We start from the raw sequence: 43,337 nt of genomic DNA, 5'->3' as shown, positions 1-43,337 counted from the left end.
CGGCGGGCTCTGGGATGCGCCGGCAGAGCGGTGCTGCTGGGGCGGGGGTTGGTGCGACCACGGCTGTCCCGAGGGCGGCGTGGGTGGCGGGAACTGCTCGGTCATGGTCGTCCCTCCTGGGCGTCCTCGCCCGGGATCGTGCCGGTGGAGCCCGCTGCGGAAGCGGCGGCGGCCGGGGTCCAGCCGAGCAGTGGCGCGAGCCGCTCGGCGATGTCGTGCAGGAGCTGCACATAGTCCTCGGGCTCGAACGAGAACGGCAGCGCGAACGCCACCTCCTCCACGCTCCGGAACGCCGGATCGGCCAGCAGCTGCTCGGCGATCTGCTCCGAGGTGCCGATCAGGTCGGCGGCGAACAGCATCCGCTTCGGGCCCTGCGGAACACCGACGCGGCCCGCCCGGCTCGCGCCGTACGCCTCGTACGTCGCGCGCTGGGCCGCACTCGCGGAATCGGTGGGCACCACCACGAGTCCCTGCGACACCCGGGCTGCCTCGCCCGCCGGATGCGCGGCCCGGTAGGCCTGCACCGTCCGGTACTGGTTCTCGGCGAAGTCGTCGCCGTGCTCGCCCTGCACCACGCTGGAGGTGAGCAGGTGGAATCCGTTCGCCCCGGCCCACTCGGCCGAGCGGATGCTGCCCGCCCCGTACCAGAGGCGATCCACCAGTCCCGGCGAATGCGGCTGCACGGTGTCGGCGAAGACCTCGATGCCCTGCGTGCCCTTGAAGTCGGAGATGACGTCGCCGCGCACGAAGTCACGGAAGCGCAGCAGGCGCGCGTAGTCGAAGTCCTCCTGCTCGAAGGTGTGCGGGTAGATGGCGTCCTTGAACCGGTCGACGTTCATGGGCCGGCCCGCCGAGAACCCCGGGTTGATGCGGCCGTGCGAGAGCAGGTCGACGGTGCCGAGGTCTTCGGCCAGCCGGAACGGGTTCTCCAGCCCGATCGGCACCACGGCCGTGCCGAGCTCGATGCGCGAGGTGCGCTGCGAGGCGGCGGCCATCACGGTGGCGGGGGAGGAGATGCCGTACTGCAGATGCCGGGAGCGCAGCCAGGCGCTGTCGAAGCCGAGGCGCTCGCCGAGCACGATCGTCTCCAGCGTGCTCTCGTGGCCGGCGACCGGATCGGCGGGATCGAACACCCCGATGGTCAAGAAGCCCAGCCGGCGCAGCGGCCGGTTCGCAGGGAGTTCGCTCACCCGCTCAGCCTAGGACCGCTGCGCCGCCGGCGGGCGTCAGTCTTCGTCGTCGAGACGGAAGCCGACCTTCAGGGTCACCTGGAAGTAGGAGATCTGGTCGTCTTCGAGCTCGCCGCGGGTGGAGACGACCTCGAACCAGTCGACGTTGCGCAGGGTCTTGGTGGCGCGGGCGAGGCCGTTGCGGATGGCGGCGTCGGTGCCCTCGGGCGAGGTTCCGACGATCTCGGTGATGCGGTAGGTGCGGTTGCTCATGCGGATTCTCCTTCGGATGGCGGCCGGATGACGGGCCGTTCGGCGGACAGCGGCCCCCAGGGAGCCGTTCGCTCGCGAGCCTATGCCGATCCGAGCCCGGCCGCTCCGCAGATGACGCTCCGTTCCGCCCCCGGGGGGCGATCGCGACCGGACCGGCGGTGTCACCACCGCGGCGGCCGCGGACCCTCTAGCCTGCTGAGGTGACTGCGAAGAACCAGCCCATCTCCGCCCGGGCCTGCGCCATCCTGAGTGTGCTGACCGCCGCCTTCTCGCTCTACCTCGTGAGCTCGACGGCCCGCGACGGTGGGCAGTGGACGTTCTCGGTGCTGGCGTGTTTCGTGCCGCTGCTGTTCGCGGCCCAGGGCATCCGGATGAGCCGGGAGCCCGGCGCCCCCTGGGTGCGGTTCAGCCTGGTGCTGTCGATCGTGGGCGCCGCGCTCGGCGTGGTGTCGTTCGCCGCCTTCTTCTGGCTGCTGGTGCATTCCACCTCTGCCTGACCCCGCCGTCGGGCAGCGGCGCGGCGCCGAGCTGCCCGACGGGTCGGCCTGACGGCCGAGTCCGCTAGCCGCGGGTCGCCTCGGCGAGCAGCTCGAGCACGTGCTGGTACTGCTCGCCGGTGGCGCGGGTCATGCCGAGCTCGCAGGTGCGGTTGCAGCTGGCGTGGGCCGAGGCGTTCGCGGCGCGCACCTCGGCGGCCTGCACGCGGGTGGCCGATTCGGTGAGCTCCGGATGCAGCATGCCGCGGTCACCGGCGAAAGCGCAGCATCCCCAGTCCTCCGGAATCAGCACGGTCGAGGCCACCGCCCCGGCCACCGCGTTCAGAGCGCCGTTGATGCCGAGACGGGTCGACGAGCAGGTGGGGTGCACGGCGAGCGACTCGAGCCTCTCGTGCTCGGGCAGGGCGGGCAGGATGCGCTCGGCCACGAACGAGATCGCGTCGACCACGCGCATCCGGGGCAGGGCGGTGTCGGCCTCGACGATGTGCAGAAAGCCCTCGGTGCACGAGGAGGCGTCGCTGACGATCGGCAGCTCGCCGTCGCGGGTGGCCCGGCGCAGCGACGCGAGCACACGGTCGCGCATGATCACGGCGCCCTCGGGGAGGCCCTTCGACGACCACGGGGTGCCGCAGCAGAGCGAGTCGATGTCGGTGGGCACGGTGATGGCCACGCCCGCGCGCTCGCAGAGCTCCTCGAAGCTCTGCTGCACGCCGGGGCCGCCGCCGGCCGGCCCGAACATGGTGTTGACGCAGGCGGGCACGTAGACCGCCTCAACGAGACCGGCGGCTGAGGCGGCTGAGGGGGCGGAGGGGGCGGCGGGGGTGCCGGATGCCTCGGCCGACCGGGCGGCGCCGGGCGCAGCATCCGTCCGCCCGAGCGATGTCGAACGCGAGCGCTTGCCGCCCCCGCCCGGCAGCTCCGGCGACCACAACGGCAGCACGTCGTCGCCGACGACCGCGCGCGCGAGCCGGTTCGGCCCGGTGAGCAGCGGGGCCGCCGCGGCCGGCAGCTTCGCGGTCACGGTCAGCGCCGCGCCCGCGAGACGGGTGGTCGCGTCCCAGTGCTGCGCGGCCGTCTTCCACACCGTCTTCTCCACGCCGGAGTGCTCGGTCTTGCGCAGCCGCCGCACGAGGTCGCCGGTGTTGATCAGCACGGGGCACGCCGTCTGGCACATGCCGTCGACGGCGCAGGTCTGCACGCCGTCGTAGGTGTAGTCCTTCTCCAGCTCGGCGGCCAGGGCGGTGTCGCCGTCGGCGGTCGCGGTGGCGATCGCGCGCTTCACCACGATCCGCTGCCGGGGCGTGAGGGTGAGGTCGCGGCTCGGGCACACCGGCTCGCAGTAGCCGCACTCCACGCAGCGGTCGGCCTCCACCTCGATGGTCGGCGTGCGCTTGATGTCTTTCAGGTGCACCTGAGGGTCGTCGGTGATGATCACGCCGGGGTTGAGCATCCCGCCCGGGTCGCAGAGCGCCTTCACCTCGCGCATCACCGCGTACAGCTCGTCGCCGTACTGCCGCCGCACGTACGGCGCCATCACGCGGCCGGTACCGTGCTCGGCCTTCAGCGAACCGCCCTCGCCGAGCACGAGGTCGACCATGTCCTCGGTGAACGCGGAGTAGCGCGCCAGGCCCGCGCCCTCGAACAGGTCGGTGAGCATGAAGTGGATGTTGCCGTCTTTCGCGTGCCCGAAGATCACGCTGTTCTCGTACTCGTAGGCCTCGAACAGTCGGATCAGCTCTTCGCAGGTGCGCGCCAGGTTCGGCACCGGCACCACCACGTCTTCCAGCAGCGCGGTCGTGCCCGAGGGGCGCGCGCCCGCGACGGTCGCGTACAGGCCCTTGCGCAGGTGCCAGAGCGAGGCGCGGGTCGCCGCGTCGCTGGAGAGCACGGCCGGAGCCTGCAGTCGCAGCCCGCCGAGCTCGCGCTCGCCGCCGGCCTGCAGGCCGGCCAGCTCCTCGGGCGTCGCCGCCTGGTACTCCACGAGCAGCGCGGCCTGCCGGTCGACCACGAGATCGCGGATGAGCGGATGCGCGTCGGCCTCCTGCTTGCCCACGCGCAGGGAGGTCGCATCCATCAGCTCCACGGCGGAGGCGCCGGTGGCGACGATTCCCGGCAGCGCCTCGTTGGCGGCCAGCAGGTCGTCGAAGAGCACGAGCCCGGTCGCCGCGTGAGCGTGCAGCGGCAGCGTGCGGAACACCGTCTCGGCCACGAAGCCGAGCGTGCCCTCGCTGCCGATCACGAGGTGGGCAAGCATCTGCGCCGGGTCGTCGTGGTCGAGCAGGGCGTTCAGGCCGTAGCCCATGGTGTTCTTCATCGAGAACTGGTGGCGCAGGATGCGGGTCGACTCCGGGTTGCCGCGCACGCGGTCGCGCAGGCGGAGGAGGCCCTCGAAGAGAGCCGGTTCGTCGTGCCGGAGCCGGGCATCCGCATCCGCAGCACCCGTGTCGACGACGGTGCCGCTCGGCAGCACGATCGTCATCGACTCGAGGGTCTGGTAGGTGTTGCCGGTGGTGCCGCAGGCCATGCCGCTGGAGTTGTTGGCGACCACGCCGCCGATGGTGCAGGCCGATTCGCTCGCCGGGTCGGGCCCGAGCTTGCGGCCGAAGCGGGCCAGACGCGCGTTCACCTGGCGCACGGTGGCGCCGGGCTGCACGCGCACGCGCAGGCCGTCGTCGAGCACCGTGATGCGGCGGAAGTTGCGGCGCACGTCCACGAGAACGCCGTCGGTGACGGCCTGGCCGCTGAGGCTCGTGCCACCGGAGCGCAGGGTGACGGGGGTGCCCGTGCGCGTGCCGGTGCGCAGCAGCCGGCCCACCTCGGCGGCATCGCTCGCGATCACCAAGGCCTGCGGCACCAGCAGGAAGTGCGAGGCGTCGTGCGCGTTGGCGTGCAGGTCGATGGCGCGGGTGCTCACCCGGGCGGGGTCGGCCACGCCCTCGCGGAACAGCTCGGCCACCGTCGTGCCGTGCAGGTTCGCGTCGTTCGGCCTCGCTGCCGGGGGTGCGGATGCGCCTCGTTGCGCCATGGACGTTCCTCTCGCCGTTGTCCGACAAGTTTACATAGATGACGAGTCGACGCCAGTAGGATGGAACGATCCGGTGGTCGGATGCGGGAGGGCGGCAGATGGTTCGGCGAATCGAAGCGGTGTCGGTGGTCGAGGCGGTCGGCGACGACATCCGCGGGCGCCTGTTCGCGGGGGAACTGGTGGGTGGAACGGCGCTCACCGAGGCGATCGTCGCCGAGGAGTACGGGGTGTCCCGCTCCACGGCCAAGGCCGCGATCGAGAAGCTCACCGCCGAGGGCCTGCTGCAGCGCGACGCCCACAAGCCGGCCCGGGTGCCCGTGCTCGACGCCGACGACGTGCGCGACGTCTACCGCACCCGGATGCGCCTGGAGAGCGAGGCGATCCGCGAACTGGCGGCGGCGCGTTCGGTTCCGCCGGCCGCCACCGAGGCGAACGCCCGGGTGCGCGCCACCGGGGCGGCGGCATCCATCGACTCGGTCGAACCCGACATGCGCTTCCACGCGGCGCTCGTCGTCGCCCTGGAGAGCCCGCGCCTGGAGCGGATGTACCTCTCCCTGGTCGACGAGGTGCGCCTGTGCATGGCGCAGGTGCAGGGCCGCCGCCTGCTCGACGTGCAGCAGATCGCCGACGAGCACCAGCAGATCCTCGACCACATCGCCGCGGGCGACGCCGACGCCGCCGTGCAGTGCCTGCACGGCCACCTCACCCGCGCCAGCGACCGCCTGATAGCAGCCCTCGCCGCCGCCCCCTGAGCGTCGCCGGCGCGGCGGTCACTGCAGGGACGAGGTGAGGCGCGCCAGGTTGTCCCAGGTCTTCTCGCCGAGCGGGCGGCGCAGCCACTCCTCGAGCGTGAGCTCGCGGCTGAGCGAGCGGTAGCGGTCTTCCACCTCGCGCATCCGGTCGACCAAAGGGCGGGAGTGCACGAGCATCGACACCTCGGCGTTCAGGCTGAACGAGCGGATGTCCATGTTGCTCGAGCCCACGATCGCCACGTCGTCGTCGATCGTGAAGTGCTTCGAGTGCAGCACCGCCGGTGCCCGGTAGAGGTGGATGCGCACCCCGGCCCGCAGAAGCGCCTCGTAGTAGGAGCGCTGCGCGTGGTAGACCAGCTTCTGGTCGCCGATCTCCGAGACGAACAGCTCGATGTCCAGGCCGCGGGAGGCCGCCGTGACCAGCGCCAGCAGGATCGACTCCTCCGGCACGAAGTACGGGCTCGTGATGCTGATGCGGTGCTCCGCCTTGTGGATCAGCGCCGCGAACAGCTTGAGGTTGTTGTCGTTGTCGAAGCTCGGCCCGCTCGGCACGGTCTGCAGGGCGACGGATGCCCCGGCTGCAGCGGCCGCATCCGGAACCTCGAGGAACGGCAGCAGCTCACCGCCCTCCGCCGCCCAGTCCGTGATGAACACCGCGTCGAGCTCGCGCGCGGCCGGTCCGTCGATCCGCATCATGAGCTCGACCCAGTGCAGTCCCCGCTTCACGTTCGACGGCTTCAGGTACGTCTCGTCGATGAGGTTCTGCGACCCGGTGAACGCGACGGCGCCGTCGACCACCACGAGCTTGCGGTGATTGCGCAGATCCGGCCGCTGCCACTGGCCGCGCAGGGGCCGCAGCGGCAGCATCGCGCGGAAGGAGCAGCCCGCCGCGGCCAGGAACTCCTGTGTCTCGCGCCGGTGCGGGTAGAGGAAGCCCGAGAGGTGGTCGGCCAGCACCCGCACCTCGACGCCGCGAGCGGATGCCCGGGCCAGCGCCTCGAAGAACGGGCGCGTCGAGTCGTCGAGCACCAGGATGTAGAACTCCACGTGCACGCGGACGTGCGCCGCATCGATCGCCTCGATCATCGCGTCGAACGACTCGGTGTAGCCCTCGATGAGCCGCGCGGTGTTGCCGCCGACCAGGGGCAGCGCCCCGAGCGAGGTGTTCAGCCGCACGATCGAGGGCAGCCACACCGGAGTCGCGGAGGGATCCGGCGGAAGCGCCGCCGTCGACGTCTGCGCCGCGAAATGCGCGTCGATCGAGCGCTGTTGCGCACGGCGCCGCTCGGGCAGCCGGCTCCGGCCCACCAGCAGGAAGGCGATCGTGCCGAGGAACGGGATGAACACGATGGTGAGCACCCAGGCGATCGCCGCCGACGGCCGCCGGTTCGCCGAGACGGCCACCGTGGCGACGAAGCCGAGCACGATGTGCGCGGCCAGCAGGACGAGCGCCAGGGTCTCGCCGGTCTCCAGCGGCGTCACGCGGTCGCCCCGGCCGGCCGCAGCCGCAGCATCCGGATCATGCCGCGTTCTGCCGCGGAACGACCACCTTCTTGATGATCAGCAGCACCGAGGCGGTCACCGGGCAGGCGATCAGCGCGCCCAGCAGCCCCAGCAGCGTACCGCCCACCATGGCGCCGATCAGCACCAGCGAACCCGGGATGCTGATCGCCTTGCCCACGATCCGCGGGGTGAGGAAGTAGGCCTCGAACTGCACGTAGACGAGCATCACGATGCCCACCGTGAGTGCGGTCTCCGGCCCGGCGAACAGCGACACCATGGTCACGATGATGAGGTTGATCACGCTGCCGACCAGCGGGATGAGCGTGATCGGGAAGGCGAGCGCGGCGAGCACCGGGGCGAACGGCACCCCGGCGATCGTGAGCAGGATGAAGGTGAACACCGCGTTGATGGCCGCCAGGATCACCATCCCGCCGAGGTACTTGCCGACCGACTCCATGATGGTCTCGCCGAGCTCCATCACGCCGGCCCGGCGCGAGGCCGGCACGAGCGAGTACAGGCTCGTCTTGATGGTCTCCAGCCCGGCCACGAAGTAGATCGTCAGCGCGATCACGAAGATCACGCCGAAGACGCCGTTCAGGATGCCGGCGCCCACCTTGAGCGCACCGCCGCCGACCGCGAACCAGGTGTCGGGGTTCGTGACGGTGGTGCGCACCCAGTCCAGCGCGGGCGTGAGCGCTCCGCCGAAGGAGTCGTTGGCGTCGATGAACCACTGCTGGTCCTGGATGTCGCCGAAGCCCTTGGGCAGGTAGGTGAACAGCTGTGTGAGCTGGTCGACCACGATCGGGATGACGAGCCAGGCCAGCAGCGCCACCACCACGATGAAGCCGGCGATCACGGTGAGCACGGCGCCGGTGCGGGAGAACTTGCGGGCCTCCAGCCAGCGCACCGTCGGGTAGAGCCCGAGGCACACGAAGAAGGCCACGAAGATCAGCGTGAGCGCGGTGCTCAGCGAGGCGACCGCGGCGCCGAGCAGCAGAGCCAGCAGCACGCCGAGGGTGGCGACGAACGCCACCCGGAACGGTCCTCCGCTCAGCAGGGCGATCCGCCGGGGTTCGTCGTTCGCCATGCTTCTCCGATCATCAGGCCGTCGATGCCCATCGTAGGGGCTGCGGCCCCCGGGGCTCAGGCCTCAGGGGCTCACCTCATCGTCAGCGCAGGACTACCTCAGTTCTTGCTCAAGAATCAGGGCCGGCAACAGACAGTCGGGGCACGAGAAATGCCTGGTCAGGTGTAGCGATTCGGAGTGGGTGACCGGGGGCCGGCCACGCGACACGCCCGTTTGCGCGGCGGTGCAGTGCGGGTAATGTTTCAACCGCCCCGAACGGGCCGCGCCGGTACCCCAAAGACCGAGCTGCGGATCACCCACCCGAACGGCGGCCCGCGACATCTACCCGGATGTCGTTAGTGTGATGCGCGCGGCTCACCCTGAGCGCCCCCGAGCTCGCCGCGCGCATCACACCCTTCTCCTGGCGGCCACAGTGACCACCTGCGCTCACGAGCGAACTACGCTTGTTCGGTGAGCCGCGCATCCGACACCCTTCGCCGTGCGCTGTGGGGACGCGGCGCCGGATTGCCGCGCGACGTGATCGTGCTCGGCGTCGTGGCGTTCTTCGTGATGCTGGGCTTCGGCGTGGTGGTGCCCGTGCTGCCCGTCTACGTGCGCAGCTTCGGTGTGGGCTACCTCGAAGTGGGCGCCGTCGTGTCGGCGTTCGCCGTGATGCGGCTGGTCGCCAACCCCTTCGTGGGCAAGCTGATCGACCTCGGCGGCGAACGCGTGATCCTGGCCGTGGGCATCGGCATCGTCGCGCTCTCCAGCGCGCTCGTGGGCCTTGCCGACACCTACCCGCAGGTACTGCTGCTGCGCGGAGCCGGCGGGGTCGGATCGGCCATGTTCTCGGTGTCGGCCATGAGCCTGCTGCTCGGCTCCGTCGACCCCGCGGTGCGCGGCCGGGCCGTCGGCTTCTATCAGGGCGGCTTCCTGATCGGCGGAATGGCGGGCCCGGCGGTGGGCGGACTGCTCGCCGGCATCTCGCTGCACGCCCCGTTCTTCTTCTACGCGGGCACCCTGGTGATCGCCGGCACCGTCGGGCTGGTGCTGCTCGAGCGGCGCATGCACGACCCGGCGGCGCCCCCGCCCGAGCCGCCCAAGCCGTTCCGGGAGGTGCTGCGCGACCGCCGCTACCAGTCGGCGCTGCTGGCGAACCTCGCCCAGGGCTGGTCGGCCCTCGGGGTGCGCAGCGCCCTGATCCCGGTGCTCGTGGTGGAGGTGCTGCACGGCGAGCCCGCCTGGACGGGCATCGCCTTCGCGGTCGCCGCCGTGGCCCAGACCCTCGCGCTGCTGCCGGCCGGCCGCTTCGTCGACTCGGTGGGCCGCAAGCCCGCCATCGTCGGCGCCTTCGCGGTGGGAGCCGTCGTGATGCTCGCCATCCCGCTGGTCACCTCGCTCTGGCTGCTGATCGTGCTGCTGTGCATCTACGGCGTGGCCGCGGCGTTCATGGGCACGGCGCCGGCCGCCTCGGTGGGCGATGCCGCAGGCGGGCGCGGCGGGCAGCCCGTCGCGGTCTTCCAGGCGGTGGCGGATGCCGGTGCCATCGCCGGCCCGCTGGTCGCGGGCCTCCTCGTCGACGCCTTCTCCTACGAGGCCGCCTTCGCCTCGGCCTTCGTGCTCATGGCCGCCGCCTCCCTCTTCGCCCTCCGGATGCCCGGCCGCACGCCCCCCGCGCCGGTCCCGGCCAGCTCGCCGTAGGTCGCGTCAGCGAGAGGGGGAGCGTCAGCGTCAGCGTCAGTGACGGGCGGACTGGGCCTCGAGCACCTCGGCGTAGCGGCCCTCGGCGGTGGCGAACCGCTGCCAGCGCACGCGGTCGACGACGATCTGCTCGGCGGCGGGGTCGGCCGCGAACAGGGCCATCACCTCGTCGAGGAACTGCTCGAGCGGCATCGCGTAGTCGGTTTGGTCCAGTCCCATCAGAGTGGTGCCGACCGCCGGGGGAACCAGCTCGACCACCTGCACGCCGGTGCCCTGCAGCTGCACGCGCATCGCATCCGTGAACGAGTGGATGGCGGCCTTCGTGGCGCTGTAGGTGGGCGTGGCCGGCAGCGGAACGTAGGCCAGGCCCGAGGAGACCGTCACAAAGGCGGGGCGGGCACCGGCCGAGGCGCGGGCGATCAGCTGCGGCAGAAAGGCCGAGGCCAGGCGGATCGGCCCGAGCAGGTTCGTGGTGACGGTGCGCTCGGCGATCTCGAGCGAGGCGGGTTCGGTGAGGTCTTCGGGCAGCATGATGCCGGCCATCGCGATCACGGCGTCGAGCTGCGGATGCGCCGCGAGCACCTCGTCGCGGGCGGCCAGGATCGATGCCGGGTCGGTGATGTCGACCTCGACCGTGCCGATGCCGGGATGCTCGGCGGCGATCTGCTCGAGCAGTGCGCGGCGACGGCCGCCCACGATGACCGTGTTGCCGGCGGCCTGGAAGCGGAGCGCGAGACCGAGGCCGATGCCCGAGGTCGCGCCGGGGATGAAGAGGGTGTTTCCGGTGATGTCCATGCCGGTAGTCCACTCCGGCCGGCGAGGGCGCACCAGGACACGCTCATCCACTGAATGCCAGGCAGTGGATAAGCGCGCGCCGACCCGTCAGAGTGGAGGGGCGGCCGGATGCGCCGCGGCAGGCGCCGGATGCGGCGGGAGAGGCGAGGAGCGCCGATGGATCGCACGGCTTTCGGAGAATTCCTCCGCACCCGCCGTGAGGCGCTGCAGCCCGAAGACGTGGGCCTTCGCCGCGGCAGCCGGCGGCGCACCAGCGGCCTGCGCCGCGAGGAGGTCGCCGAGCTCTCGGACATGTCGGCCGACTACCTGGCCCGGCTCGAGCGCGGCGACGGGCCGCAGCCCTCCGAGCAGATGGTGGCGGCGATCGCCCGCGGGCTCCGGCTCACGATCGACGAGCGCGACCACCTGTTCCTGCTGGCGGGCCTGCGCCCACCCGGCCGGGCCGCGTCGAGCGAGCATGTCAGCCCGGGGCTGATGCGCATCCTGGACCGCCTCGCCGATACCCCCGCGCAGATCATGGGTTCGCTCGGCGAGACGATCGTGCAGACCCCGCCCGCGGTCGCGCTGCTCGGCGACCAGACGCGGCACACGGGCCGGATGCGCAGCTCGACCTACCGCTGGTTCGCCGATCCCGCCTCGCGGGACATCTATCCGCGCGAGGACCAGCCGCGGCACGCCCGCGTGCAGGTGGCCCAGCTGCGCCGCGCCGCCGCCCAGCGCGGACCGGATTCCGAGGCCGCCGAGATGGTGCAGCACCTGCTGGCCCAGAGCCCCGACTTCGCGGCGCTGTGGGCCGAGAGCGAGGTCGGCCTGCGGTACACCGAGGAGAAGCGCTTCGCGCATCCGGAGGTCGGCGAGCTCTCGCTCTACTGCCAGGTGGTCTACGACCCCGACCAGGCGCAGTCGCTGCTCGTGTTCACGGCCACCCCCGGGTCTCCCAGTGCCGACAAGCTCGCGCTGCTCGTGGTGCTCGGCGCCCAGGTGGTGGCCGCCGGCTGAGCGGGTGACCGCAGACCTGCCACTTCTCAGAAGTCGCCGCCTTCCGCCCCGACTTGCCAGAAGTTGTGGCAAGTCGCGGGGTGCCCAGGGGCGGGGAGTAGTCTCCGGGCATGGACAGCGACTACAAGTTGACACAGACCGAGCTGCACGAGTTCGCCATCCACGACAAGCCCGCCGGTGCGCTCCGGGCCACGATCGCCCGCGAGGCCTCGGGTTCCTGGTCGACGCGCGAGCCCGAGCAGGGCGGACAGCACGCGAGCCCGCAGGAGTTCGACGACCAGTCCAGCCCGCAGACCGCGTTCGCCGCGTGGACGCAGGCTCAGCGAGCACCCGACCCGGAGTCCTGAGCTCAGAGCTCCCGGGCGAGGAAGTCGCGCATCGCGGCGATCAGGCGCAGGCGGGAGTCGGCCCGGCGGTATTCGTGGCCCTCGCCGGCGAGCTCGAGGTAGTCGACCGGGCGGTCGAGGGCACGCAGGGCGGCGACGATGCGGTGCGCCTCGCCGATCGGCACGTTGGTGTCGAGCTCGCCGTGCACCACGAGCAGGGGGGCCCGGATGCGCGCGGCACTCCCGAGCGGCGAGATCGTGGCCAGGAACTCAGCGTCGTCGACCGGATGCCCGTACTTGGTGACGGCGGCATCCGCGATCCACGGCTCCGTCTCGGCATAGAAGTGGTGCAGGTCGGACATGCCGCAGACGTCGACGCCCGCCGCGAAGACGCCGGGCGTGAAGGCCAGCGCCGCGAGGGTGAGGTACCCGCCGTACGAGCGGCCCGTCACCGCGATCCGGCCCGGATCGGCGATGCCCGCGGCGACCAGGAACTGCGCGGCCGCCGTGACGTCGTCGAAGGCGCCCTGCCGGCCGCGCACGTCGTCGGCGTGGCCGAACTCCCGCCCGAATCCGGACGAGCCGCGCACGTTCGGCGCGAACACGGCGATGCCGGATGCCGCGAGCACCTGATGCTGCGGGCTGAACGTGGGCCGTTCCTGCGACTCGGGCCCGCCGTGCAGGTGCAGCATCGCGGGGCCGGGAACGGGCTCCGCCGGCGCGGGGAGCAGCCACGGTCCCGAGCGCGAAGCCCCCGCACGGGCAGAAACGGTCTCGATGCCCAGGCCCGAGCCCGTGTCCGTCGCATCCGTCGTCGCCGCCCGGTACAGCCAGCCCGTGATCTCGAGTCCGTCGAGCGAGCGGTAGGTCTCCAGGGTCGGCACCACGAGTCGCGCCGCCGGCAGCTCGGGCACCGCGGTCACGCGCGTCCAGGCGAAGCCGGCGGTGTCCAGCCGCCAGATCTCGCGCGGCCGCTGCGGGCCTTCCACCGCCAGCAGCACGCTCGACCCGTCGCGGCTGAGCACCGGGCTCGTGGCCACGGCGCCCGGTAGCCCCGGCACGGGCTCGAACCGCCCGGTCACCGTGTCGTAGAGCTCGAGCTCGCTGCGTCCCGCCACGTTCCACACGAGCAGCAGCAGGCGCCCGGCATCGTCGGCGTCGAGCGCTTCCAGCTCGGCGTCTGCCCGGTCGGCGAGCACCCTCGGTGCCCGCCCCCAGTCGGCGGGATCGACGGGAATGGCCACCAGCTGCCGCCGGGGCAGCCCCACCTCGGTGGCGGCGTACACGACCGCGGGAGCGCTCTCCCCGGGAGGCGCGGGCCGGATGAACGCCACATCGGTGCCCCCGGTGGCCGGATGCGGCATCACGGCGTGATCGCGATCGGTCTCGCGGTCGACCACCACACAGAACTCGTGGCCGCGCGGGCCGTCGCGCATCACCAGCATCCGCTCGCCCGCCGAGAGGTCGAGCACGTGGATCAGCGCGCCCTCGGCCAGTGGTTCGAGCGCGCCGGTGAGCGGATCGGCCAGGAACGCGCGGGTGCGCTCCCCGGGCGCCGTCGCGGGCACGGTGAGGATGACGCGGTGCCCGCTGCGGGTCCAAGGCCCGAGCTCGGCGTGCCGCTCGGGGTCGCCCGAGATGCGGCAGGCGTCGCTCCCGTCGGGCCGCACCACCCAGACCTGCGTGCGCACGCCGCCGTCGGTCGCGACGGCGCAGGCGAGCCAGGCGCTGTCGGCCGACCAGCTCACCGCGATGACCGGGTCGTCGGAGACCCGCACGCGCTGCGCCTCGGGGATGTCGGTCGCGCCGGGCTCGGGCACGTCCTGCACCCAGACCTCGGGCGAGCCGCCGCGGTCGCTGACGAAGGCCACGCGGCGCGCATCCGGGGTCATCGACGGGCCCCAGCTGCCCCAGGCACCCACGAGCTGCGCGGCCAGGTCACCGCCGTCCGCCCCCGGGGAACCGGGTGCGCGCGGGGTCATCGGTGCGCCTGCGGGGCCTGCCATCGAACGGATCGTCGCGCCGCTCATCGGATGCCGTTCTCCTGCAGCCACATCTCCAGCAGGGCGAGCTGCCAGAGCGCGTTCGAGCCGAGCGTGGTGCGGGTCTCGTTCGGGGCGGCGAGCATCGACTCCACCGTGCCGGCGTCGAACAGGTCGCGACGGCGCGCGGCCGGGTCGGTGAGTGCCGCGCGCACGCGCTCGAAGTACGGGCCCTCGAGCTGGCGGATGGCGGGCACCGGGAAGTAGCCCTTGGTGCGGTCGATCACGGCATCCGGAACCAGGCCGCGGCTGGCTCGCTTCAGCACGCCCTTGCCGCCGTCGGACAACTTCAGCTCGGGCGGGATCGCGGCCACCAGTTCCACGAACTCGTGGTCGAGGAAGGGCACCCGCGCCTCCAGGCCCCAGGCCATCGTCATGTTGTCGACCCGCTTCACCGGGTCGTCGACGAGCATCACGGTGGTGTCGTTGCGGAGGGCGGCGTCGACCGCCGTCTCGGCGCCGGGCTCGGCGAAGCGGGCGCGGATGAACGCGGTCGGCGCATCCGTCTCGTCGAGCCAGGCGCGGTTGAGCAGCTTCTCCAGCGCGGGCCGGCGGCGGTCGAAGAACACACGGGAGTACGCCTCCACGGCCTGGTCGCGCGGCACGGAGGCGAGCGGCGGATACCAGTCGTAGCCGCCCAGCACCTCGTCGGCGCCCTGTCCCGACTGCACCACCTTCACGCTCTGCGAGACGTCTTCGGAGAGCAGGTAGAACGCCACGCAGTCGTGGCTCACCATGGGCTCGCTCATCGCGGCGACCGTGCCGTCGATGCCGGGCAGCAGTCGTCCGCTGTCGATCGCGATGCGGTGGTGATCGGTGCCGAAATGCTCGGCGACGAGGGTGGAGTACTCGAACTCGTCGCCGGACTCCCCGCCCGCCGAGTCGAAGCCGATGCTGAAGGTGGCCAGGTCGCTCTGCCCGGCCTCGGCCAGCAGCGCCACCACGAGGCTCGAGTCGATCCCGCCCGAGAGCAGCACCCCCACGGGCACGTCGGCCACCATGCGGCGCTCGACCGCGGTGCGGAGGCTGCCGATCAGGGCCTCCTGCCAGTCGGCGTCGTCCCAGTCGGCACGGGAGGCGTCGCGCTCGAACGCGGGCGTCCAGTAGACGTGCTCGGTGAAGCGGCCGTCGGGTTCGATCATCCGCACCGTCGCCGGCGGCAGCTTGCGCACGCCGTTCAGGATGGTTCGGGGCGCGGGCACCACCGAGTGGAAGGTGAGGTAGTACTCCAGGGCGGTGCGGTCGATCGAGGTGTCGACGTCGCCCGCGGCGAGGAGGGCCGGCAGGGTCGAGGCGAAGCGCAGGCGGTCGGGACGCTCGTCGAGGTAGAGCGGCTTGATGCCCAGGCGGTCGCGGGCCATCATCACGCGCCCGGAGGCGTGCTCCACGACCACGAACGCGAACATGCCCAGCAGATGGCCGACGCAGTCCATGCCCCATTCGGCATACGCCTTGCCGATCACCTCGGTGTCGGAGGTGGAGAAGAAGCGGTGGCCGAGGCCCTGCAGCTCGGCACGGAGCTGGTGGTGGTTGTAGATGCAGCCGTTGAACACGATCGAGAGGCCGAGATCGGTGTCGACCATCGGCTGCGCGCCGGCCTCCGAGAGATCGATGATGGCGAGGCGGCGGTGGCCGAGTGCGACGTGCTCGTGGGCCCAGAACCCCGATCCGTCGGGCCCGCGATCACTCTGACAGCCGGTCATCCGTTGCACGGCGTCGCCGTCGGCCACCCGCTGGTCGAAACGGATCTCGCCCGCTATTCCGCACATCGCGTTCGCCTCTTCCGTCGATGGTCCGGCCTGGCCCGGCGCTCGGTCCTACCGCTTGGCGGGCAGGATCCAGGTGTCTTTCGAGCCCCCGCCGCGGGAGGAGTTGACCACCATACTCCCGGCCGGTGCGACCCGGGTGAGAGCGAGGTCGGCCACGCTCAGGCCGTACTCGCCGTCGCCGGTGGCGTAGACGAACACGCGCAGGTCGACGTGACGGGGCTCCAGCACGGTGCCGCCGTCGTCGGCGACCGCGTCTTCGCCCTCGTCGGGCACCACGAACGTCGGATGCGACGACAGTGCCACCACCTCCTGCGCCACCCAGTTCTCCGGATCGGCCGCGATCTCGGCCCGCCGCTCGGCCACGGCCGCCGCACCCGAGGCCGGGCCGATCAGCACGCCCTCGCCGCCGTGCCCGTCGACCGGCTTGGTGACCAGCTCACCGACCCGTTCGAGCACGCCGCGGCGCTCCGTCTCGTCGCTGGTGCGGTAGGTGGGAACCTGCTCCAGCAGCGGGCGCTCGTCGAGGTAGTAGGTGATCAGGCTCGGCACGTTGCAGTACATCGCCTTGTCGTCGGCGATCCCGTTGCCCGGGGCGTTCCCCAGGAACACCTGGCCCGCGGCGGCCACCGACATGACGTCGCGTCCGATCGGCGCGCCCGACCCGTCCACGGCATCCGGGAGCTCGGTGTCCAGCCTCAGGTAGAGGGCGTCGACCGGCGTGCGGCCCTCGCGCGACACCACCCGCCCGTCGTGCACCTCGATCTCGTCGAGCGTCAGCAGCAGCAGCCCGGCTCCCTCGGCGAGCAGCCGGTGCTCGAACCACGCGGTGCTGTCGGGCCCGCTGCTCAGAAGCGCCAGCACCGGGGCGCGGGAGGAATCGTCGGTCGGCGCACCGGCTCGGCGCGCACCCGCCAGCAGTGCGCGGCGCAGAGCCGCGAAGGCGGTGACGGGGTCGAGGATGCCCGCCGGCCGCGGCACGTCGGCGGCCACGGCATCCATCAGCTGCCGGATGGCCAGGGCGTAGGCGGCCCCGCTGGGATTGCGCACGTTGTCTTCGAGCACCCGCCAGCCGCCGAACTCGTTGCGCACGAGGTCGAAGCCGAACACGGCCGAGCGCACGGTCCCCTCGGGCAGCCGGCGGGCGTCGTCCTGCCAGCCGGGGGCGCCTTCGACCGCGCCACGGGGGATCACACCGTCGGTCAGGATGCGCTGCCGCCCGTAGACGTCTTGCAGAAAGGCCTCGAGAGCCCGAGCCCGCTGGGTGAGGCCCGCCGCGATGTCGCTCCACTCGTGCGCCGTGATGATGCGCGGCACCAGGTCGACCTCGAACGGCCGCAGCTCGCCGTCGACGCCGAAGGTCAGCTCGTGCTCGCTCGCCCACCGGCGGCTCGCGCGCATCCGCTCGCCGACCTGGTGCGGGCTCAGCTCTTCGACGTGCCGCACGATCTGCTCGTAGGCGGGGCGGGGGCGCGACCCGGGGCCGACGGCCTCGTCGCCGGCACGCGTGCGGTAGCTGCGCAGAGCGGGAGCGGCCGGGGCGAGCCCTCCGGCGGGGCCGTGCGTCTCGGCGACGACGAGCTTCACCACCGCGTCGATCTCGCCGCGTTCGGCGAACGTGGCGCGCTGCCGGTCGGCCGAGTTGCCGCGGGCCAGGAGGGTGTCGGCCAGGTCGACGACCTCGTCGTAGTCGCCCAGTTCTTCGAGCTGCGGGCGGAGGCGCCGGATGAGGTGCCGCACGGCGTGGGCGGCGGCGGTGGGCCGCGGATGCACGGTGTCGTCGAGCAGGTCGCCCGTGAGGCCAGAACGCGCGGCCTGCCACATGGCGGCGCGGTGGATGGGGGCGGCCTGCGGGTGGTACGGCCGGCCGGCCTCGATGTCGAGCTCGGCGGCGCGCACGGTGGCGCGGAAGAGACCGGCGATCAGCACGGCGTCGTCGACGATCGGGCAGGCGTCGCACACCCGCAGTTCCAGGGTGGGCGCGTGCGAGGAGGGTCGCACCTCGAAGTAGGCCATCTTCGAGTCGGCGATCACCCCGGTGGCGATGAGGTCGGTGAGCAGTTCGTCGTACTCGGCGGCCGAGCCGATGTCTCCGGTGGCGCCGGCGCTCGGCCAGCGCTGCCAGATGATGGAGCGAATGCTGGAGTACCCGGTGTCGTGCCCGTTCCAGTAGGGCGAGCTGGCCGAGATGGCGAGCAGGGTGGGCAGATCGCGGGAGATCCGTTGGGCGATGTCGACGGCCATGTTGCGATCGGCGACGCCCACATGGATCTGGGTGCCGCAGATGAGCTGCTCGTCGACCAGCAGCCGGTACTGCTCCTGCATCCGCCCGTACCGCCCGCTGGTGGTGAGCTCGAAGTCGGCGAACTCGCTGCGGGGTGCCGTGCCGACGCAGGCAATGCCGATTCCCTCGGGAGCGGCCGCGTCGATCACGCCCTTGCGCAGCCGCAGGATCTCCTGCCGCAGGCCGTCGAGGCTCGTGACCACGTCGGTGTTGGTCTCGACGGTCGTGCGCTGGATCTCGGCCGAATAGTTCTCGCCGGGCAGCCTCGACAGGATCTGCGGCGCGCGCGCCGACAGCTTCCCGCTCTCGAGATCGATCAGGTGGAGCTCTTCTTCCGCGCCAAGCGTCAACACCGCAGCCATGGCCACACCCTATGGTGCCCGCCCCGCGCGCGCCCAGATTCTGCGGAACATCGACAGGCATCCGAAACAGGCGCGCAATCTTCCGCAGGGCGGTCAGCGGGCCAGGAGTGCCCGCGCCGCCTGGGTGACGAGGGTGCGGTCGGTGGTGAGCACGAAGTCGTAGAACCCCTCGGCGTGCCGGGACGCGTCGATCTCGCGCGCGGTGAGGGCGGCGGCATGATCGGCCGTGAAGACGATCACGTCCCATTCCCTGGCGAGCGGATCGTCGGCCGCGATGACCTTGCTGTGGCTTTCCGCCGGAAGGGCTGAGGCGGCCCCCACGGTGTAGACGGTGAGGAGGCAGCCGCTGTCGGCGAGGCGCTGGTAACGGCTGGCCGTGGCGGGAGTGACGTTCGAGTCGTGCTGGAAGGTCGCGAGCACGACCGCGCTGTCTCCACCGGCCCGAGCCCGCTCCTCGAGGAACTTGCTCACCTGCACCAGCAGTTCCCGGCCGCCTCGCCGGGGCTCGACGGCGGCGCTGACGATCTCGAACGGCGTGCCTGCGGCGGGTGTGGCCGCCGAGGCCGAACGGGCGACGCGAGCGCGGAAGTCCGTTCGGGCCTCGACGGTGTTCTCGGCCGCGGCCGCGTCTTCCGCGGAGCCCGGCCTGCCGTAGTGCCAGCCCTGCCCCAAGGTCGCACCGAGAGCCTGCGCCATGACTTCGTGGCGGTCGTTCTCGATGCCTTCGGCGAGCACGAAGGTGTCGGAGTGGGCGGCGTAGTCGGCGACCGCCGTCATGATCCTGGCCACGTTCTGGTCGGGCTGCTGGCGGATCAGGCCCATGTCGAGCTTGATGACGTCGGGGGCGATCAGCGGCAGAAGCGCCAGGGTCGCCGGTTCGGCACCGAGATCGTCGACCGCGATCGCGTGGCCCAGATCGCGCAGTCGCCGGATGGCCGCGAGCAACCGCCCGGTGTCGCGCCCGAGAGCGCGTTCGGTGATCTCCACCGTGAGGGGCAACCCGCTCGTGAGGCCGGAGGGGAGGTTCTCGCGCCAGAGCGTCGGGGGCTCGACGTTGACGAACAGGTCGTGGGCGCGGCGCCCGCCCATCACCCCGGCGGCGGCGACGGCCCGGCCGATGCACTCGGCATCGACGTCTTCGATGGAGCCGGCCTCGTAGGCCTGCTGCAGCGCGAGGTCGGGGGCGACCGCGCCCGTGCCGTCCGCGAACCGCGACAGCGCCTCGTGCGCGACCACGCGACCGGTGGCGATGTCGACGATCGGCTGGAAGAGGGTCCCGACGAGTGTGATGTCTCGGTGCGGCGACAGGGTCATGCCGCCATCTTGTCCCACATGTGTCGCCCGGGGGACTTGGTAGGGTGGAGCGACTCGAATTGTGGGGAGACCTCATGGCAGAAGTGCTGCTCGGTGCCGTCGGACTGTTCTCGGCGGTCGTCGGCGTTCTCGGTGTGATGGCGGTCGTCGCCATGATCAAGGCGCCCTACAAGGGCTAACACCCCGGTCATACCTGACGCGAGCCGGTGACCACCGTGGCGTCGAGGTCTTCTGAGCGGGCGATCTGCGGATGCAGACCCGCGGCCTCGAAGAGCGCCGCCGTGAGCGGGGCCTGGTGTTCGCTCGTCTCGATCAGCAGCCGGCCTCCCGGCGCGAGCCACTCGATGGCGCCGGAGACCACGCGGCGTTGCACGTCGAGTCCGTCGTGCCCGCCGTCGAGCGCCAGCCGCGCCTCGTGCAGACGGGCCTCGGGCGGCATCGTGGCGATCGCCTCCGTGGGCACATAGGGGGCGTTCACCACGAGAGCGTCGACGCGCCCGGTCAGCGCGCTCGGCAGGGCGGCATAGAGATCGCCTTCGAAGACGCGCTCCGGCGGCAGATTCCGGCGGGCGCTCGCGACGGCGGCCGGGTCGAGCTCCGCTGCATAGACCATGCACCCCGGCGCCTCGGCGGCGATGGCCGCGCCGACGGCTCCGGATCCGCAGCAGAGGTCGAGCACCACGGCCTTCGCCGGCAGGTCGCGCAAGGCGGTTTCGACGAGGAAGCCCGTGCGCTGCCGGGGGACGAAGACCCCGGGGCCGACGGCGATCCGCAGCCCCCGGAATTCCGCCCAGCCCAGGATGTGCTCGAGCGGATCGCCCGCGACGCGCCGGGCGAGCATCCGCTCGAGTTCGCCCCCGTCGCCGGCCGAGGCCTCGACCAGCAGGGCGGCCTCGTCTTCGGCGAACACGCAGCCCGCGGCGCGCAGCCGCGTGACCAGGTCGTCGGGCACCACGCCGTCGGCCGGCACGTCGTCGGCCGAGGTCACGCCGGCAGCGAGGCCTCGATCAGCGCGACGATCTCGGGGTCGTCGGGCTGCACGGTCGGCCGGAAACGGTGCACCGCGCCATCCGGGGTCACCACGAACTTCTCGAAGTTCCACTTGACGCGCCCGGCCTTGCCGGCGGAATCCGGAGCCTTGGTGAGCTCCTGGTAGAGCGGATGCGCCGAGCGCCCGTTCACCTTGATGCGGTCGAACATCGGGAAGGTGACTCCCCAGGTGAGGGAGCAGTACTCCTTGATCTTGTCGGTGTCGGAGAGCTCCTGCAGGAACTGGTTGCTCGGAAAGCCGAGCACCGTAAACCCGCGGTCGCCGTAGGTCTTCTGCAGCTCTTCGAGCTTCTCGTACTGCGGGGCCAGCCCGCAGCGCGATGCCACGTTCACGATCAGCTTCACGGGGGCGTAGTCGGCGAGCGTCGAGGTGCCGCCGTCGATGGTGGTGAGGGGAATCTGCTCCAGAGCCGGAGTGGGGGTGGGAGTCGCGGTCACGGTCACGTCCTTCTCGCCGCGTTCTGGGTCGCGGCACGCCAGAACTCTACGCTCGTGTTCGCCTGCGTTCCTGGCGATCTCCTGCTTTACTGGCAGCATCCGGAGGTGGTCGTGACGGGCTCCGGCGAGGTCGGGGGTTCGCGATGGCGCACTACAGCACCGGTCCGGCGGGTGCGGGCGGGGCCCGGCCGGCTAACCCGTGGCGCACCGGCTTCATCGTGCTGGCGATCATCGCCGCCCTCGCCCTCATCGGTGCGGTCGTCTGGGGCATCGTGAGCGCGCTCGGCGGCCGGAGTCCGGATGCCGCGAGCACGCCTGCGCCGACCGTGACCGTCACGCAGACGGCGACTCCCACCCCGACGCCGACCGCCGTCCCGCTCGCCGCGTGTCCCGCCGGCCAGCTCACCGTGACCCTCGGAGAGGCCGGCGGCGCCGCGGGCTCGACACAGGTGCCGCTGATTTTCACCAACACCGGTGCCGAATGCACGATGCAGGGATTCCCGCAGGTGGCGTTCGTCGGCGACGACAACGGTACCCAGCTGGGCGCGGCGGCCGTGCCCGACAGCACGAGCGCCGTCGCCTCGTTCGACCTGGCCACCGGAGACTCGCTGCAGGCGCCGCTCACCGTCGAGGTCGCCGAGAACTTCCCGGACTGCGACACCTCGGCGGCCAACGGCTTCCGCGTCTTCCCGCCGAACGACTCGGGCGCGATCTTCGTGCCCACCACCGACTACACGGCCTGCACGAACACGGGCACCGAGCTGCTGAAGATCGGAGCCGTGCAGCAGAACTGAGGGGTGTGGTGGTGGGTATTCTGCCGGGGGCGCCGGGCTTCGCTCGTCGCTCCCGGGGCTCGCCGGTCCCTGCCCGGCGAGCCGCGACATGTGAGCGCGCGGTCGAGGGACGCGGCCTTCGGTCGCATCCCTCGGCCACACGCTCACCCTGGGTCAGCGAGTACGGCCTGAGACTTTGGGTCGTCGGTGGGGAGGGGGCGCTCATAGGCGGGGCACTGGCCGCGCTCAGGGTGTGCGCGGGAGGTCCTGGCAGGCTGAGGGGACCATGATCTCCTTCACGCTGCTGCTCAACCTCCTGTTCGCGGGGGTGCTCGGCACGCTCGTGGTGGTGGCCGTGGTGCGGGCGTTCGATCCGCGGCCCGCCCGGGCGCGGGCGATCGTGCCCCTCGCGCTCCTCTGGGCGGCCGCGGTGCTGTTCATGACACTGCGGCCGGGCACCGGGCTGGGGGTGCGGCTGAACCTGGTTCCGCTGATCGTCGACGGGCCCGCATCCGCTCTCGACGCCGTGCTGAACGTCATCGTGTTCGTGCCGCTGGGCCTGCTGCTGGCCCTCACCGGCATACGGTTACGCAGCGTGTTCGCGCTGGCCCTCGCGCTCACCCTCGTCATCGAGACGACGCAGTACCTCACCGACCTCGGCCGCACGGCCGACATCAACGACGTCATCACGAACACCGCGGGAGCCTGCCTGGGCTGGGCGGTCGCGCGCGGCCTCCAGCACATCGCGGGCCGAGCCGGTGCGACTCGCCGGGTCGTGCCCCGCTACTGAGGCGGCAGGCGGCAGGCGGCGGCCGTCCCGGCCTTTCCCAGCCGGGCGAAATGCGCGGCGGCTAGCCTGGGCGGTCTATGGAGATCGTCGTCGACATCGTGCTGATCGTGATCGCCCTGCTGGCCGTGCTCGGCGGCTGGCGGCGCGGCGCCCTGGTGACCGCGGCGTCGCTCGTGGGGATCGTGGCGGGGGCGTGGCTGGCCACGGCCGTGGCGCCGCCGATCGTGAGCTGGCTGGCGGGGCTCGGCTGGGCCGACCCGATTCAGCGGGCGGTCGCCGCGGGGGTCGTGCTGCTGCTGTGCATGTCGCTCGCGATCGCCCTGCTCAGCGTCGTGGCGCGGCTGCTGCGGCGGGTGATCGGCGTGGTCCGGATCGGGCGCGGCATCGATTCGCTCGGCGGCGCCGTGCTCGGGCTCGTCACCTGGGGCGTGGTGGTGTGGCTGCTGGCCGGCTTCCTGCAGACCACCGGGCTGATGCCGGTGACCCAGCTCGTGGCATCCTCCCGCGTGGTGTCGACGCTGAACAGCCTCTCGCCGATCCCCTCCTCCACCGCGCTCGCCGCGATCGGCGACACGCTCGACGACTCCGGGTTCCCCGAGGTGTTCGCGTTCGGCTCCGAGACCATCCAGGGGGCGGCCGAACCCGACCCGAACGTGCCCGCCGCCGTGAACGCGGCCGCCGACGGCGTCGTGCGCATCCTCTCCTCCGCCCCGGGCTGCGGATCCGACGCCGAGGGCAGCGGCTGGGTGGTGGCCGGCGACCGCGTCGTCACCAACGCGCACGTCGTGGCCGGATCCGAGCAGCTCTACGTGCAGCCGAGCGGAGTGGGCGAGTTGCTCGAGGCGACGCTCGTGGTCTTCGATCCGGATCGCGATCTGGCTGTGCTCGACGTTCCGGATCTCGGGCTCGACCCGTTGCCGCTCGGCACCGAGCTCGCCTCGGGCGACTCGGCGGTCGTGGCCGGCTTCCCCGAGAACGGCGCCTACACGGTGGTGCCCTCGCGGGTGCGCGAGGTGGTCGATGCGGTGGGCCGTGACATCTATGAACAGGATGCGGTGACCCGCGAGATCTACTCCCTGCGCTCGACCGTGCGCCCCGGGAACTCCGGCGGGCCGCTGTTCGACGCGGACGGCCAGGTCGTGGGAGTGGTCTTCGCCCGCTCGACCATCGACTCCGAGACCGGCTACGCCATGACGCTCGACGAGATCGCGCCGGTGCTCGCAGCGGCCGGGTCCACCACGCCGGTGGCATCCGGAGCCTGCACGGGCTAGGCGGTCGCGAGCGCTCCGGCCCGGTGCACCAGCCGGGCGCCGAGGTGCAGCAGCAGCGCGCCGAGGGCGCCGAACACGATCCAGGTGGCCAGCGAAGCCGGCCAGCCGGTGACGAAGAAGCCGAGCAGCAAGGCCGCGAGCCAGGCCAGGCCCAGCAGAACGACGGCGCCGAGCAGCGTGAACGCGGCGCGCACGGGCGCTCGCCGGAACACCCGCGCGGCGAGCCGGAATGCGGCGCCGACTCCAGGAGCCACCGCCGCGGCGGGCAGCAGAACGACGGCGGCCAGCAGCGGAACCAGCGCGAGCGGCGGGGAGAGCACCGCGGATGCCGCCGTCACCACCGTGAGCACCAGCGCCCAGCCGAGCAGCCCGACGCGCGGCCAGGCGCGCAGGTGACCGCGCCCGGTGCCGGAGACGCCCGCGGTCACGCCCGCGACGGCGACCACGAGCGCCGTGATCGAGAGCGCGAGCGCCACGGCGAACCAGGCGTCGACGGCCGGCACCGGGTCGCCGATCAGCAGCAGCGTCTGCACGGCGGCGTTCGCGAGTACGGCCGCCGCCACGGTTCCCGCCGCCTGCCGGCCGCTCACGGGCTCGGCTCCGAGGTGGCAGGGGAGGTGCCGGCCGTCGCGGCGTCGTCGAGCACGTCCTGCAGCGATCCGGAGTAGAGCGTCGTCCCGCCCACGGTCACCTCGAGCGATGTCTCGTCCGCCGACGTGGTCTTCACCAGGATCGCGGCTTCCTCGGCCGTGGCGCCCTCGCAGGTGATCGCCGTGGTGCTCGCCACGCAGACCGGGGCCGTCAGCACCTCGACCCCCGAGGCGACGAGCACGTCGTTCGCCGCGAAGCGCACCTCGGCGAGGGTGTCGCCGCCCACCGGGGCCAGGGCGTCGATCTGCGAGCATCCGCTCAGGGCGCCGGCGAGCGCGGTGGCCAGGGCCACCGTCAGCGGCACGGCGGCGATCCTCCTCATGAGGCGACCCGGTTCTCGTACGCCACCAGCCGCGCCCGCTCGGTGGTGTGCTGCGCCTCGAGCATCGCCGGGGTGACGACGGAGAGGTCGAAGGGAGCCGGCAGCAGCAGTTCGGTGTTGCGGTCCAGCGGCGATCCGCGGCGCATCAGCGGTGTCTCGGCCCAGTCGTTGGCGGCCAGCTCGCGGCTGCGGGATGCCAGGTCGAGATAGCCGCCGGATGTGCCGGGCTCGATCGGCGAGGCGTGGTCGAGCACCGTGGTGAACAGCGAGAGCGTGCCGTCCTGGTTGTCGACCACTTCGACGACCTGCTGCTGCTGCGGGAAGTCGATGCAGGAGGCGGTCGTGATCTCCCAGAACCCGCCGCCGGAACCCGCCGTGTGCGCGAGGATCTGGTTCAGGTGCGTGTGCCCGTTCAGCCAGCCGATCACCACCGGGTAGCCCAGCAGCAGCTCGATGAACTCCTCCGCCCCGTGCAGCACCTGGTTCTCGCCCGGCCGTTGCGCGCGGTTCTCCAGGGTGAGGCTGTTGTGGTGGCTGAAGATCAGCACCAGCTTCTTCTCGGCCTGCGCCTTCTCCAGCTCGCCCTTCAGCCACTGGAACTGGTCGTCGGGAACTGCGCCGTCGGGTCCGGCGACCTGGTTGCAGGTGTCCAGTCCGAAGGCCCGGATCGTGGGGGTGAGGTCGGCCTGCCACCAGGTCTCGCCGCTGTCGAGGTTGTGCTGCGTGAAGCCGTGGCCGATCGGGCCCGGCGCCGGCTCGGTCACGAAGTGCTCGGCCATGAAGTCGCGCTGCTCGAACAGGTGGCGGGCCGGATCGGCGGGCACGTCCCGGAAACCGGAGCGGAAGCCGCCCTGCAGTCCGAGGGCGTCGATCATCCGCTGGAACGGACTGGCGGTCGCCGCGTAACCCGCGAGCGCCGCGCCGGCCGTGGCCTCCAGCGTGTACGACTTCTGCGCGCCCACGGCGAGGGCGCCCAGCTGCGAGCTGAGGCCGAAGGTGCCGAGCAGGAGGGTGTCGTGGTTGCCGTAGACCGCGTACCAGGGCACCGGCAGACCCACGGAGGGCACGGGCTCGGCGATGGCCTGGGCCAACAGCTCGGGCAGACGTGGGAACCCGTGGTCGCCGAAGTCGCCGCCGGCGGGGTCGCCCGGCCGGTACGCCCACTGCGCCTCCGGCCAGGCCTGCACGCCGTCGAAGGATGACGGGGATCCGCTGTTCGCCCGCACCGGCTTGCCGTCGAGGATGTCGATGTACCAGCGCAGCTCGTGGGTGGAGTGCATGTCGGCGCTGTCGCCGGTGACGATCGCCGCGCCCATCGGCGCGCCGGTGAGCGGGCTGATCCGCACGTCGGCGAAGGTCTTCACCATGGCAGCGGTGACGTGCACGGTGAGCGGATCCTGGGGGTGGAACGCCGATCCCCAGGCGGAGTGGTCTTGCACGATCATCGGCTCGATCCGGCCGGGCGACTGGGCGTCGATCACGTGCAGGTCGGAGAGATGGCCGAGGTAGAGCAGGGAGCGGCGGGCGCCCGCGCGGCCGGCCCCCGGGGTTCGGCGCAGAACGTCGAGCCTCGGGATGTACGGCTCGCCCGCCCCCTCGGCGAGAGTGCGGTACCGGCCGGATCCCGCGCCGGTGCCGGAGGCGCTCTGCAGCACGGTGCGGGCGAGGGTCGAACCCGCCGATCCGGATGCTCCGGCCGCGGCATCCTGAATCGCCGCCTCGCCCGCTCCGGAGCCCAGCCGCGCGGCCCGATCGGCCTGCGCCGAGACGGCCGAGCCGAGCAGCGCGGGGCTCAGCCCCCAGGCGGCCGCGAGTGCACCGATCCGCGTCACGAACTGGCGGCGCGACAGACCTGGCATGGCGATTCCTCTGGGGTGTCCGGGCCGTCGGGGCGGGTGGTTCCGCGGCGCGATGAGGCGATCGTATCGCGCGGATCCCCTGCGGTCGGGCTCCCATTTCGGGGGTGGTAGTGGCAAATCGCGGAGGCATGTGTACACCGTCCACATCCTCTGTTACCGTGGGCTCATCATCGACCGGAGGAGCCCGCCATGACCACGAACCTGAACCCGTACATCAATTTCCGCGGCCAGGCGGCCGAGGCCGGTGACTTCTACCGGTCGGTGCTCGGCGGCACCATCACGCGCAGCACCTTCGCCGATTTCGGGATGCCCGTCGAGCCCGGCGAGGAGGGGCTCGTGATGCATTCGCAGCTGGTCACCGACGGCGGCCTCGTGCTGATGATCTCCGACGTGCCGGCCAAGATGGACCTCACGCCCGGCAACAACATCACGGTCTCGCTGAGCGGCGACGACGTCGACGAACTGCGCGGCTACTTCGACCGGCTCTCCGAGGGCGCCACGATCTTCGTGCCGATGGAGAAGGCGCCCTGGGGCGACTACTTCGGGCAGCTCACCGACAAGTTCGGCATCAACTGGATGGTGAACGGCGGCGGCACGCCCGACAGCCCCACCGAGTAGCGCTCGAGCGCTCATGGCGAGCGCATAGGAAGTCATAGGGCTCGGCAACCTCCCGTGAACCGCACGCCTGTGATGCGCGCGTAGCAAGGGAGGATGCGAAACACAGAGACCAGGAAGAGGCGGTGGTTCCGCCGCCGCAACGTCATCATCGCGTCGGCGCTCGGCGTGGCGCTCACCCTCGGCGTGGGCACCACGTGGGCGCTCGAGCGCTACGTGATCGCGCACGTGGCGATCTCCGACGTCGACGCCTACGAGGCCGAGCAGTCGGCGCGAGCCTCGGCCGCGGCATCCGGAACCGGCGCGACGGCCACCGACGCGGCATCCGGAACCGGCGTGGTCACGAGCGGCACGAGCTACAGCTCCGACGACGCCGGCATCCAGATCTCGACCGTCACCACGGGCAGCGGCGACGACACCGTCACCTACTACGTGGCCGACGTGACGCTGACGGATGCGACCGTGCTGCGCTCGGCCTTCGCCCAGAACTCGTTCGGCGAGAACATCACCGAGACCACCTCCGACACGGCGGAGGACAACAACGCGATCTTCGCGATCAACGGCGACTACTACGGCTTCCGCGACACCGGGATCGTCATCCGCAACGGGGTCGTCTACCGCGACGAGGGTGCCCGCGAAGGCCTGGCCTTCTATCGCGACGGCACCGTCGAGGTGTACGACGAGACGGCAACGACCGCCGACCAGTTGGTTGCCGACGGCGTCTGGAACACCCTCAGCTTCGGCCCGGCGATCGTGGAAGACGGCACGATCGTCGACGGCATCGAAGACGTCGAGGTCGACACCAACATCGGCAACCACTCCATCCAGGGCGAGCAGCCGCGCACCGCCGTGGGCGTGATCGACACGAACCACCTGGTGTTCGTGGTGGTCGACGGCCGCAGCCCGGGCTACAGCGCGGGCGTCACGATGACGGGCCTCGCCGAGATCATGCAGTCGCTCGGCGCCACCACCGCCTACAACCTCGACGGCGGCGGATCGTCCACCATGTACTTCGACGGATCGCTCGTGAACGATCCACTGGGCACCGGCACGGAGCGCGGCACCTCCGACATCCTCTACATCGAGGACGAGTCGGCGACGGCGACGGACGCCACGGACGGCGCGGCGAGCGGATCGGCGGCGGGCTCGTGATCGTGCTCATCCCCGCGTACGAGCCGGATGCGCGGCTCGTCGACGTGGTGCGGGAGCTGCGCGCCGCCGCTCCGGAGGCCTCGGTGCTCGTGGTCGACGACGGCAGCGGCAGCGAGTACGCCGTGGTGTTCGACGTGGTGCGCGCGGCCGGCGCCGAGGTGATCGGCTACGCCGTGAACCGGGGCAAGGGGCACGCGCTCAAGACGGGGTTCGCGCAGGTGCTCGAGCGGCATCCGGGCGAGGTGGTGGTGTGCGCCGACAGCGACGGCCAGCACCGCACCGCCGACATCCTGCGCGTGGCCGCCGAGCTGGCGGGCACGGTGCCCGAGGGAGTGCCCGGCTCGGTGATGGTGATCGGCGGGCGGCGGTTCACCGGGCGGGTGCCGCTGCGCAGCCGGCTGGGCAACACCGTGGCACGCGGCAGCTTCCGGATGGCCAGCGGCCTCGAGGTCGGTGACACCCAGACGGGCCTCCGCGGGTACCCGCCCGGGATGCTGCCCTGGCTGCTCGAGGTGAAGGGCGAGCGGTTCGAGTACGAGCTCAACGCGCTGCTCGGAGCCGGCGCGGCCGGCTACGGCATCCGGGAGCTGCCGATCGAGACGGTGTACCTCGACCACAATGCGTCGTCGCACTTCCGGCCGGTGCGCGACTCGCTGCTGGTGATGCGGCCTTTCCTGCGCTACGCGGCCTCTTCGCTGGCGGCCTTCCTGATCGACGCGATCCTGCTCGTGGTGCTGTTCTCGGCCACCGGTTCGCTGCTGCTCTCGGTGGTCGGCGCGCGGCTCGCGAGCGCCGCGGTGAACTTCGTGGTGAACCGGCAGCTGGTGTTCCGGGCGCGCCGACGACGCCCGGTCGCCCGCGACGCGCTACGGTACGCCGCTCTCGCCGTGGTGCTGCTGAGCGCGAGCTACGGCCTGCTCGACCTCGCCACGGGCATCGGGATGCCGCTGCTCGCCGCCAAGCTCTCGACCGACACCCTGCTCTCCGTCGCCGGCTTCCTCCTCCAGCGCCGACTCGTCTTCGCCCGCGCGCAGCCCTCGACCCCGCACGCCGCCCCCGCCCCGAACCCTCCCGCGGCCACCGCCGTCATCGAAACGTCGCACATGGCCGCCACGGGTCGGTCATAGGGGCCATTTGCGGCTTCTCGACGGAGGGAGCGGGGGTGGGAGTAGCGTCGGAGCATGAGCAGCAGCGGCGCGCTTCCCCCCGACGAACGGCTTCAGGCACCCGAGCGCGGCGGCGAGCGGGCGAGCATCGAGGGATTCCTCGACTGGCAGCGAGCCTCCATCGTCTACAAGGCCACGGGGCTGAGCGATGCGGATGCGGCGCGCCGGCCGCTGCCGAGCCTCACCACGGTCTCGGGGCTGATCCGGCATCTCGCCGACGTGGAGCGGTCGTGGATGCGAGAAGACATGGCCGGAGAGACCCTGGTGCGCTCCCGGTGGAGCGAAGACGATCCCGACGGCGAATTCCGGGTCACCGAGAACGACAGCCTGGCCGAGATCATCGGCGACTACGAGGCGGCCTGCGCCGAGTCCCGGGAGGTCGCCGCGCAGTTCGACCTCGACGACCGATCGGTGGCCGAAGACGGCCGGTACACGCTGCGCTGGATCCTGCTGCACCTCACCGAGGAGACCGCGCGCCACCTCGGCCACATCGACGTGCTGCGCGAGCTGCTCGACGGGGCGACGGGGGAGTGAGCCGGGCGGCCGGGTGGCCGTCGCATCCGCTCGGGGCCATGCTGGGCTCATGACCACGACGTCGACGTCGACCGGTACCTCGGAGACGCAGCCAGAACTCAAGAAGGTGATGGGCCCCAAGCTCCTGCTGCTGTTCATCATCGGCGACATCCTGGGCACCGGGATCTACGCCCTCACCGGCCAGGTGGCGGCCGAGGTGGGCGGGGCGGCCTGGCTGCCGTTCCTGGTCGCCTTCGTGGTGGCCACCATCACGGCCTGCTCGTACCTCGAGCTGGTGACGAAGTATCCGCAGGCCGCCGGCGCCGCGCTCTACGCGCACAAGGCCTTCGGCATCCACATCGTCACCTTCCTGATCTGCTTCACCGTGATGTCCTCCGGCATCACCTCGGCCTCGGCAGCGGCCGGCGCGTTCGCGAGCAACTTCGCGATCGGCTTCGGGCTCGGCAAGGGGCCGGGTCTCGCCCTCGTGATCGCGCTGGCCTTCATGCTGCTGATCGCGGTGGTGAACCTGCGCGGCGTGGCCGAGAGCGTGGGGCTGAACGTGGTGCTCACCCTGGTGGAGCTCTCCGGCCTGCTGCTGGTGATCTTCATCAGCTTCTTCGCCATCTTCGGCGGGCAGGCCGACTTCTCGCGGGTGGTCGCGTTCGCGACGCCCGACGACAAGAACGTGTTCCTGGCCATCTCGACCGCCACCTCGCTCGCCTTCTTCGCGATGGTGGGCTTCGAGGACTCGGTGAACATGGCCGAGGAGACCAAGGACGCCACGAAGATCTTCCCGCGCACGATGCTCACCGGGCTCGGCATCACGGCCGTGGTGTACGTGATCATCTCGATCGTCTCGGTGGCGATCGTGCCCGTCGGCGAGCTGGCCGGCAACGACACCCCGCTGGTGACGGTGGTGCAGACGGCGGCCCCCGACTTCCCGATCTCGGCGCTCATCCCGTTCATCTCGCTGTTCGCCGTGGCCAACTCGGCGCTGATCAACATGATGATGGCCAGCCGCCTCCTCTACGGCATGAGCAAGCAGGGGGTGCTGCCGCCGTTCCTGTCGAAGGTGCTCCCCAAGCGGCGCACGCCGTGGGCCGCCATCCTGTTCACCACCGTGATCGCGCTGGGGCTCACCGCCTACGTGTCGATCGACCCGGCGAACCCGATCGCGGTGCTGCTCGGCGGCACCACGTCGCTGCTGCTGCTCGCGGTGTTCGCCGTGGTGAACGTGTGCGTGCTGGTGCTGCGGCGCAAGACCGTGGATCACAAGCACTTCCGCACGCCGACGGCACTGCCGATCATCGGGGCCGTCGCCTGCCTCGCCCTCGTGCTGCCGTGGACCTCGGGTCGCCCGGCCGCGCAGTACACGATCGCGGGCATCCTGCTGGTGCTCGGCCTCGTGCTCTGGGTGATCACGTTCCTGCACCGCCGCTCGCGCGGCTACGGTGGCCCCGCCGCCCTCGACACGCAGGCGCTCAGCGCGGTGGAGAAGGGCGACTGACCCTCCCGCCCGAGCCCTCGCGGAGCTCAGGTCGCGGCTATCTGGAGGATTCGCTCGGGGGTCAGCGCGGTGGACTGGGGGAGAGTCGCCAGTGCGGCGGGGTCGACTCCCAGGGAGAGATAGATCGCGTGGAGGGCGACCACGAGGCCGCCGGCGGCTCCGGAGAAGTCTCCCAGTTCCGCCCGCGTGAGGGTGGGGGCGATGCGGATGGTCTGCTCGAGACGCTCCTGATAGGCGCCGAGATCGGCGGTCAGCGACTTCGCGATGCCCCCGCCGAGCACGATCGTCTCGGGTTCGCTCGACACCGCGATGGCGGTGAGCGCGGTCACGAGGGCCCGGTCGAAGTCGGCCCGCAGCTCGGCCGTCGCGTGCCGGGTCGCGGGATCCGTTCCCGCCGCCGGCTCGGCGAAGAGCGTGGCCGGCGACTCCAGGCGCACCCCTGCTGCTGCCGCCCGGGCCATCAGCGCCGGGCCGGTGGTGAAGCTCTCGAGGCGCTCACCGCGCGTGCCGACCGGGATCTGGCCGAACTCGCCGACGAGGCCGTGCCGGCCGCGCAGGATGGCCCCGTCGATGGCGATGCCGACTCCGAGACCGGCGCCCAGGCTCAGCATCGCCGCGTACGGGGTGTGCCGCGCGGCGCCGAAGCGCAGTTCGCCGAGCAGTGCCAGGTTGGCGTCGTTGTCGGCGTGCAGGGGAAGGCCGAGGGCCAGTTCGCACACCGCCAAGAACGCCGGATCCTCCACCTGCCGGAGGTTCGGGGCGTTCGACACCGATCGCTCGCTCTGATTCACCGCGCCGGGGAGGCCGAGACTCACTCCGGCGACCGCGTCCCAGCGGTCGCCCATCGCCGCCTTCGCCTGCTCCGCCAGCCACAGGGCGAGTTCCGCCGCTCCGAGGTCGGCGGGCGTGGGGATCTCGATCGCCACCAGGGGAGTGGCGAGCAGGTCGCTCGCGATGATGCGCGTGCTCGACGCTCCGAGGTCGACACCGATGACGAGGGCTCTCGCCGCCACCAGATCGAGCAGGATGGCGCGCCGGCCGCGCTTCTCCACGACCACCTCGGAGACCTCCGAGACGATGCCGTCGACGATCAGCTGGTCGATCGCCCTCGTCACCGTCGCGGCGGAGATCCCAGTCGACTCCGCGATCTGCTTGCGGGTGGCGGGGCGCTGGATCATCAGCGCCGTGAGCACGGCGGAGCGGTTCAGCTCCCGGATGTCCTGCACCATGCCGCCCCTTCGATCCTCGCCCCGACAGTATTTCAGTTCACGGTGAGTTCTATCGCATCCCGCCGCCGCGACTTTCCGTGCCGTCTTTCCGGGGCGAAACACAATCGTAACAACTGCGTCTTGACTTTGATTGCGCGATGAAATCAAAATAAGTCAACGAGGTCGAAGACGACGGCGCCCCCTGAGCTCCACGGGCCCTCCGACCGGACCGCACGCTCACGTGGATAGGACACCCCAATGAAACGCACGATCTCACCCGGCTCACGACTGCTGGTCATCGCTGCCGCCTCCGCCCTGGTTCTCACCGGCTGCTCGGCGGGCTCCGGTTCCGCCGACGGCGGCAGCACCCCCTCGACCCCCGCGGCCGAGCCCAGCCTCGAATTCGTCGGCCCCGGCGGGGAGACCCCCGGTGCGCTCAGCGAGCTGTCGCTGACGGATGAAGAGACCACCACGGTCAAGGACGGCAAGTTCACGGCCGCCTTCGTCTGGCACACCTCATCGGAGTTCGTCTCCGCCGTGGAGGAAGGCGCGACGGCCGAGTTCGACGACCTGGGCATCGAGGTCGTGGCGAGCACGCAGGCCAACTTCGACTCGGCCACCCAGGCGAACAACCTGCAGACCGTGCTGGCCCTGAACCCCGACATCATCGTCACGACGGCCGTCGACGCCGTCTCGGCCGCCGCCACCTTCCAGCCCGCGGTCGATGCGGGAGTCAAGCTCGTGATCATGACCACGCCGCCCGCCGACTACAAGGCCGGCGACCAGTACGTGTCGATCGTCACCGAAGACCTCGCCGCGGCGGGCAAGATCAACGCCGAGCTGCTCGGCGACGCCCTGGGCGGCAGCGGCAAGATCGCCTACATGTACCACGACGCCGACTTCTGGTTCACGAACCAGCGCGACGAGTCGTTCAAGGCCTGGATGTCGTTCCTCTACCCCGACATCGAGATCGCCGCCGAGGAGGGTTTCGCCGACGAGGCGAAGACCCAGGAGATCGCCGCGGCCCTGATCGCCCGCAACCCCGACATCACGGGCATCTATGTGCCGTGGGCGACCGCGGCCCAGGGTGTGCTCGCAGCGCTGCGCGATGCGGGGCGCAGCGACGTCAAGGTCGTGACGAACGACCTCGACGCCACCCTGGCCGCCGACATGGCGGCCGACGGCCCCGTGATCGGCATGGTGGGCAACGGCGCGATCGGCATCGGAAAGGGTCTCGCGATCGCCGGGGCCTACGGTGTTCTCGACAAGCAGGCGCCCGAGCTCGTCGCCTCCGAGCCCATCGCCGTCACCAAGGACAACCTCGACGAGGGCTGGATGCTCGACTACGGCACCGCGGCACCCGTCAGCGCCGAGTAGTCAGGTGACGAGCACGACACAGCGCACCGAGCGCCGCGACGACGGGCGGGCGGGCGGCATCCCGTCGCGCGACCACGTGATCGGGGTCGACCTCGGCGGAACGAAGATCCACGCCGGGATCGCCACGACCGCGGGCGAGCTGCTCGCCGAGAAGCGCATCCGCACCAGCAGCGACGGCTCCGAGGCGATCGAGCAGATCCACGCCCTCGTACTCGAACTCTGCGCCACCGCCGGGGTCGCGATCGACAGGATCGCGGCCACCGGGGTCGGCGGCGCCGGTGTGCCGGATGCGACGGGTGCGTCGTTCGACCTCGCCCCCAACCTCACGGCGCTCGGCGGCACGCCGTTCGCCGGCCGGCTCGGGGAACTCCTCGGCCACCCCGTCGTGATCGAGAACGACGTCAACGTCTCGGCGGTCGGCGAGCTGGTCGCCGGGCTCGGGCGGGGGCACTCGGACTTCGTGTTCGTCTCGGTCGGCACCGGCATCGGGATGGGCATCATCGCCAACGGCGTGCTGCTGCGGGGAGCCAAGGGCGCCGCGGGCGAGATCGGCTTCCTCCCGCTGGGGGCCGATCCGCTCGACCCGGCGAACCACGTGCGCGGTGCGCTCGAGGAGGTGACCGCCGGTGACGCCGTCTCCGGCCGGTTCCTGCTCGGCGCGGGCTCGGCGCTCTCGCCCGAAGAGGTCTTCGCTCGGGCCGCCGACGGCGACGAGCACGCCCTCCTCGCCGTCGACGACGAGGCGCGCTGGCTCGCCGCCGGCATCGTGGCCGTCACGGCCGTCCTCGACCCCGAACTGGTGATCCTCGGCGGCGGGATCGGCTCCCGGCCGGATCTCGTGCCGCGCATCACCTCCTGGCTGGCCCGCTACGGGCAGCCCGATCTCCCCGTCCGCACCAGCCTTCTCGGCCCGCTCGCCCCCGTGATCGGCGCCGCCGCCATCGCCATCGACGCCGCCGCCGCGGCGCAGAAAGGTCTCTCCCGATGAGCACTCCCACCCAGACCGAGCCGGGCCTTCTCGGCCGGTTCGCCACGGTGAAGTGGAGCAACTACGTCGTCTACATCGGCTTCGTGCTGGTGTTCGTGTTCTTCGCCGTCACCCAGACGCAGTACTTCCTGAACGCCACCAACCTCACCAACATCGTCATCCAGGCCGCGCCGATCACGATCATGGCGATCGGCATGGTCTTCGTGCTCAGCACGGGCGAGATCGACCTCTCGATCGGCTCCACCGTTGCGCTCTCGGCGCTCACGGCCGGCGTCGTGCTGCAAGGCACGGGCCAGTGGTGGCTCGCCGCCCTCGCCGGCCTCGCGATCGGCGCCGTCGTGGGACTCGTGAACGGCATCTTCATCACCTGGGTGCGGCTGCCCTCATTCCTGGTGACGCTCGCCACCATGGGGCTCGTCGCCGGTCTCGCCCGCCAGATCACCGACCTGCAGTCGGTGCCCGTCACCGACAAGGTCTTCGTCTGGATCTTCGGCGGAGGCAACCTGCTCGGCCTGCCGATCATGGTGTGGTGGACCGCCGCCGCCGTTCTCGTGGGCTGGCACCTGCTGCGCCAGCGCCGCTACGGAGCGCACGTGCTCGCCGTGGGCAACAGCGCGGCGGCCTCCCGGGTGAGCGGCATCAAGGTCAACCGGGTGCGGCTCATGGTGTTCGTGGGCAGCGCCATGACGGCGGCCCTCGCCGGCCTGCTCTACGCCGGCCGCCTTCAAGGCGCGCGGTACACGCTCGGCGAGACCGACCTGATGACGGTCATCGCGGCCGCGATCGTGGGCGGAACGAGCCTCTTCGGCGGCAAGGGCACCGTCATCGGCGCGCTGATCGGAAGCCTGCTGATGAGCATGATCAACAACGGGCTCATCCTCTCCGGCCTCAACGTGTCGCAGCAGATGATCGTGCGCGGCGCCATCATCCTCATCGCGGTGTCGTTCTCGCTCCGCGGCAAGAAGAACAGCTAGAAGGGCCCGCGATGTTCCTCGACCTCCTCCGCCGGCGCAATCCCGGCTTCCTCGACGCCATCGCGGCCCTGCACCGCGAGGGCGCGCTGCCGGCCAACACCTACGCGATCGACCTCGACGCAGTAGGCCGCAACGCCACCGCCTTCGTGGAGGCGACCGGCCGGCTCGGCCTCCGGCCGTTCGCGATGACCAAGCAGCTCGGCCGCAATCCCGACGTGTCGCGGGTGCTCGCCGCATCCGGAATCACCCACGCCGTCGGCGTCGACCTGCAGTGCGCCATCGCGGCGGCCTCCGGTGGGCTGCGGATCGGCCACCTCGGCCACCTGGTGCAGATCCCGCGGCACGAGGCCGACACGGCCGCCGCGCTCGAACCGCTCTACTGGACGGTGTTCAACGAGACCAAGGCCCGCGAGGCCGGTGCCGCCGCGCTCCGCCGGGGCCGGGTGCAGGATGTGCTGCTGCGCGTCGTGCAGGAGGGCGACCGGTTCTACACGGGGCACGAGGGCGGCTTCCCGCTCGAGCAGATCGTGGCGGCGGCCGACCTCGTCGATGGCATCCCCGGCGTGCGGTTCGCCGGCATCACCACCTTCCCCGCCACGCTCTTCGACGCCGGGAGCGGCACCGCGGGGGCGACACCGAACCGGTCGACCCTCACCGAGGCCGTGCGCCTGCTCGAGACGGCCGGCCGCATCGACATCGAGGTGAACGCGCCCGGCACCACCTCGATCTCGGTGCTCGAGGCGCTCGCCGAGGCCGGCGCCACCCAGGTGGAACCGGGCCACGGCCTCACCGGCACGACTCCCGCCCACGCGGTCTCCGACCTCGTGGAGGAGCCCGCGATCGCCTACGTCTCCGAGGTGTCCCACCTCTGGAACGATCGCGCCTACGTGTTCGGCGGCGGTCTGTACGTCGATCCCGTGCTGGGTGACGTCGCGACCTCGGCGATCGTCGTGCCGGCCGACGGATCCGCCGCGCACGTGGCCGAGCTCGACGCGCTGCCCGTGGAGATGCCGGCGCCCGAGGCGATCGACTACTACGCCACCATCCCGCTGCACGGCCGCACCGACGTGGCGGTCGGCGACACCGTGATCTTCGGCTTCCGCCCCCAGGTGTTCGTGACCCGCGCGAGCACCGCCGCCGTGTCCGGCATCGGCACGGGCGCCCACCGGGTGGAAGGGATCTGGGCCGCCGACGGCTCGGCGCCTCTCACCCTCCCGAACTCCTGACCCGCACTCTCAGATTGGAATCCACCATGCCGAGCGAAACAGCACTCCCCGACCCGGTGGCATCCGGGTCGCCCGCCCAGACCCCTCTGCGCCTCGTGGGCATCCACAAGAACTTCGGCGGCGTCGTCGCCATCAAGCGGTTCGACCTCGACGTGCAGGCCGGTGAGATCGTGGCGCTCGTGGGCGACAACGGCGCCGGCAAGTCGACCCTGATCAAGATCATCTCCGGGCTCTACCAGCCGACGGAGGGCGAGATCTGGCTCGACGGGCAGCCGGCGAACTTCCGCGACGCCTCGGATGCCCGGGCGAAGGGGGTCGAGGTCGTCTACCAAGACCTCGCGCTCGTGGTCGACCAGCCCGTGTACATGAACATGTTCCTGGGCCGGGAGCTCACGACGGGGCCCTTCAAGATCCTCGACCGCAAGCGCATGGCGACCGAGACGCAGCAGCTCGTCGACGCGCTCGACGTGCGCATCCCCTCCGCCAAGGCCACCCTGAGCGACCTCTCGGGCGGGCAGCGCCAGGGCGTCGCCATCTGCCGGGCCACCCACTGGGCCTCGAGCCTCGTGCTGCTCGACGAGCCGACCGCCGCGCTCGGTGTGGCCGAGACCGCGAAGGTGGAGGAGCTCATCCTCAAGCTCAAGGCGCGGGGCGCGGCCATCCTGATCGTGAGCCACAACATGGATCAGGTGTTCCGCATCGCCGACCGCGTCTCGGTGCTGCGCCGCGGCACCCAGGTGGGCACGCGCGTGCTCGCCGACACCAGCCACAACGAACTCGTCGCCATGATCACAGGACTCACCTCATGAACCCCACCGCCCCCACCACCGCCACCGCCCCCGGCGAGCACCTGCGCTCCGAGATCGCCGAGCAGCCCGCCCGCTGGCGCGATCTGCTCGCGTTCCAGCGCGAGGCCGTCGACGCCGCCGCCGAGCTCATCCGCAGCACAGACCCGGAGCTGATCGTCTTCGCGGCGCGGGGCTCGAGCGACCACGCCGCCCAGTACGGCCAGTACCTGGCCCACAACCTGCTGCTCATCCCGGCGATGCTGGCCACCCCGGCCACCGCGAGCGCGTTCGGGGTGACGCTGAGCTACCCGAGCTCGGTGATGCTCGCCGTCTCGCAGTCGGGCGAGTCGCCCGACCTGCTCGAGACCGTGCGCTCGGCCCAGGCCGCCGGGGTGGCCGTGATCGCGTTCACCAACGACGAGTCGAGCACCCTCGCCGGCCTGAGCGAGGTGCACGTGCCGCTCGCCGCGGGCCCTGAGCTCTCGGTCGCCGCCACGAAGACCTACACGGCCGAGCTCCTCGCGCTGTACCTCGTGCTCTCCCGTGCGCAGGGTGCGGAGTGGGGCGAGCTCGCACGAGCGGTCGAGGCCGCCGCCGCCGCGGGCGAGAGCACCATCCTGCACGGGTGGGAGCCGTGCCGGGCACTCGCGACCGAGCTCCGCGACGAGCAGCGCATCCTGGTGGTCGGCCGCGGCTACTCGATGTCGTCGGCCAAGGAGGGCGCCCTCAAGCTCATGGAGACCAACGCCATCGCCGCCTCGGGCTGGAGCGTGGCGGATGCGACGCACGGCCCCCTGGGGCAGGTCGTCGCCGGCACGCCCGTGGTGGTGCTCGCGGCGAGCCCGGGCGGGCGGGCATCCGTCGCCACCTTCGGTGCGGCCGCCGCCGCCCTGGGCGCCGAGCTCATCGTGATCGGCGAGAACGGGCTCGACGCGTCGGTGCCCGTGCGCTCGCGCATCGCGCTGACCGGTCTCGACGGGGACGGCCGTTCACCGGCCGGAGTGCCCGACGAGCTCATCCCGCTGATCGAGATCCTGCCGCTGCAGCAGCTCGCGCTCGCGCTCGCCCTCGAGCGGGGGCTGAACCCGGATCAGCCCGCCGGCCTCAACAAGGTCACGAGAACGCACTAGGTTGGCCCGCATGTCCGATCAGTCCGCCGCAACCGTCCAGACCGTGCTCGGCCCTGTGCCGGCCGACGCCCTCGGCCGCGTGATGGTGCACGAGCACCTGCTGTCGCTCGTACCGGGCCCGTGGCTCAGCGGAGGAGCGGCCGACGATCAGGTCGACCTCGCAGTACGCGCCCTGTCGTCGCTGGCCGGCGTGGGTGTGGGCACGGTCGTCGACATCAGCCCCTACGGCGTGGTCGGCCGCGACGACGACGGGTCGAACGCGGTGCTGCTGCGCGAGATCGCGGAGCGGACGGGTCTGCACATCGTCTCGGGCACCGCCGTCTACCTCGAGTCCTACTCGCCGCGCTGGGCCCTCGAGGCGACCCTCGACGAGCTCACTGCGCGCTTCGTGGCGGATGCGACGACCGGCATCGGAGCATCCGGGGTGCGGGCCGGTGTGCTCGGTGAGCAGGCCACGAGCCTCGGCGAGATCACACCGCACGAGGAGAAGTGCCTGCGGGCGAGCGCCCGCGCCTCGCGCGAGACCGGTCTCGGCATCATGACGCACACCACCCACGGCACCATGGCGCACGAACAGATCGACATCCTCGAATCCGAGGGCGCGGAGCTCGGCGGTGTGGTGATCGGCCACCTGGACACGCAGCTGAGCATCGACTTCGTGCGCTCGGTGGCCGACCGGGGCGTCGCCGTGGCGATCGACACGATCGGCAAGGAGACCTGGGAGTTCTTCGTCGGCCCGCCGGAACGCGATCCCGCCGACGGGGCGTTCGTGAAGAACGCGTTCCACCGCGCCGACGCGAAGCGGGCCGACATGGTCGCGGCGCTCGTGGCCGACGGGCGCGTCGACTCCGTGTTCCTCGCCTCCGATCTCACGGGTGCGGAGGTCTGGATGAATCCCGGCACGCACGGCCGGCAGGGCTACAACTACCTCATCGAGTCGTTCCTCCCGCTGCTGCGGGAACGGGGAGTGACCGACGAGCAGTGCGACACCATGCTCGTGGCCAACCCCGCCCGGCTGCTCGGGGCATCGACCTGACCGAGCCCCCTCAGCCGGCGGTAGACGGATGGCGGCCCGTGGCAGGCGCTGGGGTCAGGATGCGGCCAGGGCGCGCTCGAACTCCGCGAGCATCTCCGCGCTGAACAGCGCGAAGACCACGTCTCCCGAGTAGGGGCTGGCGCGCACGGTGTCGACCGCGATGCGGGCGGCGCTCGCCGCGGGCCAGCCGTAGACCCCGGCGCTCACCGCGGGGAAGGCGACGGATGCCGCGCCCAGCTCGGCCGCCACCTCGAGCGAGCGGCTGTACGCCGACGCCAGCACCGCCGAGCGGTCTTCGCGGGCGGAGTACACCGGCCCGACCGTGTGGATGACCCAGCGTGCGGGCAGCTCGCCCGCGGTCGTGGCCACGGCGTCGCCCGCGGGCATCCCCTCGGGGCACCGCGTGCGCCGCACCTCCCGGCACTCGGCGAGGATGGCCGGGCCGCCCCGCCGGTGGATCGCACCATCGACCCCGCCGCCGCCGAGCAGCGAACTGTTGGCGGCGTTCACGATCGCGTCGGCTTCGACCGTGGTGATGTCCCCCTGCCGGGCGCTCAGCGAGTGCGTCATGCGCCCGACCCTACGCTGCGGCTACTGCACGTGGAAGGTCACCTTGGCGATGTTCGAGGTGGCTCCGTCGGGGCCGTTCAGACGGTAGAGGAAGCCGTCGTCGCCGACGTACCCGTCGCTCGGGCGGTATTCGAGGGCGCCGGTGGCGGGATCCAGCGTCATGGTTCCGTGCGCGGGCGGCGTGACCCCGGCCTGGATGCGCCACTGTCCTCCCGAGAGCACGTCGTTCTCGAGCACGCTGCGGTCGGTGAGCACGCCGGCGCTGTCGAGTGTGAACTCGTCGTCGACCGTCTCGGCCATCCCGGCGACGGTGACGTCGAAGGTGCTGGTGGGGCCGGTGCTCACGCGCGTGATGACCGCCGTGACGGTGATCGTGTCGACTCCGGTGAACGTGGGGTCGGACCGGTAGGTCAGGGCGCCCGAGCTCGCGATACTGACGTCTCCGTGCGCGGCCGTAGCAATCATCCGTGCGGTCGTGCCATGGCAGAAGGTGCGCAGGTGTGCGCTGACACCGGAGATCACCGTCTGCATCGGCCCGTCATCCGAATCGGCGTAGCTGCACACGGGCGGCTGGATCGGCCCGGTGACCGCGAACGCGGCGGGGGCGACGGCGGTGAGCGCCGCCAGGGGGAGCAGGGCGGCGGCGGCCAGAGACAGGGAGCGGGCAGAGCGGTGCATCGAAGGCTTCTTCCAGTAGGCGGATCGCCCGTTCCCGGGAAGATCGTACCGGAAAACGCCGGCTAAGTGAAGAAACCTCGAATTATGGCGCGACTCAGACGGCCAGCAGCGCGCTGATCGCCGAGCGGAACATCGCCAGCCCGTCGACGCCCGAGCGCATCGCGGCGGCGGTGTCGGGGCCGAAGCCGGCCTCGACCGCGTGCTCGGGGTGCGGCATGAGCCCCACCACGTTGCCGCGCGCGTTCGTGACTCCCGCGATGTCGTCGAGCGAGCCGTTCGGGTTCACGCCCACGTAGCGGAAGACCACCTGGCCCTCGCCTTCGAGGCGCGCGAGCGTCTCGGCCGAGGCGATGTAGCCGCCCTCGCCGTTCTTCAGCGGGATGGTGATCTCCTGGCCCTGGTCGTACGCCGAGGTCCACGCCGTGGCGGTGTTCTCGACCCGCAGCACCTGGTCGCGGCAGATGAAGCTGCCGTGGTCGTTGCGGATCAATCCGCCGGGCAGCAGTTTCGCCTCGGTGAGCATCTGGAAGCCGTTGCAGATGCCGAGCACCGGCACACCGCGCTCGGCCGCCGCGACCACTTCGCGCATGATCGGCGAGTGCGAGGCGATGGCGCCGCAGCGCAGGTAGTCGCCGTAGCTGAACCCGCCGGGCAGCACCACGGCGTCGACGCCCTGCAGATCGTGGTCGCCGTGCCAGAGGGCCACGGCTTCCGCGCCGGCGATGCGCACCGCGCGCTGGGCGTCGCGGTCGTCCAGCGAACCCGGGAAGGTGATGACTCCGACACGCGTCATGCCAGGGCTCCGGATGCCGCATCCGCGCTGTGCGAGCCGGCGCCGTCGACCACGGTGATGTTCACCACGTCTTCGATCACCGAGTTGGAGAGCAGGTCGTCGGCGATGCGCCGCACGCTGGTGAGCACCGCCTCGTCGACGGGGCCGTCGACGGTGAGCTCGAAGCGCTTGCCGACGCGCACGTCGGTGAAGACGGCTTCGCCGAGGCGGGCGAGGGCTCCGGCCACCGCCTTGCCCTGCGGGTCGAGAAGTTCGGCTTTGGGCATGACGTCGACGACGATCTTCGGCACGGCTGCTCCTGCGCTTGGACGGGGACGGGAAGACCCGATCAGTCTACCGTCCCGAAGCTCCCGCCCTGCCCGGCACCCGCATCCGGCCCGGCGCCCCCGCCCGGGTCGCCGGCCTCGCCGACCAGCCGCCCGAGCTCGCGGCGGGTGCGGGCGCCGAGCTTGCCGCGGGCCGAGTAGACGTGCGACTCCACCGTGCGCACCGAGAGGAACAGCGCCTGCGCGATCTGCTTGTTGCTGAGGTGCCGCGCCACCAGCAGGGCGACCTCGTGCTCCCGCTCGGTGAGCTCGTCGGTGA

41 protein-coding genes are annotated in these 43,337 nt (G+C 71.5%); 20 read left to right on the top strand and 21 right to left on the bottom strand.

Going from position 1 to position 43,337, the window contains the following annotated elements:
- Positions 1–101 precede the first annotated feature (101 nt).
- A complete protein-coding gene (locus Q0D75_RS15570; protein WP_291055364.1) occupies positions 102–1,190 on the bottom strand; it encodes an LLM class flavin-dependent oxidoreductase in 1,089 nt (362 codons plus the stop codon).
- A 36-nt stretch (positions 1,191–1,226) separates the two neighbouring features.
- Positions 1,227–1,442, bottom strand: a complete 216-nt coding sequence (locus tag Q0D75_RS15565; protein ID WP_291055361.1) for a dodecin — start codon at positions 1,440–1,442, stop codon at positions 1,227–1,229.
- 200 nt (positions 1,443–1,642) lie between these two features.
- On the opposite strand from Q0D75_RS15565, the gene Q0D75_RS15560 reads away from it, so the two are divergent.
- Positions 1,643–1,939 (top strand): hypothetical protein, encoded by a 297-nt coding sequence (locus Q0D75_RS15560; RefSeq protein ID WP_291055358.1) that lies wholly within the window; start codon positions 1,643–1,645, stop codon positions 1,937–1,939.
- 64 nt (positions 1,940–2,003) lie between these two features.
- Here the strand turns inward: Q0D75_RS15560 and Q0D75_RS15555 are convergent, their stop codons facing one another.
- Positions 2,004–4,964, bottom strand: a complete 2,961-nt coding sequence (locus Q0D75_RS15555) for an FAD-binding and (Fe-S)-binding domain-containing protein (protein WP_291055355.1) — start codon at positions 4,962–4,964, stop codon at positions 2,004–2,006.
- 98 nt (positions 4,965–5,062) lie between these two features.
- Here Q0D75_RS15555 and Q0D75_RS15550 point away from each other — a divergent pair, with 98 nt between their 5' ends.
- Complete coding sequence (locus tag Q0D75_RS15550; protein WP_291055353.1) at positions 5,063–5,716, top strand: GntR family transcriptional regulator; 654 nt, start codon at positions 5,063–5,065, stop codon at positions 5,714–5,716.
- Between the two features lie 18 nt (positions 5,717–5,734).
- Here the strand turns inward: Q0D75_RS15550 and cls are convergent, their stop codons facing one another.
- Together cls and Q0D75_RS15540 are read right to left on the bottom strand one after the other, a co-directional pair.
- Entirely contained in the window at positions 5,735–7,198 is a 1,464-nt protein-coding gene (gene cls / locus Q0D75_RS15545) for a cardiolipin synthase (RefSeq protein ID WP_291055351.1), read from the bottom strand.
- Between the two features lie 37 nt (positions 7,199–7,235).
- Positions 7,236–8,306, bottom strand: coding sequence for an AI-2E family transporter (locus Q0D75_RS15540; protein ID WP_291055349.1), 1,071 nt, complete (start codon positions 8,304–8,306; stop codon positions 7,236–7,238).
- Between the two features lie 450 nt (positions 8,307–8,756).
- Between Q0D75_RS15540 and Q0D75_RS15535 the strand changes: the two genes are divergently transcribed.
- Positions 8,757–9,986, top strand: a complete 1,230-nt coding sequence (locus tag Q0D75_RS15535; RefSeq protein WP_291055347.1) for an MFS transporter — start codon at positions 8,757–8,759, stop codon at positions 9,984–9,986.
- A 36-nt stretch (positions 9,987–10,022) separates the two neighbouring features.
- Here Q0D75_RS15535 and Q0D75_RS15530 read toward each other — a convergent pair whose 3' ends face one another.
- Positions 10,023–10,781: an SDR family NAD(P)-dependent oxidoreductase gene (locus Q0D75_RS15530; protein WP_291055345.1), complete on the bottom strand. Its 759-nt coding sequence runs from the start codon at positions 10,779–10,781 to the stop codon at positions 10,023–10,025.
- Between the two features lie 156 nt (positions 10,782–10,937).
- Between Q0D75_RS15530 and Q0D75_RS15525 the strand changes: the two genes are divergently transcribed.
- Positions 10,938–11,780, top strand: coding sequence for a helix-turn-helix transcriptional regulator (locus Q0D75_RS15525; protein WP_291055343.1), 843 nt, complete (start codon positions 10,938–10,940; stop codon positions 11,778–11,780).
- A 110-nt stretch (positions 11,781–11,890) separates the two neighbouring features.
- Positions 11,891–12,127 (top strand): hypothetical protein, encoded by a 237-nt coding sequence (locus tag Q0D75_RS15520; RefSeq protein WP_291055341.1) that lies wholly within the window; start codon positions 11,891–11,893, stop codon positions 12,125–12,127.
- A gap of 2 nt (positions 12,128–12,129) precedes the next feature.
- On the opposite strand, the gene Q0D75_RS15515 is transcribed toward Q0D75_RS15520, so the two are convergent.
- The 6 genes from Q0D75_RS15515 to Q0D75_RS15490 form a co-directional block, all read right to left on the bottom strand.
- Positions 12,130–14,112, bottom strand: coding sequence for a S9 family peptidase (locus tag Q0D75_RS15515; protein ID WP_291055338.1), 1,983 nt, complete (start codon positions 14,110–14,112; stop codon positions 12,130–12,132).
- Between the two features lie 20 nt (positions 14,113–14,132).
- Complete coding sequence (locus Q0D75_RS15510; protein WP_291055335.1) at positions 14,133–15,917, bottom strand: N-acetylglutaminylglutamine amidotransferase; 1,785 nt, start codon at positions 15,915–15,917, stop codon at positions 14,133–14,135.
- Positions 15,918–15,965: 48 nt separating this feature from the next.
- Complete coding sequence (locus tag Q0D75_RS15505; RefSeq protein ID WP_291055332.1) at positions 15,966–18,560, bottom strand: carboxylate--amine ligase/circularly permuted type 2 ATP-grasp protein; 2,595 nt, start codon at positions 18,558–18,560, stop codon at positions 15,966–15,968.
- A 93-nt stretch (positions 18,561–18,653) separates the two neighbouring features.
- Positions 18,654–19,874, bottom strand: coding sequence for an EAL domain-containing protein (locus tag Q0D75_RS15500; protein ID WP_291055329.1), 1,221 nt, complete (start codon positions 19,872–19,874; stop codon positions 18,654–18,656).
- A gap of 187 nt (positions 19,875–20,061) precedes the next feature.
- The gene (locus Q0D75_RS15495) at positions 20,062–20,862 is read right to left on the bottom strand and encodes a putative protein N(5)-glutamine methyltransferase (RefSeq protein ID WP_291055326.1); all 801 of its coding nucleotides are present in this window, start codon (positions 20,860–20,862) and stop codon (positions 20,062–20,064) included.
- Positions 20,859–21,362, bottom strand: coding sequence for a glutathione peroxidase (locus Q0D75_RS15490; protein WP_291055322.1), 504 nt, complete (start codon positions 21,360–21,362; stop codon positions 20,859–20,861). The genes Q0D75_RS15495 and Q0D75_RS15490 overlap by 4 nt, the downstream gene beginning before the upstream one ends.
- A gap of 143 nt (positions 21,363–21,505) precedes the next feature.
- Here Q0D75_RS15490 and Q0D75_RS15485 point away from each other — a divergent pair, with 143 nt between their 5' ends.
- The 3 genes from Q0D75_RS15485 to Q0D75_RS15475 all read left to right on the top strand — a co-directional run bounded on the left by Q0D75_RS15485 (position 21,506) and on the right by Q0D75_RS15475 (position 24,196).
- Positions 21,506–22,156, top strand: coding sequence for a DUF4232 domain-containing protein (locus Q0D75_RS15485; RefSeq protein WP_291055319.1), 651 nt, complete (start codon positions 21,506–21,508; stop codon positions 22,154–22,156).
- A gap of 265 nt (positions 22,157–22,421) precedes the next feature.
- The gene (locus tag Q0D75_RS15480) at positions 22,422–22,925 is read left to right on the top strand and encodes a VanZ family protein (protein WP_291055316.1); all 504 of its coding nucleotides are present in this window, start codon (positions 22,422–22,424) and stop codon (positions 22,923–22,925) included.
- A gap of 77 nt (positions 22,926–23,002) precedes the next feature.
- Positions 23,003–24,196, top strand: coding sequence for a MarP family serine protease (locus tag Q0D75_RS15475; RefSeq protein ID WP_291055313.1), 1,194 nt, complete (start codon positions 23,003–23,005; stop codon positions 24,194–24,196).
- Here Q0D75_RS15475 and Q0D75_RS15470 read toward each other — a convergent pair.
- Genes Q0D75_RS15470 through Q0D75_RS15460 form a run of 3 tightly spaced genes read right to left on the bottom strand, consistent with a single transcriptional unit; the run spans position 24,193 to position 27,028 of the window.
- Positions 24,193–24,786, bottom strand: coding sequence for a hypothetical protein (locus Q0D75_RS15470; RefSeq protein ID WP_291055310.1), 594 nt, complete (start codon positions 24,784–24,786; stop codon positions 24,193–24,195). The two genes, Q0D75_RS15475 and Q0D75_RS15470, sit on opposite strands and share 4 nt — an antisense overlap.
- Entirely contained in the window at positions 24,783–25,169 is a 387-nt protein-coding gene (locus Q0D75_RS15465) for a hypothetical protein (RefSeq protein WP_291055307.1), read from the bottom strand. The genes Q0D75_RS15470 and Q0D75_RS15465 overlap by 4 nt, the downstream gene beginning before the upstream one ends.
- Entirely contained in the window at positions 25,166–27,028 is a 1,863-nt protein-coding gene (locus Q0D75_RS15460) for a TIGR03767 family metallophosphoesterase (protein WP_291055304.1), read from the bottom strand. Before Q0D75_RS15460 ends, Q0D75_RS15465 begins: the two co-directional genes overlap by 4 nt.
- Positions 27,029–27,217: 189 nt before the next feature.
- Between Q0D75_RS15460 and Q0D75_RS15455 the strand changes: the two genes are divergently transcribed.
- The 5 genes from Q0D75_RS15455 (at position 27,218) to Q0D75_RS15435 (ending at position 31,984) form a co-directional block, all read left to right on the top strand.
- On the top strand, positions 27,218–27,646 hold the full coding sequence (locus Q0D75_RS15455) for a VOC family protein (RefSeq protein WP_291055302.1): 429 nt from the start codon (positions 27,218–27,220) through the stop codon (positions 27,644–27,646).
- Between the two features lie 93 nt (positions 27,647–27,739).
- A complete protein-coding gene (locus Q0D75_RS15450; protein ID WP_291055299.1) occupies positions 27,740–28,795 on the top strand; it encodes a phosphodiester glycosidase family protein in 1,056 nt (351 codons plus the stop codon).
- Positions 28,792–29,922, top strand: coding sequence for a bifunctional glycosyltransferase family 2/GtrA family protein (locus tag Q0D75_RS15445; protein ID WP_291055296.1), 1,131 nt, complete (start codon positions 28,792–28,794; stop codon positions 29,920–29,922). Before Q0D75_RS15450 ends, Q0D75_RS15445 begins: the two co-directional genes overlap by 4 nt.
- 54 nt (positions 29,923–29,976) lie before the next feature.
- A complete protein-coding gene (locus Q0D75_RS15440; protein WP_291055293.1) occupies positions 29,977–30,495 on the top strand; it encodes a DinB family protein in 519 nt (172 codons plus the stop codon).
- A 49-nt stretch (positions 30,496–30,544) separates the two neighbouring features.
- A complete protein-coding gene (locus tag Q0D75_RS15435) occupies positions 30,545–31,984 on the top strand; it encodes an APC family permease (protein ID WP_291055290.1) in 1,440 nt (479 codons plus the stop codon).
- A gap of 26 nt (positions 31,985–32,010) precedes the next feature.
- Here Q0D75_RS15435 and Q0D75_RS15430 read toward each other — a convergent pair whose 3' ends face one another.
- Positions 32,011–33,213 carry an ROK family protein gene (locus tag Q0D75_RS15430; protein WP_291055286.1) on the bottom strand — a complete coding sequence of 401 codons (1,203 nt, stop codon included), beginning with the start codon at positions 33,211–33,213 and terminating at the stop codon, positions 32,011–32,013.
- A gap of 237 nt (positions 33,214–33,450) precedes the next feature.
- Here Q0D75_RS15430 and Q0D75_RS15425 point away from each other — a divergent pair, with 237 nt between their 5' ends.
- Genes Q0D75_RS15425 through Q0D75_RS15395 form a run of 7 tightly spaced genes read left to right on the top strand, consistent with a single transcriptional unit; the run spans position 33,451 to position 40,711 of the window.
- Positions 33,451–34,569, top strand: coding sequence for a substrate-binding domain-containing protein (locus Q0D75_RS15425; RefSeq protein ID WP_291055284.1), 1,119 nt, complete (start codon positions 33,451–33,453; stop codon positions 34,567–34,569).
- Positions 34,570–34,573: 4 nt separating this feature from the next.
- Positions 34,574–35,557 carry an ROK family protein gene (locus tag Q0D75_RS15420; RefSeq protein WP_291055281.1) on the top strand — a complete coding sequence of 328 codons (984 nt, stop codon included), beginning with the start codon at positions 34,574–34,576 and terminating at the stop codon, positions 35,555–35,557.
- A complete protein-coding gene (locus Q0D75_RS15415) occupies positions 35,554–36,531 on the top strand; it encodes an ABC transporter permease (RefSeq protein ID WP_291055279.1) in 978 nt (325 codons plus the stop codon). Before Q0D75_RS15420 ends, Q0D75_RS15415 begins: the two co-directional genes overlap by 4 nt.
- 11 nt (positions 36,532–36,542) lie before the next feature.
- Positions 36,543–37,757, top strand: coding sequence for an alanine racemase (locus tag Q0D75_RS15410; protein WP_291055276.1), 1,215 nt, complete (start codon positions 36,543–36,545; stop codon positions 37,755–37,757).
- A gap of 26 nt (positions 37,758–37,783) precedes the next feature.
- Positions 37,784–38,566, top strand: coding sequence for an ATP-binding cassette domain-containing protein (locus Q0D75_RS15405; RefSeq protein WP_291055273.1), 783 nt, complete (start codon positions 37,784–37,786; stop codon positions 38,564–38,566).
- The gene (locus Q0D75_RS15400; protein WP_291055270.1) at positions 38,563–39,675 is read left to right on the top strand and encodes an SIS domain-containing protein; all 1,113 of its coding nucleotides are present in this window, start codon (positions 38,563–38,565) and stop codon (positions 39,673–39,675) included. Before Q0D75_RS15405 ends, Q0D75_RS15400 begins: the two co-directional genes overlap by 4 nt.
- A 10-nt stretch (positions 39,676–39,685) precedes the next feature.
- Positions 39,686–40,711 carry a hypothetical protein gene (locus tag Q0D75_RS15395; RefSeq protein ID WP_291055267.1) on the top strand — a complete coding sequence of 342 codons (1,026 nt, stop codon included), beginning with the start codon at positions 39,686–39,688 and terminating at the stop codon, positions 40,709–40,711.
- 54 nt (positions 40,712–40,765) lie between these two features.
- Here the strand turns inward: Q0D75_RS15395 and Q0D75_RS15390 are convergent, their stop codons facing one another.
- The 5 genes from Q0D75_RS15390 to Q0D75_RS15370 form a co-directional block, all read right to left on the bottom strand.
- On the bottom strand, positions 40,766–41,281 hold the full coding sequence (locus Q0D75_RS15390; RefSeq protein ID WP_291055264.1) for an O-acetyl-ADP-ribose deacetylase: 516 nt from the start codon (positions 41,279–41,281) through the stop codon (positions 40,766–40,768).
- A 21-nt stretch (positions 41,282–41,302) separates the two neighbouring features.
- Positions 41,303–41,959, bottom strand: a complete 657-nt coding sequence (locus Q0D75_RS15385) for an Ig-like domain-containing protein (RefSeq protein WP_291055263.1) — start codon at positions 41,957–41,959, stop codon at positions 41,303–41,305.
- A 94-nt stretch (positions 41,960–42,053) separates the two neighbouring features.
- Complete coding sequence (purQ, locus tag Q0D75_RS15380; RefSeq protein ID WP_291055260.1) at positions 42,054–42,752, bottom strand: phosphoribosylformylglycinamidine synthase subunit PurQ; 699 nt, start codon at positions 42,750–42,752, stop codon at positions 42,054–42,056.
- The gene (purS, locus tag Q0D75_RS15375; protein WP_291055259.1) at positions 42,749–43,042 is read right to left on the bottom strand and encodes a phosphoribosylformylglycinamidine synthase subunit PurS; all 294 of its coding nucleotides are present in this window, start codon (positions 43,040–43,042) and stop codon (positions 42,749–42,751) included. The genes purQ and purS overlap by 4 nt, the downstream gene beginning before the upstream one ends.
- A gap of 38 nt (positions 43,043–43,080) precedes the next feature.
- Positions 43,081–43,337, bottom strand: a 257-nt coding sequence (locus Q0D75_RS15370) for a helix-turn-helix transcriptional regulator (protein WP_291055256.1), incomplete at its 5' end; no start/stop codon positions are given.

It is taken from the genome of Herbiconiux sp. (assembly GCF_023264855.1).
Classification (GTDB): domain Bacteria; phylum Actinomycetota; class Actinomycetes; order Actinomycetales; family Microbacteriaceae; genus Herbiconiux.
The sequence above is the reverse complement of the archived record's forward strand: the minus strand, read 5'-3'. Positions and strand labels throughout refer to the sequence as shown.

Bases quoted from the DNA above. Each gene is read 5' to 3' on its own strand.
- Q0D75_RS15465 (WP_291055307.1), bottom strand. From the start codon at position 25,169: ATGAGGAGGATCGCCGCCGTGCCGCTGACGGTGGCCCTGGCCACCGCG.
- Q0D75_RS15515 (WP_291055338.1), bottom strand. From the start codon at position 14,112: ATGGCAGGCCCCGCAGGCGCACCGATGACCCCGCGCGCACCCGGTTCC.
- Q0D75_RS15385 (WP_291055263.1), bottom strand. From the start codon at position 41,959: ATGCACCGCTCTGCCCGCTCCCTGTCTCTGGCCGCCGCCGCCCTGCTC.
- Q0D75_RS15565 (WP_291055361.1), bottom strand. From the start codon at position 1,442: ATGAGCAACCGCACCTACCGCATCACCGAGATCGTCGGAACCTCGCCC.
- Q0D75_RS15540 (WP_291055349.1), bottom strand. From the start codon at position 8,306: ATGGCGAACGACGAACCCCGGCGGATCGCCCTGCTGAGCGGAGGACCG.
- Q0D75_RS15425 (WP_291055284.1), top strand. From the start codon at position 33,451: ATGAAACGCACGATCTCACCCGGCTCACGACTGCTGGTCATCGCTGCC.
- Q0D75_RS15415 (WP_291055279.1), top strand. From the start codon at position 35,554: ATGAGCACTCCCACCCAGACCGAGCCGGGCCTTCTCGGCCGGTTCGCC.
- Q0D75_RS15505 (WP_291055332.1), bottom strand. From the start codon at position 18,560: ATGGCTGCGGTGTTGACGCTTGGCGCGGAAGAAGAGCTCCACCTGATC.
- Q0D75_RS15405 (WP_291055273.1), top strand. From the start codon at position 37,784: ATGCCGAGCGAAACAGCACTCCCCGACCCGGTGGCATCCGGGTCGCCC.
- Q0D75_RS15500 (WP_291055329.1), bottom strand. From the start codon at position 19,874: ATGACCCTGTCGCCGCACCGAGACATCACACTCGTCGGGACCCTCTTC.
- Q0D75_RS15555 (WP_291055355.1), bottom strand. From the start codon at position 4,964: ATGGCGCAACGAGGCGCATCCGCACCCCCGGCAGCGAGGCCGAACGAC.
- Q0D75_RS15460 (WP_291055304.1), bottom strand. From the start codon at position 27,028: ATGCCAGGTCTGTCGCGCCGCCAGTTCGTGACGCGGATCGGTGCACTC.
- Q0D75_RS15520 (WP_291055341.1), top strand. From the start codon at position 11,891: ATGGACAGCGACTACAAGTTGACACAGACCGAGCTGCACGAGTTCGCC.
- Q0D75_RS15435 (WP_291055290.1), top strand. From the start codon at position 30,545: ATGACCACGACGTCGACGTCGACCGGTACCTCGGAGACGCAGCCAGAA.
- Q0D75_RS15530 (WP_291055345.1), bottom strand. From the start codon at position 10,781: ATGGACATCACCGGAAACACCCTCTTCATCCCCGGCGCGACCTCGGGC.
- Q0D75_RS15390 (WP_291055264.1), bottom strand. From the start codon at position 41,281: ATGACGCACTCGCTGAGCGCCCGGCAGGGGGACATCACCACGGTCGAA.
- Q0D75_RS15450 (WP_291055299.1), top strand. From the start codon at position 27,740: ATGCGAAACACAGAGACCAGGAAGAGGCGGTGGTTCCGCCGCCGCAAC.
- Q0D75_RS15410 (WP_291055276.1), top strand. From the start codon at position 36,543: ATGTTCCTCGACCTCCTCCGCCGGCGCAATCCCGGCTTCCTCGACGCC.
- Q0D75_RS15440 (WP_291055293.1), top strand. From the start codon at position 29,977: ATGAGCAGCAGCGGCGCGCTTCCCCCCGACGAACGGCTTCAGGCACCC.
- Q0D75_RS15455 (WP_291055302.1), top strand. From the start codon at position 27,218: ATGACCACGAACCTGAACCCGTACATCAATTTCCGCGGCCAGGCGGCC.
- purQ (WP_291055260.1), bottom strand. From the start codon at position 42,752: ATGACGCGTGTCGGAGTCATCACCTTCCCGGGTTCGCTGGACGACCGC.
- Q0D75_RS15480 (WP_291055316.1), top strand. From the start codon at position 22,422: ATGATCTCCTTCACGCTGCTGCTCAACCTCCTGTTCGCGGGGGTGCTC.
- Q0D75_RS15475 (WP_291055313.1), top strand. From the start codon at position 23,003: ATGGAGATCGTCGTCGACATCGTGCTGATCGTGATCGCCCTGCTGGCC.
- Q0D75_RS15395 (WP_291055267.1), top strand. From the start codon at position 39,686: ATGTCCGATCAGTCCGCCGCAACCGTCCAGACCGTGCTCGGCCCTGTG.
- Q0D75_RS15485 (WP_291055319.1), top strand. From the start codon at position 21,506: ATGGCGCACTACAGCACCGGTCCGGCGGGTGCGGGCGGGGCCCGGCCG.
- Q0D75_RS15510 (WP_291055335.1), bottom strand. From the start codon at position 15,917: ATGTGCGGAATAGCGGGCGAGATCCGTTTCGACCAGCGGGTGGCCGAC.
- Q0D75_RS15550 (WP_291055353.1), top strand. From the start codon at position 5,063: ATGGTTCGGCGAATCGAAGCGGTGTCGGTGGTCGAGGCGGTCGGCGAC.
- Q0D75_RS15525 (WP_291055343.1), top strand. From the start codon at position 10,938: ATGGATCGCACGGCTTTCGGAGAATTCCTCCGCACCCGCCGTGAGGCG.
- Q0D75_RS15400 (WP_291055270.1), top strand. From the start codon at position 38,563: ATGAACCCCACCGCCCCCACCACCGCCACCGCCCCCGGCGAGCACCTG.
- Q0D75_RS15430 (WP_291055286.1), bottom strand. From the start codon at position 33,213: ATGGTGCAGGACATCCGGGAGCTGAACCGCTCCGCCGTGCTCACGGCG.